Here is a 57671-nt window from a genome sequence, read left to right as displayed (position 1 = left end):
GCGTTGGGCAGCCATTTGCCAGCGCGTAAACGGCGTGCACAGCGGCGGTATTTATGCCGGATATGACAACAAATTTTATGGTCACCGTAAACTCGATAAACCCGGGCACCACAGCTGGAAGAGTTATGCCCTGTTTCTGCTGGATAGCATGCCGCGACCAACTGCCGAGCACTATCGCAACAAAATCGCGGTCTACCTGCATTTGTATCAAAAACAGGGAATGGACGATATTCCCGATTGCCAGGAGGGCGACATCGGCACCCGGGATATCCCTTCGTGGCGACGCGTCTGCAAGGTGTTATTGAATAATGATTACTGGTGTCGCCAGCTTTCTTTTAGCCCAACTAAAGCCACCCGCTATAAAAACTACTGTGAGCGTATAAGTAAAAAACGCCAACAATGGGGACTGTTATGCAACAACGACTAATAACCCAGATAGAAGAGTATCTGGCCGCTCTGCCGGAAGAGGAGAAAATCGACGCACTAAACCGCTTTCGCCAGGCTTTGCATCGCCATAGTCCTTTTCGCAACCAGCCGGTTGACTGCGTGCTATGGGTTAAAGAGGGAGAAGTGGTTCCCAATGATTACAACCCTAACAATCTTGCACCACCGGAAAAGCGGCTGTTACTAACCTCGCTGGAGGCCAACGGCTTTACGCAACCTATTGTAGTGCAGCATCAGCAGCCAAAGCGTTATACCATCGTTGACGGTTTTCACCGCCACGAACTGGCCAGTAATAAAGTGTCGCTGAAAAAGCAGCTCAAGGGGTATTTGCCGGTAACCTGTCTGACGGCGAACAGCCACCCGCGCGATGCCCTGATGGCCGCCACTATCCGCCACTACCGGGCCCGCGGACGCCATCAGATCCACGCGATGTCGGAAATTGTCCGCGAGCTGGCCAATCTCGGCTGGAGCAATAGCAAAATCAGTAAAGAGCTGGGGATGGACGCCGATGAAGTGCTGCGCCTGAAGCAAATTAACGGTCTGGCCGAGATATTCGGCGACCGTCAATTTTCTCAGGCGTGGACGGTAAAATAGCTACAGCCGACGCAGACGGTCTGCCGCCGCCAGCAGGGTCTCCGGCTGCTTGGCGAAGCACAGACGAATCAACTTATGCGGGAAAGGATCGGCGCAGAATACCGACAGCGGGATCGCCGCCACGCCGACTTCAGTGGTCAGCCAGCGACAGAAGCTGACGTCATCAAGATCAGAGATTGCGCTATAGTCGGCCAGCAGGAAGTAGGTCCCTTCACAAGGCAAAATCTCCAGCCGGCTATCGCGTAGCGCATCGATAAACAGATCCCGACGCTGCCGATAAAACGCTGGCAGCTCGCGGTAGTGCTCCGGCTGCGCGCGCAGCATATCCGCCAGCGCCAGCTGAGCCGGCGTGTTAACGGCAAAGGTTAAATACTGATGCACTTTACGCAGCTCGGCGCTGATGGCGGCAGGCGCCACGCAATACCCCACTTTCCAGCCGGTCATGTGGAAGGTTTTACCGAAAGAAGAAACCGCCACAGCCCGCTCCCGCAGCTGCGGATGGGCCAGTACGCTGGCATGTCCCTGCTCAGCAAAACAGATATGCTCGTATACTTCGTCGCTGATAACGTAAATTTCCCGTCCGGCGATAGCCTGCCACAGCGCGGCGAAGTCTTCCCGCTGCCAGACGGTGGCGGACGGGTTATGCGGCGTATTAAGAATGACCAAACGGGTGCGGTCGCTTAACGTGGCGGCAAACTGCTGCCAGTCAACGCGGAAATGCGGCGGCTGCAGAGCAATCCGTTTCAGCACCCCGCCGGAAAGCTCTACCGCCGGCGCGTAGCTGTCGTAGCTCGGGTCAAAGCAGATCGCTTCATCACCCGCCCTCACCAGCGCGGTAATCGCCGCATACAGCGCTTCGGTCGCCCCCGCGGTGACGGTGACATCGCTATTCGCATCCGGGCGATAGCCATACAGCTCAGCGGTTTTATCGGCAATGGCTTCGCGCAGCGCCGTTACGCCGGTCATCGGAGCGTACTGGTTAGCCCCCTGGGCGACGTGCCAGGCCAACCGTTCCTGTAGGTAACGCGGACCGTCAAAATCCGGGAAACCTTGTGATAGATTGATGGCCTGATGCTGCTGCGCCAGCGCGCTCATCTGGGTAAAAATAGTGGTGCCTAATGCAGGGAGTTTACTCTCAGGAATCAGTGGCTTATTGCTCATTCTCTTTGTTCCGATTGTAATGCTGTTGTTGAAGCCACTATAACACGATGTTAATATTTGGCAATCAAGACGCTTAGACGTCTAAATGCTAACGTTATTTCGCTTGCCGCAGGCAGGCGGCAAACCGACGCCACCGGCAGCACGGCGCACTATCCACTCTGGAGATACCATGATCCGCGCTATCGTGACCGATATTGAAGGCACAACCAGCGACATTCGCTTCGTCCATAACGTCTTATTCCCCTACGCCCGCGAGCGGCTGGCCGCGTTTGTCAACGCGCAGCAGTACGTCGAGCCGGTCAGTACCATTCTCGACAATCTGCGTACGGAAATTGCCTCCCCCGAAGCCAGCACCGCCCAGCTTATCGATACGCTATTCCGCTTCATGGACGAGGATCGTAAATCGACGGCGCTGAAAGCGCTGCAGGGCATTATCTGGCGCGAGGGCTATCTGAACGGTGATTTTACCGGCCATCTTTACCCCGATGTTCTCCCGGCGCTGGAGAAATGGAAGGCAATGGGCATTGATTTATATGTATATTCCTCAGGCTCGGTTGCCGCGCAGAAATTGTTATTTGGCTACAGCGACGAAGGTGATATTACTCATCTATTCAGTGGATATTTCGATACCCTGGTCGGCGCCAAACGCGAAGTTCAATCCTATCGCACTATCGCTGAGCAACTGGGGCATAACCCGGCGCGCATTCTGTTCCTCTCAGATATTCATCAGGAGCTGGACGCCGCCGAAGCGGCAGGTTTCCGCACCCTGCAGCTGGTACGCGGCGACCGCGACCCGGCCAGCCATCATCCACAGGTTCAGCGTTTTGACGACATCGACCCGGAGCAACTTCCCTCATGAGCGCATTAACTATTTTTTCCGTTAACGACGCCAGCCATCCACGCTGGCACAGCAGCAACGCCGATGAAATCCAGCAGCAATTGAGCGCAAAAGGGGTGCGCTTCGAGCGCTGGCAGGCCGATCGCTACCTGGGCCCAGCGCCAACCGCTGAAACCGTTATTGCGGCCTATCAACACGCGATCGATAAACTGGTCGCTGAAAAGGGTTACCAGAGCTGGGATGTCATTAGCCTGCGAGCGGATAATCCGCAGAAAGAGGCGCTGCGGGCAAAATTCCTCAATGAGCATACCCATGGCGAAGATGAAGTGCGCTTCTTTGTCGAAGGCGCCGGGCTATTTTGCCTGCATATCAGCGATGAAGTTTTTCAGGTGCTGTGCGAAAAGAACGATCTGATCTCCGTTCCGGCGAATACCCCACACTGGTTCGATATGGGGTCGGAGCCGAATTTCACCGCCATTCGCATTTTTGACAACCCGGAAGGCTGGATAGCGCAGTTCACCGGCGATGCTATCGCCGATGCCTACCCGCGCTTACCCTAATCGCCTTTACGCATAGCGGCGGCGCAGCAGCTCGCATTCGAAAAGGAATTCGAGCCCTTCCAGCTGACGCCGCGCCTCGCTAACATCCCTGCCCCAACAGGTTAAACCGTGGCCGCGGATCAAAAATCCATAACGTAAAGGATGACTACGGGCATACGCTTCAATCCGCGCCGCCAGCGCCTCGATATCCTGATCGTTATCAAAAATCGCCACCGCTACGCTATCGAGATGGCTATGCTGCCCGCTCAGCGTTTTTTGCATTTCATAGCCCTGCAGCTGAAGAGCATTGCCGGTTTCAAGGCGTGAGAGCACCGTAGCGTGCACGGTATGCACGTGCAGCACGACGTTCGCTTCCGGAAACAGACGATAGACCAGCGTATGCAACCCGGTCTCCGCCGACGGTTTCCGCCCCGACGGCGCATTATTGTTTAGGATATCTACCTGAAGAAAATCGTCGCAGGTCAGGCTGCCCTTATCGCGCCCCGATTCACTTAACCAACACCAGCGCGCATCCTCGCGTACTGACATATTGCCGCCGGTTGCCGGCGCCCACCCTTTCGCGCCAATCCAGTGACAGGTGGTCACCAGTTGTGCGAGTCGCTCTTGCCACATAATTGTTCCTTATCGAGGTTAACCGTTACGCCAGCGGCGCAAATATACCGTCCGCCACCCGCTGTGGCGTCACCACGCCGCTATCCAGCACCCAACCGCTGATTAACGACGCTGGCGTCACGTCAAAGGCCGGATTGTAAACCGGCGCGTTTTCTGGCGCCCACTGCACCGCGCCAAAGCTGCCTTTTACGCCGGTCACCTCTTGCGCCGCACGCTGTTCAATCGGGATCGCCGCGCCGTTCGGGCAGTGGCGATCGAGAGTGGTTTGCGGCGCCGCCACGTAGAAAGGAATGCGATGATAGTGAGCCAGCACCGCCAGCGAATAGGTCCCGATTTTGTTCGCCACGTCGCCATTGGCGGCGATCCGATCCGCGCCGACCCATACCGCATCAACCTGCCCCTGCGCCATCAGGCTGGCAGCCATGGAGTCGGTAATCAGCTGATACGGCACGCCCAGTTCACCCAGCTCCCAGGCGGTCAGTCGCCCGCCCTGCAGCAGCGGTCGCGTCTCGTCGACCCAGACGTTAGCCACTTTGCCCTGTTCATGAGCCAGGGCGATAACCCCCAGCGCGGTACCAACCCCCGCCGTCGCCAGACCGCCGGTATTACAGTGGGTTAACAAGCGGCTACCCGGCGTCACCAATGTATTACCGGCTTCGGCAATACTGGCGCACAGCTGTTTATCTTCGGCAATCAGGCGCAGCGCTTCGCTCTCCAACGCCTGCGGATAGTTTTCCTGCGCCAGCGCCTGCTTCATCCGATCGAGATTGTTCATCAGATTGACCGCGGTCGGCCGCGCCGCACGCAATGTTTCCAGCGCCTGAGCAAGCTCGTCGCGGGAAAGACCGCGCTGGGCTAACAGCGCCAACAGCAGGCTGGCGGAAAGACCGATCAACGGCGCGCCGCGCACCCGCAGGGCATGAATATGGTCCACCAGCAGCGCAACGTTATCCGCCGCCAGCCAGCGTTTTTCCTGCGGCAATGCCTGTTGATCGAGAATAAAAAGCTGATTTTCGCTTACCCGCAGGCTGGTGGTCTGTAGTGTCTGCATATCGTTAAATCCCTGTTGCGTTGTTGTATCACATTGTGTCAGGATGAAATCCAGATGTATAGACGTCTGAACGGCTTAATTCAGCACTTTTGAGGATCGAGGCAATGTCGCAATACCATACCTTCACGGCCAGCGATGCGGTGGCTTACGCACAACAATTTGGCGGGCTCGACGATCCGTCTGAGCTGGTGTCGGCGCAGGAGGTAGGCGACGGCAACCTCAATCTGGTGTTCAAAATTTTCGATGCTCAGGGCGTGAGCCGAATTATTGTTAAGCAGGCGCTGCCCTATGTGCGCTGCGTCGGCGAATCCTGGCCGCTGACCCTTGACCGCGCGCGCCTCGAAGCGCAGACCCTGGTCGCGCACTACCAACACAGCCCGCAACATACGGTACAAATTCTCCATTTCGATCCCGCTCTGGCGGTCATGGTAATGGAAGACCTTTCCGACCACCGTATCTGGCGCGGCGAGCTTATCGGCAACGTCTACTATCCGCAGGCGGCGCGCCAGTTGGGCGAATATCTGGCGCAGGCGCTGTTCCACACCAGCGATTTCTATCTCCATCCGCATGAGAAAAAACCGCAGGTGGCGCAGTTTATCAATCCCGAAATGTGCGAGATCACCGAGGATCTGTTTTTTAACGATCCGTATCAGATCCACGAGCGCAATAACTACCCGGCGGAGCTGGAAGAAGAGGTTGCCGCCCTGCGTGAGGACGCTCAGCTTAAGCTGGCGGTGGCGGCGCTGAAGCACCGCTTTTTCTCACAGGCCGAAGCCCTGCTGCACGGCGATATTCATAGCGGCTCCATCTTCGTCGCTGAAAATAGCCTTAAAGCCATCGATGCCGAATTTGGCTATTTCGGCCCTATCGGTTTTGACGTCGGCACCGCCATTGGCAACTTGCTGCTTAACTACTGTGGTCTGCCGGGCCATCTCGGCATTCGCGATGCCGCCGCCGCGCGCGAACAGCGGCTCAACGATATTCAGACCTTATGGCACACCTTCAGCGAGCGTTTCCAGGCGCTGGCGGCGGAGAAAACCCGCGATGCGGCGCTGGCCTGCCCCGGTTACGCCTCAGTATTCCTGAAAAAAGTATGGTGCGATGCCATTGGATTCTGTGGTACCGAACTGATACGCCGCAGCGTCGGGCTTTCACACGTCGCCGATATCGATTCGATTCAGGACACGGCCATGCGCCACGAATGTCTGCGCCACGCGATAACGCTCGGCAAAGCGCTGATCGTCATCGCCGAGCGTATCGATAGCGTGGACGAACTTATCGCCCGCGTACGCCAGTACAGTTAATCGCTTGATTATTTATGTTGGGCTTCCAGCGTGGCAAACCACGGGGCAATAAAATCTTCGGTCTGCCCCCAGCCAGGGATTATTTTCCCCAGCGACGCCACGTTGACCGCCCCCGGCTGCGCCGCCAGCAGCGCCTGCGGAATCGCCGCCGCCTTGAAATCGTAGGTAGCCGGGGTACTTTCCCCGGCAATTTTATTGGCGATCAAGCGGACGTTGGTGGCGCCGATGAGTTTCGGGTCGACCGCCACGCTAACCTTCCACGGACTACCGGCTTCCCGCATCAGCTGTAAATCCTGATTGGAAATATCGATGCTGTAGAGTTTGATTTCACTACGGCCGTTTTCTTTCAGTGCTTTATAGGCTCCCTGGCTAAAGGCATCCCACGTGCCCCAGATGGCGTCAATTTTACCTTTGGGATACTTGGCCAGAATCGCGCCGACTTTGTTGGCGGTGTCGCCCTGCACGTCGGATGACACGGCGCCGATCGACTCCAGCTCTTTAATCCCCGGATTTTGTTTAAGCAGCGTCTGGTAGGCCGCCTGACGGCGCTCCATTGGCGGGAATCCTGCCACCCATAACTTGATAATGTTGGCCTTGCCGTTGAAGTCTTTTACCAGTTGGCCAAAAGAGAGCTCGGTCAACGAGGCGTCATCCTGCTGGCTAACCGTCACGCCGGGGATAGTTCCCTGCACCGCGGTATCGAATACCGCCACTTTTATCCCGGCATCGACCGCTTTTTTCACCAGTGCGGTCGAGTAGGGATCGCGTCCCTGGGAAAGAATAATACCGTCGTATTTCTGGCTAATAGCCTGATTGACGAAATCCTGGAATTTCGCGTCATCGCCGTTGCTCAGGAAGGTGCTAACTTTAAAACCGAGTTTTTTACCTTCCTGAATCGCCCCGGCGACAAACTGGGTGGTGTTATCGTCAGAACCGAGATTGCGAATCACCGCGATGCGGATCGGGCCGTTATGCTCAGCGATCGCCGCCGGAACCGGCGTCGGGGTCTGCGCCAGCGCTGCCATCGACTGCAGCAGGCCCAGCGCCATGAGAGAAAGTGCTATCTTTTTCATTTTGTTTACCCTGTAAAATGTTAGGTACGGCGCTGAAAATAGGTCAGTGCCAGCGCGCCAGCCAGCACCAGCCCTTTAATAATGTCCATCGCGTAATACGGCACCGAGAGCATCACCAGGCCATTGGAAAGCACGCCGAGGATCACCGCTCCCACCAGCGTCCCCAACGCATTCGGTTTGCCGGAGCCCGCCAGCGAAAAGCCGATCCACGCCGCCGCGACCGCATCCATCAGGTAACCGCCGCCGGCGTTCACCTGGGAAGAGCCAATTCTTGATGCCAGTAAAATGCCGCCCAATCCGGCCAGTAGCGAAGCAATCACGTAGGCCGCTACTTTATAGCGCGTGATCCGCAACCCGGAGAGCCGCGCCGCCTCCGGATTACCACCGATGGCGTACATCCGCCGCCCGTGGGTGGTGAACGACAGCGCCAGCTGCGCGATTAACGTCACCACCAGCATGATAATGACGATGGTCGGCACCTGCCCCAGCGCGCCAAATGCTGCCGGGATCGTGCCTTCGGCCATCTCGCCGCTCGGCAGCACCATATTTTCGGTGATCGAGCCGCCGTAGCTGTAGGTCATCGCCACGCCCTGAATCACAAACAGGCTGGCAAGCGTGGCGAGCATGTCAGGAATGCGCAGCACCACGATCAGAAACGCATTGAATAACCCCACCAGCGTACAGAGCGCGAGGGTGATCAGAATGGCTTCAGTGGTGTTCAGGCCGTGCCAGACAAACAACGAAATCACTAACGCATTTGCCAGCGACGCCGTCGACCCCACCGACAGATCAAAGCCGCCGATGGTGAGCGAAATCGACACCCCAATGGCAATCACCGTCACAATAGCGATGGAGCGCAGAATGTTGATGATGTTAAACGGGTCAAGAAAGTTATCCGAGGCTAAACCAAAGACGCCAACCAGCAGCACCACTGTCAGCAACATGCCCCATTTATAGAGAAAATCGAAAAACCGTTGACGGCCCGATACCGTCGCGTTGACTGCCAGGGCCTTGCTCACGCTGCCGCTCCTCCGGTGGAGTAATAAAGAATCGTCTCTTCCCGCGCCTCGGCGCCGGGAATTTCCGCCACAATGCGCCCATCCCACAGCACGCAGATGCGATCGCACAGGCCTACCAGCTCGGAAAATTCGCCGGAGGCGTAAATCACGCCCCGGCCTTCCCGCGCCAGGCCATCAATCAACTGAAACAGATCGGTTTTCGCTTTCACGTCCACCCCTTTCGTCGGTTCGTCGAAAATCAGCACGTTTGCACTGCCGCGCAGCCATTTGCCGATGGCCACTTTTTGCTGATTACCGCCGGAGAGCCGACGCAGCGTCTGCCCCGGCCCGGTGGCGCGCACGCCGATACGGGCAATAACCTCCTGCGCCCACCGCCACGCCTGCCGATGGCCGAACAGGCTCCAGCGCGAAAAGCTGTTATCGGCGCTGACCGCCAGATTCATGGCGATCGCCTCATCGATGAATATCCCCTCTTTGCGCCGCTCTTCCGGCACCAGCGCCAGGCCCTGGAGGACGGAATCAGCCGGGTCGCGCGGCCGCCACGGCCGGCCGTTAAGTTCGCCGTGGCGCAGGCGGCTTTTACTGGCGCCGAATAAGGCTTTGCACAGTTCAGTTTTCCCCGCGCCCGCTAAGCCGGCGATACCGAGAATTTCCCCCTTATGCAGGCGTAGCGAGATATCCTGCAACAGCGCCTCGTCATGCAAACCCTCAACCTGCAACAGCACCTCTGCGCCGTGCGGCGGACGCGCAGGCGGGAAAATATCGCTCAGCTCGTGACCGAGCATTTTTTCGACGATCTGCTCGCCGCTGAGCTCGGCCATCGGGCCGCTTTCGATTAAACGGCCATCGCGCAGCACCGTCAGGGTGTCGCAAATCGCTTTGAGTTCATGAATACGGTGCGAAATAAAGACCACGCCGATCCCCTGCTGCTGCAGACGACGAACCACCGTAAATAAGCGTTCGCTTTCGTGCTGATCCAAGGGCGCGGTGGGTTCATCAAGAATCAAAAAACGGCAATGGTGCGACAGTGCGCGAGCCAGCAGAATTTGCTGCTTTTCGGCAAGGGTACAGCTATCGATTGAACGTCGAACATCCAGCGCAATATCAAGCTGCGCCAGCGCGTCGCGCGCCTGCTGACGCACATGCGACCAGCGAAAAACCGCCCCCGGCTCAGCCAGCCTGTCCAGCATGATATTTTCGGCAATGCTCAACCCCGGAACCAACGCAACATCCACCTCTTGCTGTACCAGATGAATTCCCAGTTGCTTTGCATCGCGCGGCGAACGAATGCTAACCGGCTGGTTATTGATCACCACTTCGCCTTCGTAATCGGCATGCGTCCCGCACAACACCGCCATCAGCGTCGATTTGCCAGCGCCGTTGGCGCCGGTCAACGCATGCACCGTTCCGCCCTTAAGGGTAAACGCCACCTTGCTCAGCGCCTGAAAACCGGAAAAAGCCAGGCTAATGTTATGCATCTCAAGGCGATTCACGCTCATCACCCTCCCCGGGGCAATTAATATTCTGATTTAACGAATTTTTCACAGCCGCCGATGCCTGACAACTGCGTAAAAAGCATAAGATAAAACCAAATAATATTAGCCATCTGGATGTCCAGACATAACATCAGGTTAGCCCAACACCTATAAGGACTGCTTCCCACCGGGGTAGCGCTTTAGCCTGCCGATGACGTTAACCCTGACGTTCTGCGCGCGGCGTTCGAGAAGGTGGAATACTTCAGCCGTTAATCACCCCGACCGTCTATACCTAATGATGATTCTCACCACTCTCGCAACGAGGTCATCATGCAGATCGATTTAACAGGTAAGAAGGCGCTGGTTACCGGCGCCAGCCGTGGGTTGGGTCGCGCTATTGCGCTGTCGCTGGCGCGCGCCGGCGCCGATGTGGTTATTACGTATGAAAAATCGGCCGATAAAGCCCAGGCGGTTGCCGATGAAATAAAGGCCCTGGGTCGGTACGGCGAAGCGGTGCAGGCCGACAGCGCCAGCGCGCAGGCCATTCAGGATGCCGTCACCCATGCGGCCCGGGCCCTCGGCGGACTGGATATTCTGGTCAACAACGCTGGCATCGCCCGCGGCGGTCCACTGGAATCCATGACGCTGGCGGACATTGACGCCCTTATCAACGTCAATATTCGTGGGGTGGTTATCGCCATCCAGGAAGCACTGGTGCATATGTCCGATGGCGGACGGATCATCAACATCGGCAGCTGTCTGGCCAACCGCGTAGCCATGCCGGGTATCGCGGTTTACGCCATGACCAAGTCCGCCCTCAACTCCCTGACCCGTGGGCTGGCGCGTGATTTAGGCCCTCGCGGGATCACCGTTAACCTTGTCCATCCAGGGCCGACTAACAGCGATATGAACCCGGAGGATGGGGAACAGGCGGAAGCCCAGCGCCAGATGATTGCGGTCGGTCACTACGGCCAGCCGCAAGACATCGCCGCGGCGGTCACCTTCCTGGCCAGCCCGGCCGCCGGGCAGATCTCCGGTACGGGGCTCGACGTGGATGGCGGCTTGAACGCCTGATCGCCTATTTTCTGCAAGCCTCTGTCGCCCGGCAGAGGCCTTCCCGCGCCGCCTCGACGGGTTGCGTTTTGCCTCTTACCTGCGTTTACAGATGGCAGAGATCGACGACGAAACCGACGACGATCTGGAAGATATTGAAATCGAACACGATTGCTATGATGACGTAATGCTGTCAGGTGAAGTATGCGACGTGATGCATAAAGAAAATCAGCCTCTACTTACCGAAAGAAGGCTAGCAGCACTTCGCCCCGCCCTTACCGCCGTAGCGCGCGTCCTGGCGTTCGCGAAAGAACTCTTCATAGGTCATCGGCGTCCGATCCGGATGGGTCAGCCGCATATGCTCGACGTAGTTATCGTAATCCGGCACGCCGATCATCATCTTCGCCGCCTGGCCTAAATATTTTCCTGCTTTGGAAAGGGTGTCGAACATAATGAGTTTCTCGCTTATTTCCCTCACCCCAGCCCTCTCCCACAGGGAGAGGGAGGAGAAGAAAGGTAGGCCGGGTCAGCGCTAGCGCCCCCCGGCAAACAGGTTAATGCGCGCGCTTCGCCTGCGCCGTTAAGGTCTGCGCATCCGCGGGCATCGCTTCATACGGCGTCTCTTTCGCCGTCGGTTTATCCTCTTTCAGCGCCGCCAGCGCGGTTTTAATCGAGAACAGCGCCAGAACCACCACCACAATCATAAAGAAGATAGTCAGCCCGGCATCGAGACGGTTATTAAACACCAGCTGCGCCAGCTGCGATTCCGTATACTGCGGCGGAATGGTACCGCTGTCGATCATCGCCTGGAATTTATTGGCGATGGCCAGGAAGCCGACTTTGGTATCCGGACTAAACGATTTCTGCCAGCCAGCGGTCAGCGTACAAATCAGCAGCCAGCTTGTCGGCAGCAGCGTCACCCACGCATAGCGCTGGCGTTTCATCTTGAACAGTACCACCGCGCACAGCATTAGCGCCATCCCCGCCAGCATCTGGTTGGCGATACCGAACAGCGGCCACAGGGTATTAATACCGCCCAGCGGGTCAACCACCCCCTGATGCAGGAAGTAGCCCCACGCCAGGACGCACAGCGCGGTCGCCAGCAGGTTAGCCGGAAGCGAGCTGGTTTTTTTCAACCCGGGGCTAATCACGCCCAGCAGATCCTGCAGCATGAATCGCGCCGCGCGGGTGCCGGCATCAACCGCCGTCAGGATAAACAGCGCCTCAAACAGAATGGCGAAGTGGTACCAGAAAGAGACATCCATCAACCCGCCCAGCGAGCCGTGCAGAATGTAAGCCATCCCCACCGCCAGCGTCGGCGCGCCGCCGGCGCGTGAAATGATCGACTGTTCGCCGACCTCACTGGCTATTTGATTCAGCGTATCCGGGGTAATGCTAAAGCCCCAGCCGCTCACTACCTGCGCCGCCGAGGCCACGACGTCAGTCGTCCCCGCCGGCGCCAGCACCGCCATCGGGCTGTTCATCGCGAAGTAGACGCCCGGATCGATAATACAGGCCGCCACCAGCGCCATAATCGCGACGAAGGATTCCATCAACATGCCGCCGTAACCGATAAAGCAGGCCTGCCCTTCGTTGGCCAACATTTTCGGCGTGGTGCCTGAGGAGATCAGCGCGTGGAAGCCGGAAACCGCGCCGCAGGCGATGGTGATAAACAGGAACGGGAACAGGTTGCCGGTCCATACCGGGCCGGTGCCGTCAACGAACTTCGTCAGCGCCGGCATGGTCAGCGTCGGGCGCATAATCAGGATGCCAATCGCCAGACCAACGATGGTGCCAATTTTCAGGAACGTGGAGAGATAGTCGCGCGGCGCCAGCAGCAGCCAGACCGGCAGTACCGCAGCAACAAAGCCGTAACCCACCAGAATCCACGTCAGCTGTACGCCGGTGTAATCAAACCACGGCGCCCAGGTCGGGCTTTCAGCCACCCAGCCGCCGGAAATGATCGCGAACACCAGCATCACCAGGCCTATCACCGACACCTCGCCGATGCGCCCCGGGCGCAGGTAGCGAATATAGATACCCATAAAAATCGCCAGCGGGATGGTAAAGGCGACGGTGTATGTCCCCCACGGACTGTGGGTCAATGCTTTCACCACGATCATCGCCAGTACCGCGAGGATGATCACCATGATCATAAAACAGGCCACCAGCGCCAGTACGCCAGCGGTCGGCCCCATCTCCTCTTTAACCAGTTCGCCAAGCGAACGGCCATCGCGACGGGTCGAAACAAACAGCACCATAAAGTCCTGCACGGCGCCGGCCAGCACCACGCCGGCGAGGATCCAGATCATCCCCGGCAGGTAGCCCATCTGCGCGGCAAGCACCGGCCCCACCAGCGGCCCTGCGCCGGCAATCGCGGCAAAATGGTGACCGAACAGCACTTTTTTGTCAGTCGGAACATAGTCGAGGCCGTCATTATGACGCACCGCCGGCGTCATTCGCGTTGGGTCAACGCCGAGGACGGTTTTGGCGATATACAGGCCGTAGAAACGATACGCGATCAGATAAACGCAGACCGCCGCGACGACAATCCACAGCGCGTTTATCTGCTCACCCCGGTTTAAGGCGATATAGCCGAGGGCAAAGGCTCCGATCACGGAGAGCAGTGTCCAGATGAGGTATTTCCCTGAATTATTCATTGTTGTGGTCCACCGGTAGGGTAATCAGGATGTTACAGTTTGTTTCTAGAACACAACGCAGAATTTAACAACTTCGAAACAGCGCGGATGATGCACCGCGGCGGAGATTTATCTCACATTGCTAGCGGGATCACTTAAGACAGGAAAATAAATGAAAGGATTACCGTGAACGGTGTCGTTTTTTTGTCGGGTGGCGGCCTCAAAACCCCCGGTGGCGCTACCGCTTACCGGGGCTACAGCACTGTGCGATTTGCTAGCCCGGAGAAGGCGCCGATCCGTAGCCCGGCTCAGCGCAGCGCAAGCCGGGGAAATAGCGGCTTCTTAGCCTAGCACCGCGGTACCCAGACGACAGGTGCAGCAGCGCCGCCCCCTTTCGTCATACACCACAATTTCCCAGCTCTGACTCTGGCGGCCAAGATGCAGCGGTCGGCATTCGCCTCGTACTTTCCCGCTGGAGACCGGACGATGGTGGCTAGCGTTAAGCTCGGTGCCCACCACGCACTGCCCATCCTCGGTCATCAGCCAACCGGCCATCGAGCCCAGCGTCTCCGCCAGCGCCGCGGAAGCGCCGCCGTGCAGCAGGCCAAACGGCTGATGCGTGCGCGCATCCACCGGCATCTCCGCCTCCAGCAGCCCCTCTTCCAGCCGGGTGTAGACGATGCCAAGATGCGCCACCATGGTGTTTTCGCTACTGGCGTTCAATGCCGCAAGCGTGAGCTCTCGTTTCCAGGCCATTTACGCCCCCAGCGTCGAGCCGCCATCGACCACAATATCCTGCAGCGTGATATGGCTGGCGTGAGAAGAGGCGAGGAACAAAATGGTATTGGCGATCTCCTGCGGGCGGGCGATTTTGCCCAGCGGGATGCCAAGCTTAAACTGCTCGCCAAATCCGCGGATCCGCTGCTGTTCCGCATCGTCATTGACCCACAGAGTACGTTGCATGTCGGTATCGGTGGAGCCAGGCGACACCAGGTTGCAGCGTACGCCGCTCCCTGCCAGCTCAAGCCCGACGGTCAACGCCAGGCTTTTCAGCGCCGCTTTCGAAGCGCCATAGGCGCTCATGCCGATACGCGGCGTATGCGCGGCATCGGAAGCGACGGTGACGATCGCCCCGCCACGCTGACGACGGAACTGCGCCATCGTCTGCTGAAACAGATTAAACGCGCCGCCAACGTTCACCGCGAAGGTCTGCTGCCAGTCCTCCGCGCTCAGTTGATCGGTCGCGCCCATGCGCAGGATCCCTGCCGCATTCACCAGTACATCCAGTCGTTCGATGCCGTTGAGCAAACGCGCGCACACGTCGCGTACCTGGTCGGCATCGGCGACGTCCAGCGTTTCGGTGGTAAACGGGTAGCCTTCGCCGGTAAAGGCAAGGTCGAAACCGGTGACGTTGGCCCCGGCCTCGACGAAAGCCAACGCGGTGGCATAGCCAATGCCTTTACCTGCGCCGGTCACCCATACGGTCTGACCGCGAAAATCCAGCGCCGCCATTATTTCACCTCGCGGGAGAGCAACGCCCACCAGGCGTCGATGGTCGGATTCTTCGCCAGCATCACAAAGTCGATATCGCCGTGCACTTTGCGCCAGCGGGCGGCCAGCGCCATCATGCGCACCGAATCCAGGCCGTAGTCGATCAGGTTTTCATCATCCAGCGGTTCGTCGGATTCGTCGAGCAGCGGCAGGATCAGCGCGCGCAGCGCCGCTTTGGAGGCCGGCAGCGGCAGCAGCTCTTCGGTCATTACCACGCGTCCGGAACGGCCGGCGACGTATTTCAGCGCCATCAAATGTTCTTCGCGGCTGAAATCCGCCAGCGCGTCGGCGACAAAGAACGGTTTGATATCGCGCATAAAAGCATCTGTGGCGGTAGTCATGCAGCCGATATGGGCGTAAACGCCGGTGATGATCAGCTGGTCGCGGCCGGTCTCTTTCAGCATCTCTTCAAGCGGCGAGCGATGAAACGCGCTGTAGCGCCATTTCACCAGCACCGTATCCTGTTCATCCGGCGCCAGCGCGGCAATCACCTGCTGCTGTTCCGGCGAGCGGGTCAACCCCGGCCCCCACATATCATTCAACAGGGCGCGATCTTCATCGCTCTGCTCTTTCGGCTGGGCGGTGTAGTACACCGGAATACCGTTTTGTTTGCAGAAATCGCGCAGGGCGGCGATATTAGCCACCACTTTCTCCATCATCGCGCTGTTTTCGCCCCAGAAGTTGAGGAAATACTCCTGCATATCGTGGATCAGCAGCGCGGCGCGCGACGGCTCAAAGGCCCAGTTAACTTTGTTCGCCGGAATATCGCTGGCTTCCGGCAGCGCGTAAGCCTGTAATTTAGGGATTGCCATTTTCTGTTCTCCTTCAGCCCAGCTTGCCTTCGGCCAGCCACTGACGTAATTGTTTTTTATCGACTTTGCCCACCGGCGTCAGCGGCAGCGCGGCAACGCACTCCACGCGATCCGGCAATTTAAATTCGGCCACGCCCTGCTCGCGCAGAAAGCGACGTACCGCGACGGCGCGCAGCGGCGAGGTCACCACCAGATAAGCGCAGCTCTTCTCGCCGAGCAGATTGTCTTCAATGCTGACCAACGCGGCGTGGATCACCGCCTCATGACGCAGCAGCAGGTTTTCGATCTCTTCAGCGGCGATCTTCTCGCCGCCGCGGTTGATCTGATCTTTTTCCCGCCCCTGGACGGTGATATAGCCATCTTCATCGATCGAAATCAGATCGCCTGAGCAGTAAAATCCATCGGCATCAAAGGCTTCCGCGTTATGTTGCGGGCTGTTGTAGTAGCCGCGGAAGGTATAAGGGCCGCGGGTCATCAGACGGCCCACTTCGCCGCGCGGCAGCGGGTTGCCATCGGCATCCGCTACCCACACTTCGTCGTCCGGGCACATCGGGCAACCCTGGGTGTTGATAATTCGCTGCGGGCTATCGTTGAGGCGGGTGTAGTTAACCAGCCCCTCGGCCATGCCGAACACCTGCTGCAGCTGGCAGCCGATTTCCGCCGGGATACGCGCGGCGAGCGTCGCGGACAGGCGCGCTCCGCCAACCTGCAACAGCTGCAGAGATTGCAGTTGCGCGTTGCCGCCCCATTCATGAATAGCCTGCAGCCACAGGCTGACCGCCGGCGGCACCAGAGAAGCGACGTTTATCTGATGCTTTTCAATCAGCGGGAAACAGAGCGTGGCGCTCGGGTCGGCGGCGAGGATCACCCGGCCGCCGGCAAGAAAGACGCCCAGTGAGCCCGGCGAGCTCATCGCATAGTTGTGCGCCGCTGGCAATGCGTTGAGATAGCGCGTATCGGCGTTAATACCGCAGATCTCGTTGCTGCGGCGGATACTGTAGTCGTAATCGTTATGGGTTCGTGGGATAAGCTTCGGCGTCCCGGTACTGCCGCCGGAGAGCTGGAAAAAGGCGACTTCGTCAGCCGGCGTCGGATTGGCGACAAAGTTATCCGCCGTGCGGTTAATTTCCGTTGCCAGATCGCGCTCGCCGCCGTCGTTACGCAGCAGCGCGACGCGCAGCGAAGGATGCTCAGCGATAAAACCATTAAGGAAACTATCGTCAGCAAACAGCGCGTGCTCGCGATCGGCAATCAGCAGCACCGGTTTAATCTGCGCGGCATAGGCGTTGAGTTCGCTGCGCTGGTGGCTAAACAAGGCGTTAACCGGAGCGACGCCGATACGCAGCAGCGCAAAGAAGGTAATGTAAAACTCAGCGACGTTGCCAAGCTGCACCAGCGCGGTTTCTCCGCGCTTAAGTCCCTGATGCTGCAGGGAGGACGCGAGGTTATCCACCAGCTGGTTAAACTGGCGGTAGCTAATCTGCCGCTCGCCGTCGATAATCGCCACGGCGTCATTTTGCGCATGACGGGTAATCAGATTGGTTAACGGCAGATCCTGCCAATAACCTTTTTGACGATAGCGGGCCGCAAACTCTTCCGGCCAACGGGTAAATGCAATCATCCTTGCCTCTTAATTCAAGCCAAATACGTTGAGCATGGTGGTCAATTTGACGCCGGTTTCGCGCCATTCGCCCAGCGGCGAGGAGGCCGGAACGATACCCGCACCGGCAAACAGGCGCAGCGAGCGTTGATGCAGGCGCGCGCAGCGGATGGTCACCACCCATTCGCCGTTGCCTTCGTCGTCGCACCAGCCGACGATGCCGCCAAACAGCTGGCGATCGAAGGGTTCGAGCTCGGCTATCAGCCGCTTTGCCACCTGATGCGGGAAGCCGCTCAGCGCCGGAGTCGGATGCAGCAGACAGGCCAGCGACATGGCGTTTTCTTCCGCCAGCGCCGTACCTTCGATCGGCGTCGCCAGATGCCAGAGCGTCGGGGTGGTAATCAGCTGCGGCGATTCCGGTAGCGACAGCTGACTGCTGCGCGGGCCAAGCACGCTCTTCATCGCCTGCGTGACCAGATCATGCTCATGGCGATCTTTGCCTGACGCCAGCAGCTTGTTGCCCGCTTCCCGATCCAGCACATCGTCAGGCTGACGGCGGGCGGAGCCGGCCAGCGGCAGCGAACTGAAGTGCAGCCCTTCTTTACGCAACAGCAGTTCCGGACTGGCGCCCAGCAGTACCCCGCCGTCTGACAACGGGACATGGAAGTTAAAGCTCGCCGGGTTCTGGGCGATCAGCCGTTCCAGCAGCGCGCCGCTATCGACCCGGTCGCGGGTAGTGATATCAATCAGCCTGGAGAGCACCACTTTGTCGACTTCGGGAGTCGCCGTCAGCGCGGCGGCACGTTCTACCATCGCCAGAAACTCGTCCTGCTCCGGGATCTCCTGACGATCGACAACATCCATCGCCTTGAGCGGCGCCGCGTAACGCGCGGACTGTTGTTTGTCGGTACGGGAGAAAGATTCCCAGCGTTCGGGGATATAGAGTTCGGAAGGCTGATTGGTGTCGAACGGGATCGCCCCGACCATGACCGGCTTGCGGATCCCCGCCGCGCGGGCTTCGGCAAATGCGGCCGCCATTTTCTGCTGAAACTCGCCGTTCAGCGAATCACCACCGACTGCAGGTTGGGAAAAACGGCTAAAACAGCCGGTGGTACTGAAGCTGCGGTACGGCGACATAAAGAAGAAGCTTTGCGGCGACAGGGTCTGCGTTTTTTCCTGTACATCCTCAGCCAGTGACGTTTCCATATCATCCTCCAAAAACGATAAAGATATTAAGAATAATTATCATTTATATTTTTGTTGGCTAACCTAAAAGGTATTGCTCTCCTTGTCAACCGCACAAACAGCAGGTTATGCGACTTAAACTTGCATCCGGGTTACACAAAGTTGAAAATGAGACGTATTTACTACAACTGACTCAGGATGCGAATTCGTGAATTTTGCCACTTTTTGCCGTCGTACTTTACTCGCCAGCGGGCTGTGCCTTTTAGGAATTACCTCAGCGCTGGCGGCGGACTGGCCGCGTCAGATCACCGACAGTCGCGGTACCCATACGCTGGAAAGCCAGCCGCTGCGCATAGTCTCAACCAGCGTCACCCTCACCGGTTCGTTGCTGGCTATTGATGCGCCGGTGGTCGCCAGCGGCGCGACCACGCCGAATAACCGCGTGGCCGATGCACAGGGCTTTCTGCGCCAGTGGGGCGATATCGCTAAAAAGCGCAAACTAGCGCGACTGTATATTGGCGAACCCAGCGCCGAAGCGGTAGCGGCGCAGATGCCGGATCTGATCCTGATTAGCGCCACCGGCGGCGATTCCGCGCTGGCGCTGTACGACCAGCTTTCGACTATCGCGCCGACCCTTATCATCAACTACGACGATAAAAGCTGGCAGACGCTTCTAACCCAATTGGGACATATTACCGGTCATGAAAAGCAGGCGGACGCGCGCATTGCCGAGTTCAATAAACAGCTCGTTTCGTTAAAAGAGAAACTGAAGTTGCCGCCGCAGCCGGTCACCGCGCTGGTTTATACCGCCGCGGCGCATAGCGCCAATATCTGGACGCCGGAATCAGCGCAGGGTCAGATGCTGGAACAGTTAGGCTTTAAGCTGGCGACACTGCCGGGTGGTCTGCACGCCAGCCAGAGCCAGGGTAAGCGTCACGATATCGTGCAGTTGGGCGGCGAAAACCTGGCCGCCGGAATTAACGGCGAAAGCCTGTTCCTGTTCGCCGGCGACGAGAAAGACGCCGGGGCAATTTACGCCAATCCGCTACTGGCGCATTTGCCAGCCGTTGCTGCAAAGCGCGTTTATCCGCTGGGGACGGAAACCTTCCGTCTTGACTACTACAGCGCCATGCTGGTGCTACAACGTTTATCGGCGCTCTTTGCCTGATTCTCTTCCCGGCCCTGGGGCCGGGATCTCATTTCACATCATCAACTACATCATCCTTTTGTTATAAAATAACTTTTTATTGCCTTCCCCACTTGAGACCTCATCGGCGCCTCACGCGAATCATCATCGTTTGAGGTGTTGTTTTGTGATTAGCCATCGCCGTCGCGTTCCTCGAATATCTGCCCCACACCACTTGAGGTGGACATTCAACTCATAAGGAAATTACCGTGACGACAAGCAAATTGATTAAGGGCGATACCCTGACCGAAACCAGTAACGCTGCTGATGGTTTTAACCCGGCAACAGAAGTCAGCAACTACAGCTATACTTCGGACCGCGTCGCCAAACCGGTGTATAACAAATACAAAAGCGCAACCAACAAACCTAAAGTATTCGGTTATTACACCGACTGGTCTCAGTACGATGGCCGCCTGCAGGGCAGCGATGCGAAAGATAACCGCGGCCGCGGCTACGACCTGACTAACGTCTCCCCTACCGCTTACGATAAAATCATCGTTGGCTTCGTCGGCGTAACCGGCTTCCATAAAGTGGATGGTCAGTGGCGTGATGTGGTGGCCGAAGGGGCAGAGCAGTGCGGCAAAGTGAAATATGAACCGACCTTCCTTGATCCGTGGGGCGATTTCCAGTCTTACGTTAACGTTGGCCACAGCGTCAGCGGCTGGGATGTTGATCCGAAAACCGTAACCCAGACAAACACCAAAGGCCTGCTCGGCGGTCTGCGTGACCTGCAGGCGAAAGCCAAACAGCAGGGCCACAACCTGGTGCTGTCAATGAGCATCGGCGGCTGGACCATGAGCAACGGTTTTCATGAAACCGCGGCGTCGGATTCTGCCCGTAAAACCTTCGCCAAAGGCGTGGTGAAACTGTTCAAACAATTCCCGATGTTCAGCGAAGTGGATATCGACTGGGAATACCCGAACGCCGAAGGCGCCGGTAACCCATACGGCCCGGAAGATGGCGATAATTACGCCCTGCTGATTGGTGAACTGCGTAAACAGCTCGATTCCGCCGGCCTGAGCGATGTCAAAATCTCCATTGCCAGCTCCGCGGTAGTAAAAACGTTTGGTTATTCCAACGTCAAAGCGCTGATGAATGCCGGTCTGTACGGCATCAACGTCATGACCTATGACTTCTTCGGCACCCCGTGGGCGGAAAGCATCACCCACCACACCAACCTGAAAGCCATTGAGCAAGGCGACTGGGCGATTAATACCATTGTTGAACACCTGCTGGCGGAAGGTTTCCCGGCTGAGCGCATCAACATCGGTTACGCCGGCTATACCCGTAACGGCCGCAATGCCGAGCTGGAATCGCTGTCGCCGCTGAAAGGCACCTATAACCCGGGTAACGGTACCACTGTCGGTACATTTGAATCCGGCACCAACGAATGGTATGACGTCATTTATAACTACCTGGACCTGGAAAACCAGAAAGGCCGTAACGGCTTCAACGTCTACACCGACCAGGTAGCTGATGCTGACTTCCTCTACAACCCGGAATCCAAACTCTTCATGTCGCTGGATACCCCGCGCACCGTCAAAGCCAAAGGCGAATACGCTGCCAGCCTGGGGCTGGGCGGTCTGTTTACCTGGACTATTGACCATGATAACGGCGTGCTGGTTAACGCCGCCCGTGAAGGTCTGGGGTATGAAATCGCTTCTGAAGTTATCGATATGGACCCGTTCTATTTCGAAGGCATCAACGTTGTGCCTGCTGATGAACAGGATGACGATAAGTCAGAAGATGAGCCAACCGAACCAACGGTAAACCATGCGCCGGAAGCGGCGATTGAAATGATGGTCGTAGGCGGCTCTCGCGTTCGCCTGTCCGGTGAAAAATCATCTGATGAAGATAGCGACGAGCTGAGCTACAGCTGGGGCGTGCCGGCAGCGATTGATGTCGCTGATAAAACCGCCGCGGTCATTGAGTTCGACGTACCGGAAGTCACCGCGGACACTGAATTTACTTTCACGCTGTTCGTTCGCGATACCTGGGGCGAACCGTCAACCCAGCAGCGCTTTATCCTCTCCGTGGTCGTGGCTTCCCAGAATGGCCAGAGCGATGACAAGCCAGCCGATGAGCCGGCTGATGAACCGGCTGACGACGAAAAAGATGCCGATGACGTGCCGGCAAAGGATGATGACGTTGTTCCTTCTGACGATGCCGCCGCGCCTTACCCGCAGTGGAATGCCAATACTGTTTATGGCGGCAACTGGGGTACCTTTGAAACCGTGAGCTGGAAAGGCCATAACTACCAGGTGAAATGGTGGTCTCAGGGCAACCAGCCGGACCTGAACTGCGGCCAGTTCGACGTCTGGAAAGATCTCGGCGCGTACTAAGTGTTATAAGTGAAGCCAGGCCCCGGAGTAATCCGGGGCCTTTTTGCTATTGTTGCATTTAACTTTCGCTGACCATCTCCGGACGCTGAAAACGGCGTAGCTCGCGCAATAAGCCAACCAGTAATATTCCCACAATCACCAGCGCCCAGCCGCTGGCGCTGGCCGAAGCCACCGGGGTCATTACCGCCCCTAACCCCCCCAGCAGCGCCGCGCCAATAGCATCGCCGGTCACGTTCTGCGCGGTCCACAGGCCATTAATGCGCCCCAGCATATTTTCCGGCGTTTGCGTCTGAATCAGCGTGTACTGCAGCAGCGAACTTATCGCGCTCAGCCAACCAAACAGCGCCAGACAGAGCGCGCCCAGCGCCCAGAACGGCATCACGCTGAATAGCGCAATCGCCACAAACGACCCCACCGTTGTCGTCAACATCAACGCCCCCGGCCTGGCGGTATGCGCCAGTTGTCCGCTGGTTAACGCACCCAGCGCCGCGCCAAGCGGAATGGCGGCGTACAACAGGCCAATCTGCGAATTTGACATCTGCCAGCCCTCCGCCAGCGCCGGATAAAGCACCCGCACCGCGCTGGCCATCGTCAACAGGCCGCCGAGCAGCGCAATACCGCCAATAAGCGGGCTATTAAAGAGAAATTTAAGCCCCGCCAGCAGAGATTTCAGCGGATGCTCGCGCGGCTGCGGCGGCGGAGGCAGCAGCGGCAGACGCAGCAGCGTCAGGGTGGTAATGAACGTCCCCGCCGCCGCCAGGCCGTAGTTCCAGGCCACGCCGCCGGTCGCCAGCAGCAACCCGCCGATCATCGGCGATATCACCGAACCGAGACGCACGGTCAACATGGTGATCGCCCCGGCTTGCATCAGGTTTTCGCGGCCCACCAACGCCGGCGTCGCCGCCAGCAGCGCGGTCACCCCTAAGGAGGCGAAGAAGCCATCCCAAATCCCCAGCAGGTAAATGGCCGCCAGCGACGGTTCCGGCAGCATGGCGTTCAGGCACAGGCCGACGAAGCCCACGCCGCAGGTGCCACGCGCCAGCAGGATCAGGTGTTTACGCTCATAACGGTCGGCCAGCACGCCGCCAACCATCAGCCCAACGAACATCGAACAACCGGTCAGCATTACCGACAGTCCGACCTGCCAGGTCGAGTGGGTCATTGTCTGGATTTGAACCGGGATCGCCACGCCTAGCAGGCCAAGCGACAGGATCGAGATAAAGCGAGCGATAAAGACGGCGCGGAACGCCGGATGGGTGCGCAGGAGGCTGACATCAAGCAGCCGGGAAGGTCGATTCATGCAAGGGCCTTGTCGTTATTTTTCATACCATTTTTATGGTTTCTCATGGTAACATACCTGAATAAAATCGATAACGATAATTACTATCATTATCATATCAGGGATTTGAACTATGTCGTTTTCTACGACCACGGTGCGCGCCGTCGCCGTGCCGGGTCTCTTGTTACTTTTGGCTCTTGCGATTGCGCTCAGCCTGCTTATCGGCGCCAAACCGTTGCCGCCTTCGGTGATTATCGATGCCTTTTCCGGCAGTTGTCAGAGCGCCGACTGTACCATCGTACTGGATGCCCGCCTGCCGCGTACGCTGGCCGGATTGCTGGCCGGCTGCGCGCTTGGCCTCGCCGGCGCGCTAATGCAAACCCTCACCCGTAACCCGTTGGCCGACCCGGGCCTGCTCGGCGTCAACTCCGGCGCCAGCTTCGCCATCGTGCTCGGCGCGGCGCTGTTCGGCATAACATCGCCGCAGGAGCAGTTGCTGATGGCCTTCTGCGGAGCCTTCGCCGCGTCGCTACTGGTCGCGTTTACCGGCAGCCAGGGCGGCGGCCAGCTCAGCCCGGTGCGCCTGACCCTCGCGGGCGTGGCGCTGGCGGCGGTACTGGAAGGTTTATCTAACGGCATCGCCCTGCTCAACCCGGACGTGTATGACCAGCTGCGCTTCTGGCAGGCCGGCTCGCTGGATATTCGCACCCTGCAAACGCTGAAAATAGTCCTGCTGCCGGTGCTGATTGCCGCCGTGGTAACCCTGTTTCTTAGCCGGGCGCTGAACAGCCTGAGCCTCGGCGCCGACACCGCCACCGCGCTCGGTAGCCGGGTCGCACGTACCCAATTGATCGGCCTGCTGGCGATCACCGTCCTGTGCGGCAGCGCGACGGCGCTGGTCGGCCCTATCGCCTTTATCGGCCTGATGATGCCGCATATGGCGCGCTGGCTGGTGGGGGCGGATCACCGCTGGTCATTGCCGGTTACGCTGCTCGCCACCCCTGCCCTGTTGCTGTTTGCCGACGTGATTGGCCGCCTGTTGGTGCCTGGTGAACTGCGCGTTTCGGTGGTCAGCGCCTTTATCGGCGCGCCGGTGCTGATCTGGCTGGTTCGCCGTCAGCCGCGAGGAGGTGCGCTGTGATAGCTCCCTCCCGCCGCCTGATTTTCTGCTGCCTGCTGCTGATTTTCGCGAGCTTGCTGGTGTCCCTGTTCGGTCTGGGTAATGGCCTGGTGCCGCTCAGCACTGAACAGGTGATTTCCGCGCTACTCGGCGACGCACCGCGCAGCGTCAGCATGGTGGTCACCGAATGGCGACTGCCGCGCGTGCTGATGGCGCTGCTTATCGGCGCCGGGCTTGGCGTCAGCGGCGCCATTTTTCAGTCATTGATGCGTAATCCGCTGGGTAGCCCGGACGTAATGGGTTTCAACACCGGCGCCTGGAGCGGCGTGCTGGTAGCAATGGTGATGTTCGGCCAGAACCTAACCGCCATCGCGCTGGCGGCGATGCTCGGCGGCGTGCTGACCTCGCTGGTGGTGTGGCTACTGGCGTGGCGCAACGGCATAGAAACCTTCCGCCTGATCATTATCGGCATCGGCGTGCGCGCCATGCTGGTGGCATTCAATACCTGGCTGCTGCTGCGCGCGTCGCTTGAGACCGCCCTTTCCGCCGGATTGTGGAATGCCGGTTCGCTCAACGGCCTGACGTGGGGCAAAACCTGGCCTTCGGCGCCGCTTATCCTGTTGATGTTGGCGTGCAGCGCCCTACTGGCGCGGCGGATGCGGCTGCTGGAGATGGGCGACGATACCGCCTGCGCGCTGGGGGTTCGAGTCGAACGTTCGCGCCTGCTGCTGATGCTGGTGGCGGTGTTGCTGACCGCTTCCGCCACCGCGCTGGCCGGGCCTATTTCTTTCGTCGCGCTGGTCGCGCCGCATATCGCCCGGCGGATAAGCGGCACCGCGCGCTGGGGATTAACCCAGTCGGCGCTGTGCGGCGCGCTGCTGCTGGCGCTGGCCGATTACTGCGCTCAGCGCCTGTTCATGCCTTATCAGTTACCGGTCGGGGTGGTCACCGTCAGCCTTGGCGGTATCTACCTCATCGCGTTATTAATTCAGGAGTCCCGCAAAAAATGACCGCTGTCACCTCCCGTTTGCGCGGCGACCAGTTGACCCTGGCCTACGGTAAAAAGACCATCGCCGAATCGCTGAACGTCACAATTCCTGACGGCCATTTTACGGCGATTATCGGCCCCAACGGCTGTGGTAAATCAACCCTGCTGCGTACCCTTAGCCGTCTGATGACGCCGTCCAGCGGACACGTTTATCTCGATGGCGAGCAGATCCAGCACTACGCCAGCAAAGAGGTGGCGAAGCGGATCGGCCTGCTGGCGCAGAATGCCACCACGCCCGGCGATATCACCGTACAGGAGCTGGTGGCGCGCGGGCGCTATCCGCATCAGCCGATGTTTACCCGTTGGCGTAAAGAGGACGAAGCAGCGGTAAATAACGCGATGCGGGCGACGGGTATTGTCGACCTCGCGCTGCAGAGCGTGGATACCCTCTCCGGCGGCCAGCGCCAGCGGGCGTGGATTGCAATGGTACTGGCGCAGGAGACGGCGATTATGCTGCTTGATGAGCCGACGACCTGGCTTGATATCAGCCATCAGATCGACCTGCTGGAGCTGTTAAGCGAGCTGAATCGCGAGAAGGGATATACGCTGGCGGCGGTACTGCACGATCTCAATCAGGCCTGTCGTTACGCCACCCATCTGATCGCCCTGCGCGACGGTAAGATCGTCGCCGAAGGCGCGCCGAAAGAGATCGTCACGGCGGATCTGATTGAGCGTATCTATGGCCTGCGCTGCACGATCATCGAGGATCCGGTAGCGCATACGCCGCTGGTGGTGCCGCTGGGACGCCGATAATCTTTTCTTTACCATCGCATCCCCGGCTTGCGCTGCGCTGAGCCGGGCTACCAAAAACGGGTAGCCCGAGCTCTACCGTTACCCCAGAATCTCCCGCACTACCGGGCCTATCGCTTCAAAGGCCTGCGGCGAGATAATCTCGACGTGGGCGCAGTTCTGGCTGAACACCTCCAGCTCGCCAACCCACGGCCCCCATGCGACCTGCGGATCCATCCCTTTCTGGCGCGTTTTCTCCGCCACAAATAGCGTTGCCTTACCGTCAAACTTCGCGCTGTGCGCGGTCGTCAACAGGCGCACCGCATCGGCGTAGTTACCTTCAATCGCGCTGAACAGCTCGCCGGAAGCCTGCCCCTGCTGCGCGGCGAGAAACGCTTCGCGCTCGCGGGCGATTTCCGCCAGCACCTCGGGATCCAGGCCGTTCGCCTCTTTCTCCGCCCAGTTTTGCGTCTCCGGCGGCCAGGTATCGAGCAGGCCAAGGAACGCCACCTCTTCGCCGCGCTGGCGTAAACGGGCGGCAATCCCCTGCGCCAGCGTTCCGCCGAGCGAATAGCCAAACAGATAGTAAGGCCCATGCGGCTGCTGCGCTAAAAGCGTGCGCAGATGATGCTCGCAGACCTCGTCGAGGTTGGCGGCGGAGGCCATGGGCCCCGTCGGACGCGGCGACTGAATTCCGGTAATCGACCAGCGCGGGCTAAGATAACGCGCCAGCACGCTGAACTGCCAGGCAAAACCGGAAGCCGGATGGAAGCAGAACAGCGTCGGACCATCGCTCTCGCGCAGCGGCAACAGCGCATCAAAGCCAAGACGCTGCGCCTGCTCGTCGCTCAGGTCGGAAGCCAGCAGCGCGCTCAGCTTGCCGACCGTCGAAGCGACCATCACCTGCCCCGGCGTCACCTGCCGCGCCAGCTCGCGGCTAAGCTGCGCCGCCAGCCGCATCGCCAGCAGCGAATGGCCGCCGAGGGCGAAGAAATCGGCGTCGATATCATTTACCTCGCAGCCCAGCAGTTGGCTGAACGCCGCGGCAACGGTCAACTCGGTAGCCGATTGCGGCGGGCGACCGCTGCGCTCGCTGCTTAAGGAGGGGAGCGGTAGCGCTTTACGGTCCAGCTTACCGTTGGCGCTGAGCGGGAAGGATTCCAGTTGGATCAGCACCACCGGCACCATGTGCGGCGGCAGCTGTTCGCTAAGACGCGCCTTCAGCGCCGCCACGTCCAACGGCTGGCCGGACTCGCTCACCAGATAACCGACGAGCTGACGGGCATCGCCGCCGGTGGCCGCGGCCTGATTGAAGACGCAGGCGTGGCACACCGCCTGCGCGACGTCCGGCAGCGCCGCCATCACCCGGTCGATCTCGCCAAGCTCAATGCGCTGGCCGCGAATTTTCAACTGATCGTCGCTGCGGCCAAGATACTCTACCGCCCCGTTATCCAGCCAGCGCGCCACATCGCCGGTGCGGTACATGCGCTCGCCGGGAGCAAACGGGTCGGCAATAAAGCGGCTGGCGGTCAGATCCGGGCGCCCCATATATCCCTGCGCCAGCTGAATGCCCGTTAAGTACAAATCACCCGCCACGCCCGGCGGCACCGGGCGCATGGTGGCATCAAGAATACGTAATCCAGTGTTCCATACCGGCCAACCGATGGGCACGCTGTTGCCGGTGACCGCCGCCAGCTCTGGCCCACAGGCGGGATACCAGCTGACATCCACCGCCGCTTCCGTCGGCCCGTACAGGTTATGCAGCGGCGCGCCGGTTAAGCGTTCCCATTCGCGACACAGTTCCGTCGGCAGCGCTTCGCCGCTGCAGAAAACGCGTTTTAGCGTCCGGCAGGACGACACATTATCGCTATCCAGCGAGGCGACAAACGCCGCCAGCATCGACGGAACAAAGTGGGTGGTGGTCACGCCGTACTGCGCGAAGAACCGCTGCATCGCCTGCGGATCGCGATGCGCCTCCGGCGCCGCCATCACCAGCTGCGCGCCGGTCATAAACGGCCACCAGAACTCCCATACCGAGACATCAAAGCTGCACGGCGTCTTCTGCGCCACCACATCGGCGGCGGTTAACGGATAGTGATTTTGCATCCACAGCAGGCGGTTCACGATGGCGGTCTGGCCGACCATCACCCCTTTCGGCCGCCCGGTGGAGCCGGAGGTGAAGATGATATAGGCGGTATGTTCCGGTTTTGACAGCGCCAGCGGCGTATCATCTTCAGCGGCCAGCGGCTGCTGATAACACAAGCTGCTCAGCCCAGGAATATCGCTAAAACGGGCCAGTTGATCGTCAGAGGTAATCAGCAGCGAAGGCCGCGCATCTTCCAGCATCATCCGCAGACGGTCATCCGGGTAGCCGGTGTCCAGCGGCAGCCAGGCGGCGCCGGCTTCGACAATGCCGTGCAGCGCCAGCGTCAGGAAGACCGAACGCGGTAAGGCAACCGCCACGCTATCCCCCGGCTTCACGCCGCGTTGCTGCAGCAGGTTGGCCAGCGCCACCACCTGCTGGCGCATTTCGCGGTAGCTAAAGCGCCAGTTGGCATCCGCCAGCGCCGGGGCATCCGGCGTTTTCCGCGCCTGTTCCGCCACCAGCGCGCTGAGGGTGGTGGTCGGCAGCGGCATCGCGGTATTGTTGATCAATGCCAGCTGCGCGCCTTCTTCCGCCGACAGCATCTCCGCTTCGCCGCAGCGCAGCGCCGGATTGGCGGCAAACTGCGCCAGTAACGATGTCAGACGCGATACGTGGCGGTTCAGCGTCGCCTCATCGTAGCGTGCTTTGTTGGCGAGGATCTCCAGCGACAGGCCGCCGCGTTCGTCCGGGAACAGTGCCAGCTCGAGGTCATTCACCGGGCCGGTGGCGAGGGTATGCGTCTGCGCCTGCACGCCGTCGATATCCAACTGGTAATCAAAGACTTTGATGTTCAGCACCGGGCCGAACAGCGGTTCGTCGCCCGCCGCTTTGCCGCTATCGCGGACAATTTGCTCAGCATCGTAGCGCTGATGGCGGCGCATTTTTTTCAGCTGCCCGGAGAGACGCGTCGCCAGCTGCGCCAGCGTCTCCTGCGCGTCGATATTCACCGCCAGCGGCAGTACGTTGAGTACCGGGCCGGTGGCGGTCAGCGCCGCCGATCCCATGCGGCGCATAAAGATAAAGCCAGCCGCGTAATCCATGCGGCCGCACAACCGTCCCAGCCACAACGTCGTCAGCGCCAGCGCCAGATCGGCACGCTGGCACTGCGGCGCGCTGGCGGCGAGCTGGCTGAAGACAGCCGGATCGGCCTCCAGTTTCAGGCGCCAGATATCACTGCTGGTCGCCCGCCCGGCCAGCGGCGCGTCAGATAGCGAAGCCGGAGACGGCAACGCCTGACGCTGCGCCTGCCAGAAGGCTTTATCGCGCTGCCACGCCTCGCTGCCGTAGTAGCGCTGATACTCTTCCACCACCTCGGCGAACGGGGTAAACGGTGAATCCGGCGTCTCTTCCCCGCGTTGCCAGGCGCGATAAATCGCGGCGATCTGGCGGGTAATGGCCGGGAAGCTAAAGCCATCAACCAGCAAATGGTGATAGCGCTGATACCAGTACCAGCAATCGTCGCCAACGCGCATGAGCTGATGGCAGACCAGCGGATTACCGCTATCGACACGCAGATTCTGCCCGAGATCGCTTTGCATCAGGGCCAGCGCGGCCATGTGCGGATCGGCCTGCTGGCGCAGGTCGACGTTTTGCGGCTCGGCAAACTCGCGCGCGTCATCAACCCACTGCCACGCTTCGCCGTTATCTTCGCAAAAGCGCATGCTCAGGGTATCGGCCTGCTTAAGCCCGGCGACGATAGCCTTACTCAGCAGCGCCGGATCGAGATTGCCGCGCAGTTCAACATAGTGGGCAACGCTCCAGGCGCCGGGTAGCGTAGAGAGGCGTTCAGCCATCCAAATCCCCGGCTGCGCCGCAACCAGCGGTAAACGTGTACTCATCGAAAGCTCCTCAGGAGGCGTAGTGCGCTGGAATAAGGGTTGACCAGTTGGCGGCAAGCCAGGCGTTACAGGCCTCTAATGACTGCGGCGGACACTCCACCGTCCAGCCTGTCGGCAGCGCGCAGTGATGCGGCCACAGGCTAAATTGCCCCTGTGCGTTGCGCAGAATGTAAAACTGCCCTTGGGGATTATCGAAGGGGTTGCTGAATTGCATCTCTCACTCCTCGTTAAGCGCGTGTTGTTGCCCGCGGCGCAAAGACTGCCACAGCTGGATAAGCCCGGACGTCAGCCCGCCGCGCCAGCATAGCGCGTCATGCCCGCCGTCAACCTGGCGCCAGAAAATGGACGGCGTGGTCTGCCGCAGCTGCGCGAAAAGCGCCTGGTTGGCGCGAAAAATAATCGGTTCGCGCACGCCGGCTTCCAGCCAGATACGCAGCCCCTGCGGCCGAAGTTCGCCGCGCTGCAGTTGTTCAAGTATCACCCCCGGCTGGCTACTGCCGCGCTGCGGCCACCAGTACGACCCCGACTGGCTCAGGACGCAGCCAAAACGCTGCGGCCAGTGGAGCGCGGCATACATCGCCGCCAGACCGCCAAAGCTCTGCCCCGCCACCACCGTCCGGTCGGCGCGATCGCTGAATGGCGCCACTGCCTGCACCTGCGGCAGCAGTTCTTCCTGTACCGCCAGCCAGAAATCACGGTTGCAGGGCAGCTCGACGCTGCGGTGTTGATTGTCGATAACGTCGATCAGCACATAGACCGCCGGCGGCAGGCGGCCTTCCCGCGTCAGCCCCGCCAGCGGCGCAAAAATCGGCATGCTTTCGGCCCAGAACTGGCCGTCAAGCAGGATCGCCAGCGGGCGATCCGTCCCACTGCCGATGGTGTAAATCCACACTCGTCGCTGGTTACCTAATCGCTGGCTGCGCCATTCAATACAGCGCGGCGCAGGCGAAACCGGCTCGCGATAATGCCAACCCGGCTGTTCCGGCGCCTGCGGCAGTTCCAGCGCCGAGACCGCGTGGCCGCGTCCCCCCTTCCAGCTTTGCGGATTGCGGGGATCGGCAATCGCCCGCGGCAGCAGTTTGCGCCAGCCTTCGCGCAGCAGCGCGCGGTCCGGCGCTTCACCGTTAAAAAGCTGCGGTGAAAAATCGTCGTCGCGTTCGGAGGGAATAAAACAGTAGCTGCCGCGCCAACTGGCGGGGAGCGTGGTTTGCCAGCGCCAGGCATCGGTACCGGGGATGCGCTGCAGGGTTTGCGGCGCCGCGTTGTGGTGATGATCGGTGACGCCGGTAATGTAAATCCACACCCGCCGAATCGGCGACGTGGTTTCGCTGCCGGCCGGATCGCGCCACCAGAAGGTCACCCGATATGCGTCGCCCAGCGCCTCAGTCTGCGGGCCGGCGATCCCCCGCCACCAGTCATCACTTCCCGTTATTTGCATTCCGTCAGTAACCCTATGTTTACCGTGATTTTTATCAACAAAGGTAATATTTATTGATAATATTATTGATAACTATTTGCATTTGCAATAGCGTATTAACGCGCCTATGGGTAGCGCGTCTTCTCATTACATTAAATCAAGGTCAGAGAGGGTCTTTTCTGAGCGTTTGGCTCGGTGGGCTACGGAAAGCGTTCACCTTCTACTGGCTACATTTATGCCGTCTCCCCTCCCGGTGGGAAGGGGCTTCTGGGGAAAGCGGCAAAGAAAAGCGGAACTGACTTACAATGAATAACAGGATTAAGTCCCTGGCCTTAATGGTCAATCTGGGTATCTACGGGGTGGCATTCCCGCTGTGCGCGGCAGAAGAAACCACCGACAGTAAACAAGCCGCCGGTGAAGAAACGATGGTCGTCACCGCCGAGGTGCAAAACCTGCAGGCGCCGGGCGTTTCGACCATTACCGCCGATGAAATTCGCAAACGTCCGCCGGCGCGCGACGTCTCTGAAATCATCCGTACCATGCCGGGCGTCAACCTGACCGGCAACTCCACCAGCGGCCAGCGCGGCAACAATCGCCAGATTGATATTCGCGGCATGGGCCCGGAAAACACCTTAATCCTGATTGACGGTAAGCCCGTGACCAGCCGTAACTCCATTCGTCTCGGCTGGCGCGGCGAGCGCGACACCCGCGGCGATACCAGCTGGGTACCGCCGGAAATGATCGAACGTATTGACGTTATCCGCGGCCCGGCGGCGGCGCGCTACGGCAACGGCGCGGCGGGCGGCGTGGTCAACATCATTACTAAAAAATTCGACAACCAGTGGCATGGTTCGTGGAACGCCTACATGAACATGCCGGAGCATAAAGACGAAGGCGCGACCAAGCGTACCGACTTTAGCCTCAGCGGCCCGCTGGGCGGCGATTTCAGCTTCCGCATGTATGGCAACCTCGATAAAACCCAGGCTGATGCCTGGGATATCAACCAGGGTCATCAGTCTGAACGTACCGGCATTTACGCCGATACCCTGCCCGCCGGGCGTGAAGGGGTAGAAAACAAAAACATCAACGGCGTGGTGCGCTGGGATTTCGCGCCGATGCAGTCGCTGGAATTTGAAGCCGGCTATAGCCGCCAGGGCAACCTCTACGCCGGTGACACGCAAAACACCAACAGCAACGCTCTGGTGAAAGAGAACTACGGTAAAGAGACCAACCGTCTCTATCGCAATACTTACTCCGTGACCTGGAACGGCGGCTGGGATAACGGTGTGACCACCAGCAACTGGGCGCAGTACGAACACACCCGCAACTCGCGTAAAGGCGAAGGTCTGGCGGGCGGCACCGAGGGGATCTTCAGCAGCAACCAGTTTACCGATATCGACCTGTCGGACGTGATGCTGCACAGCGAAGTCAATATTCCGTTCGACCTGTGGGTTAACCAGAACCTGACGCTGGGTACCGAATGGAACCAGCAGCGCATGAAGGACAACGCCTCCAATACTCAGGCTCTGTCTGGCGGCGAAATTCCGGGCTACGACAGCACCGGCCGCAGCCCGTATTCGAAAGCGGAAATCTTCTCCCTGTTCGCCGAGAACAACATGGAAGTGACCGATACCATCATGCTGACGCCGGCGCTGCGTTTCGATCACCACAGTATTGTCGGTAATAACTGGAGCCCGTCGCTGAACCTGTCGCAGGGTCTGGGCGACGACTTTACCCTGAAAATGGGTATCGCCCGCGCCTATAAAGCGCCGAGCCTGTATCAGACCAACCCCAACTATATTCTCTACAGTAAAGGTCAGGGCTGCTACGCCAGTAAAGAAGGCTGCTATCTGCAAGGGAATGACGACTTAAAAGCCGAGACCAGCATCAACAAAGAGATTGGCCTCGAGTTCAAACGCGACGGCTGGCTGGCGGGCGTCACCTGGTTCCGTAACGACTACCGCAACAAGATTGAAGCGGGATATGCCCCGGTCTATCAAAACAATAAAGGTACCGACCTGTACCAGTGGGAAAACGTGCCGAAAGCGGTAGTTGAAGGGCTGGAAGGCACGTTGAACGTGCCGGTCAGCGAGACGGTGAACTGGACCAACAACATCACCTACATGCTGCAGAGTAAGAACAAAGAGACCGGCGATCGCCTGTCGATTATTCCGGAATACACGCTGAACTCGACGCTGAGCTGGCAGGTTTATCAGGACGTTTCTGTGCAATCGACCTTCACCTGGTACGGCAAGCAGGAACCGAAGAAGTACAACTACAAAGGCCAGCCAGTCACCGGCAGCGAGAAGAACGAGGTCAGCCCGTATAGCATTCTCGGCCTGAGCGCGACCTGGGACGTGACCAAAAACGTCAGCCTGACCGGCGGCGTGGATAACGTCTTCGACAAGCGCCACTGGCGCGCGGGGAACGCCCAAACCACCGGCGGCGACAAAGGGAGTATGTACGGCGCTGGCGCTGAGACCTATAACGAATCCGGTCGTACCTGGTATATGAGCGTCAACACCCACTTCTGATGCCCCCCCTCAAAGAGCACGGACGCACCCCTCGCCCCTTCGGGTGGGGGTTAGGAAGAGGGGGAAATCTGCTGATTAGTCAGCTCGTTATCCCCCTCACCCCGGCCATCTCCCTGGGAGGGAGAGGGAGAAAAAGAACCCTCATTCACTTTTAAGCACGTTTGTCAGCAGTCTGACGCCCTCCCCATGGAGGGCGTTGTGCTTCAACCCCGTACTGACTTCTGTACTCGCACGACAATCGACGCCGCGTCAAAACCGTGATGTTGACGCAGCCAGCCGCGATCGGCGGCCGCCGCATACTCGCCATCCGGGATCCCCAGACGCTGCAAGGCAATCCCTGTCCCCGCTTCCGCCAGCACTTCGGCGACCAGGCTCCCCAGCCCGCCGTTGACGTTATGTTCTTCGACGGTAATAACTGAACGGCATGACTGCAGCGCCGCCAGCAGCGCCGCGGTATCGCAGGGTCGAATCGACGGCACGCTAACCACTTTAGCCTCAATACCAAGGTCGGCAAGCTGCTGCGCCGCCTCCACCACTTCGTGCACCGTCGAGCCGGTCGCCACCAGCGCCACCGCTTCGCCTTCGCGCAGGGTCAGCACCGCGCCGGGCACAAAACGGTACGCTTCGTCATGCAACTCCGGCAGCGCCTTGCCATCCAGACGAATATAAACCGGCCCCTGATACGCCAGGGCGTAGTCGATAATCTGCCGACATTCGCGCGGCGTGGAGGGGGCGAAAATCTGGATATTGCCGAAACCGCGCATTACCGCCAGATCGTCAATGGCATGGTGGGTACTGGCCAATGGGCCATAGCTGGCGCCGGCGTTGAGGCCAAAGAGCTTGACGTTGGTGTTGTTGTAGCAGACATCAACTTTAATCTGCTCGTTGGCGCGAGAGACAAGGAACGGCGCGGCGTTACAGGTCACCGCCACTTTACCGCCGAGCGCCAGACCCGCGGCGGTGCCGACCATGCTCTGCTCGGCGATACCGACGTTAACCAGCCGTCCGGGGAACTGCTTAATAAAGGGAGCGATCTTGGCCGTTGAGGTGGAGTCCGCGACCACCGGCACCAGATCGACGCCCTTTTCCACCGCGGCGATAAACGCCTCGACCATCACGTTCGCCAGGTGTTCTGCATTACTCATCTTTCAGTTCCTCCAGCGCCAGTGCGATTTCCTCGCCTTTCGGCACCCGGTGGTGCCACTCCGGGCGCCCCTGGATAAAGGAGATGCCCGCGCCCTTCGTGGTGTTGGCAATAATGACGTTAGGTTTACCGTTCTGCTGTAGCCCTTCGAGAGTCGCGACCACCGAGGCCATATCGTTGCCCTCGCATTCGCTGACCTCCATGCCGAAGGCGCGCCATTTATCGGCCAGCGGATCGGTATTCATAATTTCGCGGGTTGGCCCGGCCAGCTGAAGATTGTTCTTATCATTAATAATGACCAGGTTATCGAGGCCGTAATGGGCCGCCGCCAGCGCCGCCTCCCAGTTACTGCCTTCCGCCAGTTCGCCGTCGCCGGTGATTAAAAAGATGCGGCGTGAGCTGTTGCTTTTCTTCGCGGCCAGCGCCAGCCCCACCGCAACGGGCAAACCGTGGCCCAGCGCGCCGGTGTTGAGCTCAATGCCCGGCGTTTTCTGCCGCACCGGATGGCCGGGAAGATGCGAGTTCGCATGCTGGTAGGTCTCCAGCCAATCGATCGGGAAGAAACCTGCTTCCGCCAGGACGCAGTAGTAGCAGCCCACCGCATGGCCTTTCGACTGGATATAGATATCGCGCTGCGGGTCGTCCAGCCGATCGGGCGCCGCATTGAGCACACGGAAGTAGAGCGCGGTTAACAGCTCGACCTGCGACAGGTCGGCCCCGGTGTGCCCGCCAGCCGGACTATTGGCGTTTAAGCGGACAATGTGGCGGCGCACGGCGCGCGCTTTGCGCTCAAGCGTCTGGACATCAAATCTGTAGGGATTCATTTAATACCTCTGAATTTATTTTCAATATGGAATATTTATTCCGTCAGGGACTAAAAAAACCAGATATCCCCATGCCGGTGGTTAGCCTTCCGCCCCAGCGCCATACTCAGGAACATTCTGCCTCCCGCTCCAGGCGAAGCCCGGATAAACTCGTTGACTCAAAACCGCCTTGAATATATATTCAATGATGATTCTTTATTCGATTATGGCCTGGCTGTTTTGTTTTTGTCCATAGCCGATTTTGATGAGTGGTAAAAATTTGACCATCATCACACTTAAGTGTGATTTTTTTTCGCGTATGATAAAAGTCACTACGATAATGGCTGCAGCTAAACGCCTGAAGAAAGGCGATAAATGATTTTCGAGGATTAATATGGCTAAGCAGGATGAACAACGGCTATTGGTGAAGATTGCCACGCTTTACTATCTGGAAGGACGAAAGCAGTCTGATATCGCCCAACTTCTCTCGCTGTCTCAGTCATTTGTCTCTCGCGCGATTACCCGCTGCCAAAAAGAGGGCGTTGTCAAAATCAGCGTCGTACAGCCATCAAATATCTTCCTCAATCTCGAAAAGGGGCTTGAGGATCGCTACGGGCTTAAACAGGCGGTGGTGGTCGATACCGAAGAAGAGGCCAGCGACCATACCATCAAGCGGGCGATTGGCTCAGCCGCCGCCCACTACCTGGAAACCCGCCTGCGGCCAAAAGATCTGATTGGCGTCTCTTCATGGAGCTCAACCATCCGCGCGATGGTTGATGAGGTCCACGCGCAAAACCTGAAGGCCAGCGGCGTCATCCAACTGCTTGGCGGCGTCGGGCCCAACGGCAACGTGCAGGCGACGATCCTCACCCAGACGCTGGCCCAGCGTCTTAACTGCGATGCCTGGCTGCTGCCGTCGCAAAGCATCGAAGGTTCCATGGAAGAGCGCAACCGCCTGCTGGCCAGCAAAGATGTCGCCGATGTGGTTTCACGCTTTGACGAGGTCGATATCGCCATTGTCGGCATTGGCATTCTCGAACCTTCCCAGTTGCTGAAAACGTCGGGTAACTATTATCACGAAGATATGCTGCAGGTGCTGGCGGCGCGGGGTGCGGTTGGCGATATCTGCCTGCACTACTACGACAAATACGGCCAGCCGGTGTTACGCGAAGATGAAGATCCGGTGATCGGCATGGCGCTGGAGAAAGTCAAAAAATGTCCGAACGTGGTCGCGCTGGCCGGCGGCACCGACAAAGTCGCGGCAATAAAAGGCGCGCTTACCGGCGGCTATATCGATGTTTTAATCACCGATTACCCCACCGCCAGACTGCTGGTTAGCGACTAATCCTCCGCAGTTTTATGCCTCGTCAATCCCTGAGGCTGTTTTTTCAGCAACAGGGATTGCAAAATAACCCATTATAATTCAACAAATTAAACCACTCACTTCCCCACCGTCGTGTCATATTCCCAATCTGCGAAATGTGATTGCCAGCACAATTGATGATTTTTCAGGTAGCCCATCACCGGGTTTGTGGCTTAAGGTATCAAATAAATAATCACTATCGAATATATATTCAGTGATTAAAAAAACGATAACGATATGTCACATCATGGCCTGCATAGACGCATGCAATGGCCGGAGACCATCTCTGTTTCCGCCGTTCCAGGACAATGTGTGACCGAGGAGAGCATCATATGCAGGCGACAGCCAAAGAGTTCATCATTGCGCTGGATGAAGGCACCACCAACGCGAAAGCCGTGGTGCTGGACGGCAAAGGCAAGGTCAGCGTCAAGTTCTCGCAGCCGCTGGCGATCCAAACCCCGCGCGAAGGTTGGGTGGAACAATCCGGCGAGGCGCTGATGGCGGCCTCGATTGCGGTGATCGCCAAAGCGGTGGCGCACGTCGGCGCGGAAAACGTCGCGGCGCTGGCTATCAGTAATCAACGAGAAACCGCCATCGGCTGGTATCGCGCCAGCGGCGAACCGATTAACGCCGCCATCACATGGCAATGTACCCGCAGCGCCGCTTTCTGCGACACGCTGCGTCGCGATCGTCAGGAGCAGCGCATTAAGCACGCCACCGGCCTGCCGATTGCACCGCTGTTTTCCGCCTCCAAAATGCGCTGGCTGCTGGATGCCACTCCCGATGGTTATCAGCTTGCCGCGCGCGGCGAGATTTGCCTCGGCACTATCGACAGCTGGCTGCTGTGGAATTTAACCGGCGGACAATCTTTCTTCTGCGATTACTCCAACGCTGCCCGCACCCAATTGCTGAATCTGCACCGCGGCGAGTGGGATGACGAGATGCTCACGCTGTTTGGTATTCCGCGCGCGGCGCTGCCGGAGATTAAACCGTCGAGCGGGCTGTTCGGCTACACCAAAGGGCTGGCGGCGATCCCCGACGGTATCCCGGTGATGGCGATGATTGGCGACTCCCACGCCGCGCTATTCGGCCACGCCCTTGGCGAAGCTGGCTGTGTGAAAGCCACCTACGGTACCGGCTCCTCGGTGATGGCGCCGGTCCAATCAGCCCAGTGCGATATTGCCGCCCTGGCGACCACCGTCGCCTGGCACGATGGCGACCAGCTGGTGTGGGGACTGGAAGGCAACATCCCCCATACCGGCGATGCGGTAGCATGGATGGCGGACAGCACCGGACTGAGCGAACTCTCCGCAGCCGACCTGGCCCATGAGCTGAATACCCTGCCCGCCTCCGTCGATTCGACTTTAGGGGTCTACTTCGTATCGGCGCTGACCGGGCTCGGCGCCCCCTGGTGGGACGACAGCGCCCGCGGGGTAATCTGCGGCCTTAGCCGCGGGGTCAAGCGCGCGCACCTGATCCGCGCGGCGCTGGAATCCATTACCTATCAAATCGCCGACGTGGTGGCGGCGATGCGCCAGCACGCTGAATTCACCCTGACGGCATTAATGGTCGACGGCGGTCCAACCAACAACGACTGGCTGATGCAATACCAGGCCGACCTGCTCGGCTGCCCGGTGATGCGCAGCGATATCCCGGAACTGTCCGCCATCGGCGCGGCGCTGCTGGCGCGAAAAGCCCTCACTCCCGGTGAAACCGCTGACCTGCAAGCCTTCTTAACCGAACACAGCGCTTTTCAACCCGACATGGCCCGCCACCAGCGCCTACAGCAGCGCTGGCAGGAGTGGCGCCATGCGGTAAACAGAACATTATGGAAACCGGATTCGCCGGCCTGATGCCCATCGGCGTCAGATTGGGCGACGAACCTTATTAACCCACTACAGGAGAACCCCGGCCCATAACGATGTATCGCAACCCCCGAATTTATTCTGGGGAAATTTCAGACCGTAAACCCTGCCCGCTCAGGGATCATTTGTTCGAATATAAAAATACAGGAACAGAGTCATGAAATTACGTTTAACTCTTTTAACCGCTGCGACCCTGACCGCCTTTTCCTTTGCCGCGCATAGCGCCGAAAAAGGCACCATTATGATAATGGTTAACTCGCTGGATAACCCTTATTACGCCTCGGAAGCCAAAGGCGCCAGCGAAAAAGCGCAAGCCCTCGGCTATAAAACGACCGTGCTTTCGCATGGCGAAGATGTCAAAAAGCAAAATGAGCTGATTGATACCGCCATTGGTAAAAAGGTGCAGGGAATTATTCTCGATAATGCCGACTCCACCGCCAGCGTCGCCGCCATTGAAAAAGCCAAAAAAGCGGGTATTCCGGTGGTCTTAATTAACCGTGAAATTCCGGTTGATGATGTCGCGCTGGAACAAATTACCCACAATAACTTCCAGGCCGGTTCAGAAGTCGCCAACGTATTTGTTGAGAAAATGGCGGAAAAAGGCAAATACGCCGAACTGACCTGCAACCTCGCCGATAATAACTGCGTCACCCGTTCTAAATCCTTCCACCAGGTGATTGACCAGTACCCGGATATGGTCAGCGTGGCAAAACAGGATGCCAAAGGCACCCTGATCGACGGCAAACGCATTATGGATAGCATTCTGCAGGCTCACCCGGATGTCAAAGGGGTGATCTGCGGTAACGGCCCGGTGGCTCTTGGCGCCATCGCGGCGCTGAAAGCGGCCAATCGTAACGATGTGATTGTCGTCGGCATCGACGGTAGCAACGACGAACGCGATGCGGTGAAGGCAGGCACGCTACAGGCGACCGTGATGCTCCAGGCGCAGGCCATCGCCGCCCAGGGCGTTACCGATCTCGATAACTACCTGCAAAAAGGCGAAAAGCCGGCGAAGCAGCGCGTGATGTTCCGCGGCATTCTGATTACCCAGGATAACGCAGATAAAGTTCAGGACTTCAATATCAAGTCCTGAGTTCGGGTGGTTGCGCCCCTGCGGGGGCGCAGAGGAGAGCATTATGTATAAGAAAACCTGTCTGGCGCTGGCCGTTCTGGCGCTTGGCGGCTGCCGCATCGTCTCGCAGCAGGAGCTGGCAGACCTGAAATCCCCGCCCAATCCGCATATGGCGAACATCGATAAAACCTGGCAGCAGAGCATCGTGCCGCAGGTGGTCGCCAACGCCCGCCCGGCGGCGGAGTTGATGAGCGCGCTGAAGGCGCAAAAAGATATCGATAGCGCCTGCAAAGCGCTGGGCTACCGCGCCCAGGACGAAAACCCGTGCATCTTTTACGTCAAGGTGGCGGGCGCCGTCAGCAAGCTGGATAGCGCCTCGCGCAGCGGCAAGATGACCCTAGCCGATGGCAGCATCGGTAATGTGCTGGTTCAGATTGGCCCTACTCTGCGCGGCACCCTGCTGCGCGACGGTTACCGCGGCGCCAGCTACCAGGACTTTAACGACCAGGTGCTGTTTGGCGAATACAGCAAAAATATTAATAGTCAGGCGGTCAAAATGATTCAGGCGGCCAACCTGAAAACCGGCGACAACGTAGAAGTGTATGGCGTCTTTTCGGCCTGGGATATTCCGCAAACTATTCCGGAAATCACCCCGGCGAAAATCGTTCATCCGGGGGGACAATAATATGACGCCGCAAGATATCGTCGCTCCCCACCCAGTCGAATCTGAAGTGATTATCGAAACCCGCGGCCTTTCGCGCATTTATCCCGGCGTGACCGCGCTGGATAACGTGAATTACCGGGTCTATCGAAATAAGGTTAACGTTCTGATCGGAGAAAATGGTGCGGGTAAATCCACCATGATGAAAATGCTTGCCGGCGTGGAAACGCCCTCCTCCGGTCAAATTATTCTCGATGGCGAAGCGGTGACTTTAAACTCTACCCACCAGGCAGAGAAATTAGGCATCAGCATTATTTTCCAGGAACTGAATTTATTCCCCAATATGAATGTGATGGACAACATATTCATGGCTAATGAATTCTTTCAGAAAGGACGCATCAACGAAAAATATCAATATGCGTTAGCCAAATCGCTACTGGAGCGGCTGGAGCTCGACGTCGATCCCTACACGCAGCTGGGCGAACTGGGGATTGGTCATCAGCAGCTGGTTGAAATCGCCCGCGCGCTATCGAAAGACACCCGCGTGCTGATTATGGATGAACCCACCTCGGCGCTGAGCCAGTCAGAAGTCAAAGTGCTGTTTAAGGTTATCGAGCAGCTTAAGCGCCGCGGCGTCACCATTATCTACATTTCGCATCGCCTCGAAGAGCTGATGGAGATTGGCGACAACATCACCATTTTCCGCGACGGCCGCTTTATCAGCGAGCGTAACGTCAGCGACGCCAGCGTGCCGTGGATCATCGAGCAGATGGTCGGCGACAAGAAAAAGCACTTTGATTATCAGCCCGCGCCAAAAGGCAACGCGGTGCTTGAGGTCAAGGGGCTGACCGCGCTGCATCCGAGCGGCGGCTACAAACTCAATGATGTCACCTTCACCCTCAGCAGGGGCGAAGTGATCGGTATTTACGGCCTGCTGGGCGCCGGGCGCACCGAGCTGTTTAAAGGGCTGGTCGGCCTGATGCCCTGCCAGAGCGGCGAGGTACATCTTAACGGCGAAAGCATCGGTAAATCTCGCTTTCAACATCGCCTGAAAAAGGGGCTGGCGCTGGTGCCGGAAGACCGCCAGGGCGAAGGCGTGGTGCAGATGATGTCGATTCAATCCAACATGACGCTCTCTGATTTTAGCCTGCAGGGTTTTCGCCGCGCCTGGCGCTGGCTGAATCCGCAGAAAGAAGAGTCCTGCGTAAAAGAGATGATTCAGCAACTGGCGATCAAAGTAAGCGACGCCAATTTGCCCATCACCTCGCTGAGCGGCGGCAACCAACAAAAAGTGGTGCTGGGTAAGGCGCTGATGACCCAGCCGCAGGTGGTGTTCCTTGATGAACCGACGCGCGGCATCGACGTCGGCGCGAAAACCGACGTCTATCACCTGATCGGCAAAATGGCCCAGCAGGGGCTGGCGGTCATGTTCTCCTCTTCGGAGCTGGATGAAGTGATGGCGCTGGCCGACCGCATCCTGGTGATGGCCGATGGCCGCATTACCGCCGATTTACCGCGCCATGCGGTGACCCGCGAAAAGTTAATCGCGGCTTCAACACCTCAAGATTAATCAGGCTGGAATCCATCATGAACCAGAAATATATGATTTATATGTACCTGCTGAAGGCCAGAACCTTCATCGCCCTGCTGCTGGTGATCGCATTCTTCAGCGTGATGGTACCGAACTTCCTGACCGCCTCTAACCTGCTGATCATGACCCAGCACGTGGCGATTACCGGCCTGTTGGCCATCGGTATGACGCTGGTGATCCTCACCGGCGGCATTGACCTGTCCGTCGGCGCGGTGGCAGGTATCTGCGGGATGGTCGCGGGCGCGCTGCTGACCAACGGGCTACCGCTATGGAACGGCGATATCATCTTCTTTAACGTCCCGGAGGTCATCCTTTGCGTCGCGGTCTTCGGCGTGCTGGTAGGGCTGGTTAACGGCGCGGTGATTACCCGCTTCGGCGTCGCGCCGTTTATCTGCACCTTAGGGATGATGTACGTCGCCCGCGGCTCCGCCCTGCTGTTTAACAACGGCAGCACCTACCCGAACCTCAACGGCATGGAAGCGCTGGGCAATACCGGTTTCGCCACGCTGGGCTCCGGTACGCTGCTTGGCGTTTATCTGCCGATCTGGTTGATGATCGGCTTCCTGGTACTGGGCTACTGGCTGACGACCAAAACGCCGCTTGGTCGCTACATCTACGCTATCGGCGGCAACGAATCCGCCGCTCGCCTCGCCGGCGTACCGATCGTCAAAGCCAAAATTTTCGTCTACGCCTTCTCCGGCCTGTGCGCCGCCTTCGTCGGCTTGATCGTCGCCTCTCAGCTACAAACCGCCCACCCGATGACCGGCAACATGTTTGAGATGGACGCCATCGGCGCCACCGTGCTTGGCGGAACCGCGCTGGCAGGAGGCCGCGGTCGGGTGACCGGCTCGATTATCGGCGCCTTCGTGATCGTCTTCCTCGCCGACGGCATGGTGATGATGGGAGTTAGCGACTTCTGGCAGATGGTCATTAAGGGCCTGGTGATCGTCACCGCCGTTGTCGTCGACCAGTTCCAGCAGAAGCTGCAGAACAAAGTCATTCTGATGCGCCGCCACGAAGAGAAGCTGGCCGCGATCCCGCCGAACGGCGCCACCTCCAGCTAATCGCAACCGTATTCACGTATTCCGCCGGGCCCGGCGCCCGGCTTATCGAAAGGGAAAAAATATGCAACGAGATTTCCATAATAAAACGGTAGTTATCACCGGCGCTTGCCGCGGCATCGGCGCAGGTATTGCGGAGCGCTTTGCCCGCGACGGCGCTAATCTGGTGATGGTCTCCAACGCCGAGCGCGTTCACGAGACCGCCGAAACCCTGCGTCAGCGCTATCAGGCGGATATTTTATCGCTGCAGGTCGATGTGACCGACGAAGCGCAGGTACAGTCGCTGTATGAGCAGGCCGCCGCGCGCTTCGGAGCCATTGACGTCTCAATTCAGAACGCCGGGGTGATCACCATCGATTACTACGATCGGATGCCAAAGGCCGATTTTGAAAAAGTGCTCGCGGTTAACACCACCGGCGTGTGGCTGTGCTGCCGCGAGGCCGCTAAATATATGGTGAAACAGAACCACGGCAGCCTGATTAATACCTCTTCCGGCCAGGGGCGTCAGGGCTTTATCTACACGCCGCACTACGCCGCCAGCAAAATGGGCGTGATCGGTATTACCCAAAGCCTGGCGCACGAACTGGCGCCGTGGAACATCACCGTCAACGCCTTCTGCCCCGGCATCATTGAGAGTGAAATGTGGGATTACAACGATCGCGTGTGGGGAGAAATTCTCAGCACCGAGCAGAAGCGCTACGGCAAGGGCGAACTGATGGCGGAATGGGTCGAAGGGATCCCGATGAAACGTGCCGGTAAGCCGGAAGACGTGGCCGGGCTGGTGGCCTTCCTCGCCTCCGACGACGCACGCTACCTCACCGGGCAGACCATCAATATCGATGGCGGTTTGATTATGTCGTAATCCCCCGAGGTTAGCGGGCCCTATCGCCCGAATAAGGCATCCCGCATTGGCGCCACCACTCCGGGACGGCCCCCGGTGGCGCTTTGCTTACCGGGGCTACGTAATACCGCCGAAGGGTAGCCCGGATAAGGCGCTACGCGCCGCCATCCGGGAAACCGGGACCCCGACGTTCGACACTATACTGAAGAGAGTAATCACTATGATCGGCAAAGACTTTGCACAGCAGCTGTTTAACCTGCAGGAGCGCGTCGCTTTCGTGACCGGCGCCGGCAGCGGCATCGGCCAAACCATCGCATGCGCGCTCGCCAGCGCCGGCGCGCGGGTAGTCTGTTTTGATCTTCGCGACGACGGCGGCCTGGCGGAAACGGTCGGCCATATTGAATCCATCGGCGGCCAGGCCTGTTCTTACACTGGCGAAGTCCGCCAGCTTGCCGACCTGCGCGCCGCCGTTGCGCTGGCCAAAAGCCGCTTTGGCCGCCTCGATATCGCCGTTAACGCCGCCGGTATCGCCAACGCCAATCCGGCCCTGGAGATGGAAAGCGAGCAGTGGCAGCGGGTTATCGACATCAACCTCACCGGCGTTTGGAACTCCTGCAAAGCAGAAGCGGAATTAATGCAGGAGTCTGGCGGCGGGTCGATTATTAATATCGCCTCGATGTCGGGGATTATCGTTAACCGCGGCCTCGATCAGGCGCATTACAACTGTTCGAAAGCCGGCGTTATCCATCTGTCGAAAAGCCTGGCCATGGAGTGGGTTGATAAAGGGATCCGCGTCAACGCCATCAGCCCCGGCTATACCGCCACGCCGATGAATACCCGCCCGGAGATGGTGCATCAGACCCGCGAGTTTGAAAGCCAGACCCCGATGCAGCGCATGGCGAAGGTTGAAGAGATGGCCGGCCCGGCGCTATTCCTCGCCAGCGACGCCGCCTCATTCTGCACCGGCGTGGATCTGGTGGTCGATGGCGGGTTTATCTGCTGGTAAAACCGGTCTTGCCCCGGCTAACGATGCCTAAGCCGGGGCTATTTCATTCCACTCTTGCACGTCTACGCAGAGCGCATGACGGATCATGAAGATGGCTCATGCCGTATTGAAATTAACTCTCTTTCACTCACTCAATGACTCTGGCAAAAATAGTCTTCAGCAACTGCAGACAATATGAATGCTACTGAATAATAAATCCAGATAAATCGCAAGGTCATTCTGGGAATGTGAAATACCTGCATTTTTATATCAGAACCCAGGGTGGAAAGAGACGATGACAGACTTTACCTTTACGATTAAACGCAGTCGTTTTGATGAACACTATAACCCGGCGAAAAATACGCGTATTACCACCAATTTTGCCAACCTGGCGCGGGGCGAAAACCGTCAGCAGAACCTGCGCAACACGCTGACGATGATTGATAATCGCTTTAATAACCTGGTGCAGTGGGATAATCCGCACGGCGACCGTTATTCCGTCGAACTCGATATTATCTCAGTCGAGATGAATATTACCGCTAACGGCCAGAATGCGGCATTCCCGGTGATTGAGATTCTGCAAACCAATATTATCGATAAAGCCACCAATACGCGTAGCGAAGGCATTGTAGGAAATAACTTTTCCTCTTATGTGCGCGATTATGATTTTAGCGTATTACTGCCGGAATATAATAAAGACAAGGCAACCTTCAGCGTGCCGGAAGATTATGGCGTTCTGCATGGCAATATCTTCAAGCACTTCACGCACTCTGCCGAATACCATGAATGTTTTAAAAAATCGCCGGTCATCTGCCTGAGCGTATCCAATAAGCATACTTACCGCCGGACCGGTAATCAGCACCCTATTCTCGGCGTCGAATACCAGCAGGATGGCGTGGCCCTCACCGAAGCCTATTTCAATAAGATGGGCCTGCAGGTGCGTTACTTTATGCCGGCCAATAGCGTAGCGCCGCTGGCCTTCTTCTGCGCGGGGGATCTGCTTAGCGATTACAGCAACCTTGAGCTTGCTAGTACCATTAGCACCATGGAAACGTTCCAGAAGATTTATCGCCCGGAAATTTACAACGCCAACTCCGCGGCCGGGCAGTGCTATCAGCCGAACCTGAATAATCAGGATCATTCGTTTACCCGGATTGTCTATGACCGCGAAGAGCGCAGCCGCCTGGCGATTGAACAGGGCAAATTTACCGAACAACAGTTTATTAAGCCGTACCAGCATATTCTTGAGCAATGGTCAGCTCATTACGCTCTCTAAATCATAAAAAATAAAGGTCACCTGTATGAAAACATTGCTCCCGACATCCACCGCAGGCAGTTTACCGAAACCGACCTGGCTGGCGCAGCCCGAAACGCTGTGGTCGCCGTGGAAATTACAGAATGAAGAGTTAGTATTGGGCAAACGCGATGCGCTGCGTTTATCGCTCGACGATCAGCTGCGCGCAGGCATTGATATCGTCAGCGATGGCGAGCAGACGCGTCAGCACTTTGTCACCACCTTTATTGAACATCTCAGCGGCGTCGATTTTGAGAAACGGCAAACGGTGAGAATTCGCAACCGCTATGACGCCAGCGTGCCGACCGTCGTCAGCGCCGTCGAGCGCCAGCAGCCGGTGTTTGTCGAAGATGCGAAATATCTGCGTCAACTCACCAACAAACCGATTAAATGGGCCCTGCCGGGGCCAATGACCATGATCGATACGCTGTATGACGATCACTATAAAAGCCGTGAAAAGCTGGCATGGGAATTTGCCAAAATTCTCAACCAGGAAGCCCGGGAATTAGAAGCCGCCGGGGTAGATATTATTCAGTTTGATGAACCCGCCTTTAACGTCTTCTTTGATGAAGTCAATGAATGGGGGATCGCCGCGCTGGAAAAAGCCGTTGAAGGGCTGAAATGCGAAACCGCCGTACATATCTGCTATGGCTACGGCATTAAGGCCAATACCGACTGGAAAAAAACGCTCGGCTCCGAATGGCGCCAGTATGAAGAGGCGTTCCCGAAACTGCAGACCTCTTCTATCGATATTATTTCGCTGGAGTGCCACAACTCGCGCGTACCGATGGACCTGCTGGAGCTCATCCGCGGTAAGAAAGTGATGGTCGGAGCAATCGATGTGGCGACCAACGCCATTGAGACGCCAGAAGAGGTGGCCAGCACGCTGCGTAAAGCCCTGCAGTTCGTCGACGCCGACAAGCTCTATCCATCAACCAACTGCGGCATGGCGCCGTTATCGCGTCAGGTCGCCAGCGGTAAGCTGCATGCGCTAAGCGCCGGGGCGGAAATCATTCGCCGGGAGCTGGCGGCGAAATAGTATTCACCGATTTCTACTCTCTGATACTAAAATAGTAGCCGGGTCTACCCGGTTGCTGTTATTTATCCCCACAAGGTTATCATCTCTGTCTTAACTCCTGATGATAATAATCTAACTTACTGTACTTCGGATTAGCCCGATAGTAGATCACGGGCACCTCTTTTCCCACATAAACCTTATCGAGATCCACCATATTAATAGTCATAAACTGATTGGCCTTGCTATAAATTTTACCTCCGGCACTAAAGCTGTACGTTAATACAATACTCACCTCGCCACGATCGTTCGGTGTTTTAGGATAATAAGAGACGATACTAGCGCGAGTCGCTACGGGATCCCTTTTAATCAGCCAGTAGAAGAAAAAACCTCGGGCAAAGCAGAAGACAACCGCAGCCATCAAGGCATAGAAGGGCCCACGAATGATGATCCCTGAATATTTTTCCATTATATTTCTCATGTAATGATTGTTAATAGTGCGGTCTGCAAAGACAATAAATTATACTCCAGCCTATTACCATTGATCTCAAAATGCGCCCCGCCGCCGCGAAACTTAAACACCACGGGATTAGTTTCGTATTTTAATCCTTTGACGCTAATTTCTGTTAGGGCCAGCGCGGTACCATTAAGTTTGACCGACATCGCCGCCGCTTTATATTCAAAATAATCCGGGCACTGGAGGTCAATTTTCTTTTCTCCTCGCAATATCATGGTATCAGGGGTCGATATCTCGATATCACCGGTAGTCACTTTTTGGGCCCAACCTCCAGCTACGGTTGTTGTTAATCCGCCGATGATGGTATTTTTACGCCCGCCGCTACGGACTATTAATTCATCGCCGTCGTGGATTTCAACGTGCCGTCCTCCCGCGGAAACCTTCAGCCACATGCTGCCATCTTCCAGGGTCAGGTACCGATCGCCGATGTTTATTGTCGTGCAGGCAGTACCATTAATGGTGGTCGTCACATCACCGTTAATCTGTGAAAAATCGCCGCCGTCGGTGATGGCCAGTTTTTTCCCCTTCGCGATTGTCTTGGTTTCACCCTGGTTAAAAATGGATTCTTCTGCTTTTTCAACCCTGGTGGTACGCCGGGACAGATAAGTAAAAACGGCGTCATCCATCACTTCATGGGTCTGCGTTTTGCCTATTTTTGTGAGATAGTGGCCATCAATAGCCGCAGTTTTATCGTTCTCTACTGAAATATTCATATCTCTTTCAGCGTGTAAATCAACCGATTCGCTGCCCGCCCGATCTTCGAAGAAAAGATAGCTCGCATTATCTTTATGCCCATCTTTGCTACGGGTCATAAACCCCATCCGCGTGGCCTCGTTCGGTAGCGCCCACGGCGGTAAACTAGATTCGTTATAAACGCGCCCGATAATTATTGGGCGGTCGGGATCGCCGTTAATAAAGTCAACGATCACTTCATCATTGACCCTCGGGATCTGTATCCCGCCAAACCCCTGTCCTGCCCAGACGCTCGATACGCGTACCCAACAGGAACTGCTATCGTCGTTATTTCCTTCTCGATCCCAGTGGAATTTCACTTTTACGCGCCCATATTTATCGGTCCAGATACTCTCAGCACGAGGGCCCACCACTCTTGCTGTCTGCGGACCATAGGTACGCGGCCAGGGTGTCGCCAGTGGCGGACGGAAGACGGTAGACGACGGGATCACGACAAAATCAATGCGCTGAATGGCCTGATTATCAGCACCACTGGCGTAACGATTTTCCTCGAATTCATAATGCGCCTGGATGGTAAGATATTCGCCATTGTCGCCAAAGAACGGCGCGTTGCTTAATTGAAATCGCGCGCCAGGCACAATGCCCGGCGCCGTCGAGGCAGCGTTAATTTTATGCTGTTCCACCTGCCAGCGCTGTTGACGAAGACGGGCGTAGTTTGCCCCCTGTTCATGCTCCACAAAGCGGCCAGGCCAGTCATAAACATCAATTTTTCCCGGCCGTGGGGAGAGCGGATTTTGTCGCGCCTGCAGCAACCAGGCATTCGGTTTACGAAAATCATAATCATCAAGGCTATATAGTCCCGGAGTGACGTTATCCTGCATCGCCCAGCGTGAAATGCCCTCGGCCGGCGTACTTCCACGCAATGATGTGCACTGGTAGGGAATGTCTTCATAACCAGTAATCGAATGATAACTTTCAGCGGCATCAACCAGAACCAGCGTATGCTTATCACGATCGTGGCGAAAATAATAAGCAATACCTTCGTGCTCCATTAAGCGGCTGATAAAATCAAAACTACTTTCCTGATATTGAACACAGTAATCCCAGACACGATATTGTTCCAGCAGCGCATCTTCAACATTTACCTGGTATTCAGCCAATAGCATGACCACAATCTGCGGAACTGTTTTTTCCTGAAAGATGCGCGAATTACGATCGCGCTGCATCGGCCATAAATCTGATTCAAGCGTCAGCGAATAAGCCGCATATCGGTTCCCTGACAGCTCTATCGCCCCCACGCCAATCCCGGTGACTTTGCCATTAAAATATCGCGGTTCTAACGCGTTTTTTACAGGAACAGCAACCGTAACCGACTCTCCCAGCAAGGTGCTACGATCGATACGCGCATCCGTCGCCAGCAACACGGCTTCAAAAGAAAATGGCGTTGAAATTGCTGCATCTCCAGACAATTTCCAGAAAGAAAGTCCGTCAATCGGAAGCTCAACAGATATACGGTTAAATATCGTTGTCGCTCCTGGAAGCAATCCTGGAGGACTCATTATTTCATTCCATTATTTGCAAATAATGATATTTAAGCGTAGATATCCCCCCATGACTATATGACAACCAGTAATAACACAAATAAAACATTTTAATTAAGCACAAATAGTACATTAAATGGCTATTTAATAATTAAAGCTGTAAATTGACAATGTATTAGATTGCAAGAAAAGGGCGTCATTTATTACATGACGCCCTGGTAAAAGCGGGTTTACATTCCAGGGAAGGTGACGCTATTCCCCGGCGCTTCCCTGTGTAGATGAATAAAGTTCAGGTGCCGCTCGTACTGGTCGAGAATATCGGTGATCACCTGCTCTTTGCTGTAATCCATCAGGTCGTTACCCTGGCTTCCTTCCAGCAGGAAAGTCTCAAGACGGTAGTAGGTCGATTTGCCGCTGCGCGCCCGGTAGGTAAAACCGGGAATCGAGTACTGCTGCGGCCAAATCTGGTAGACGAAGTTTTGTTCGTCGCCCATATGCACCAGCAGATCGAGGTGACCAAGGTTATCGCCCTCTTCCGGCGGCAGGCTTTTCAGCTCAACGTAAGCGCCGCGCAGCTTCAGCTCCTGCGCCACCTCTTCCATCGCCGGGAAGCATACCGTCTCCATCATCTGGCGGGTATAGCGCGTGCCGGGATAGTTCATCAGGCGTGACAGGCGCTTTTTCCAGCTCAGACGATCCTGCACGCCAAGCGGGCGCGGCGCAGTGTCGCGATTGGCGCTTTCACGGCGATAATCCTCCACCTTCAATGACTTATATAACCCCGCCATCACGAAGAAAATCACAAAGCTGAACGGTAGCCCCATGATCACCGTCGCGTTCTGTAGGGCAGAGATGCCGTTAGTCATCAGCATACCGAGGGTCAACAGGCCAATCACCACCGACCAGAAGATGCGCAGCCAGTTCGGTGCATCGCTATTAATATCCTTCAGCTTCGAAGTGAAGTTGCCGAGCACCAGCGCGCCGGAGTCCGCTGAGGTGACATAAAACAGCAGGCCGGTAATGGTGGCGACCGAGGCGCTAAAGGTAAACGCCGGATACTGCGCCAGCAGGTTATAGAAACCGCGCTCCGGGTGAGCGATGGCTTCGGCGGCAAAATCCGCATTGCCGTGAATAATTTCATACAGCGCGCTATTGCCGAATACCGACAGCCACAGCAGGGTGAAAGTGAACGGAATAATCAGCGTACCTACCACAAACTGGCGAATGGTGCGCCCGCGCGAAATACGCGCCAGGAACAGGCCGACAAACGGCGACCATGCCACCCACCAGGCCCAGAAGAATAACGTCCAGTTATTCATCCATTCCACCGGGCGGTCGAAGGCGAAGCTGTTCAGCGTCATTCCCATAAAGCGATTGACGTAATCCCCGACGTTCAACACCAGCGCATTGAGCAGGAACTCGGTATCGCCCATAAACAGAATGAATAAGATCAGCCCCAGCGCCAGTACCACGTTGAGCTCGGAAAGGATACGAATGCCCTTATCCACTCCGGAGGTCACCGAAATGGTGGCGATAATCACCGACAATACAATCAGCGCCGCCTTTGCCCCCAATGAATCAGGAATATGGAACAGCACGCTCAGGCCATAATTGAGCTGCACCACGCCGATACCGAGGGTGGTGGCGATACCGAAAATCGTACCGATCACCGCGGCGATATCGACGCTGTGGCCGATGGGGCCATTAATCTTTTTCCCGAAGATAGGATAGAGCGCGGAACGGATGGTAAGCGGCAAATTATAACGATAGCTAAAGTATCCCAGCGCCATTCCCATCAGGGCGTACATCGACCAGCCGGTGAGCCCGTAGTGGAATAGCGTCCACACCATCGCCTGGCGGGCGGCTTCCATGGTCTGCCCCGCCCCTTCCGGCGGCTGCATATACTGCGTGACCGGTTCGGCGACCGAGAAGAACATCAGGTCGATGCCGATCCCGGCGGCAAACAGCATCGCCGCCCAGCTCAGCACGCTAAACTCCGGCTTCGAGTGCTCCGGCCCCAGTTTCACCGAGCCAAAGCGGGAACAGGCAATACAGACGACGAACACGATATACAGCGTGGCGGCGAGTAAATAATACCAGCCGAAGGTTTTAGAAACCCAGTTCAGGGTACGGCCAATCCAGGCCGCGGAAAAATCGCTGAAGAAGATAGTCATCAGGGAAAACAACAAAATCAGTCCTGCGGAAGTGTAAAAAACCACCGGATTGATTTTGTCCTTTTCTCTGCTCGGCGAAAGGTCTGTCATCCATTCTCCTTACATTTATTGCAACTATTAAAAAGCAAATCGGTAACAATTAAGACACATTTTATATTGAACGTCCAATCAAAAACCGCTTTAATAGATAAACAAATCTGATGAATGGAGTCCGGGAAATGCCAAAACTGGGGATGCAATCGATACGTCAGCGACAGCTGATTGACGCTACGCTGGCGGCGATTAATGAGGTCGGCATGCATGACGCCACCATCGCGCAGATCGCCCGCCGGGCGGGCGTATCGACGGGCATCATCAGCCACTATTTCAAGGACAAAAACGGCCTGCTGGAGGCAACGATGCGCGACATCACCGGTCAGCTGCGTCATGCGGTATTACAGCGGCTGCGGGCGCTGCCCGGCGCCAGCGCCGAACGCCGTCTGCGGGCGATCGTCGCCGGCAACTTTGATGACAGCCAGATAAGCGGCGCGGCGATGAAGGCCTGGCTCGCCTTCTGGGCCAGCAGCATGCATCAGCCGATGCTCTATCGCCTGCAGCAGGTCAGCAGTAAGCGTTTGTTATCGAATATCGTTTATGAGTTTCAGCGTCAGCTGCCGCGCGAGCAGGCGCAGGAAGCGGGCTACGGCCTGGCGGCGCTGATCGATGGCCTGTGGCTGCGGGCGGCGTTAAGCGGGAAACCGCTCGACAAAGCCCGCGCTGAGGCGCTCGCGGACCATTTCATCAGGCAGTATCTGCCACCGACTTCGCAATAATGGAGGAAACCATGTCCCGAATGGCCGAACAGCAGCTTTATATTCACGGCAAGTTTGTCGCCGCCACCAGCGGTAAAACTTTCGAGACCATCAACCCTGCCACTGGGGAAGTGCTGGCAACCGTCCAGGCCGCCGGGCGTGAAGACGTCGACCGTGCGGTAAAAAGCGCCCAACAGGGGCAAAAAGTCTGGGCGGCGATGAGCGCCATGGCGCGCTCGCGGATCCTGCGTAAAGCGGTTGATATTCTGCGCGAACGTAACGATGAGCTGGCGCGTCTGGAGACGCTTGATACCGGCAAACCGCTGAGCGAAACCGCCGCCGTCGATATCGTGACCGGCGCCGATGTACTGGAGTACTACGCCGGATTGATCCCGGCGCTGGAAGGCAGCCAGATCCCGCTGCGCGACAGTGCTTTTGTCTACACCCGCCGTGAACCGCTTGGCGTGGTCGCCGGTATCGGCGCCTGGAACTACCCGATCCAGATAGCGCTGTGGAAATCGGCCCCGGCGCTGGCCGCCGGTAATGCGATGATCTTTAAACCAAGCGAAGTCACTCCGCTCACCGCGCTGAAGCTGGCGGAAATCTACCGCGAAGCGGGTCTGCCGGAAGGGGTCTTCAACGTCCTGCCGGGGATCGGCGCCGAAACCGGCCAGTACCTGACCGAGCATCCGGACATCGCCAAAATCTCCTTCACCGGCGGTGTCGCCAGCGGCAAAAAAGTCATGGCCAACTCCGCCGCCTCTTCTTTAAAAGAGGTGACCATGGAGCTGGGCGGTAAATCACCGCTGATTATCGCGGAAGATGCCAACCTCGACCTCGCCGCCGATATCGCCATGATGGCCAATTTCTACAGCTCCGGTCAGGTCTGCACCAACGGCACCCGCGTGTTTGTGCCCACGAAATTTAAAGCCGAATTTGAGCACAAGATCCTCGAGCGCGTGGGCCGTATCCGCGCCGGAGACCTGTTTGCCGACGATACCAACTTCGGCCCGCTGGTCAGCTTCCCGCATCGCCAGAATGTCCTGCGCTATATCGAGAGCGGCAAAAGCGAAGGCGCTCGCCTGCTGTGCGGCGGCGATGTGCTCAAAGGCGAAGGCTTCGATAATGGCGCATGGGTCGCTCCGACGGTCTTCACGGACTGCACCGACGACATGACTATCGTGCGCGAAGAGATCTTCGGACCGGTGATGTCGATTCTCAGCTATGACGACGAAGCGGAAGTGATTCGCCGCGCCAACGCCACCGAGTACGGCCTTGCCGCTGGCGTCGTCACGCCGGATCTGAACCGCGCTCACCGCATCATCCACCAGCTGGAAGCGGGCATTTGCTGGATCAACAGCTGGGGCGAATCGCCGGCGGAAATGCCGGTCGGCGGCTATAAGCACTCCGGCATTGGCCGAGAAAACGGCGTGATGACGCTACAGAGCTATACCCAAGTGAAATCCATCCAGGTTGAGATGGGTCAGTTTCAATCCATATTTTAACCAGGAGGTCATTTTTGCAGTTTGACTACATCATTATTGGTGCCGGCTCCGCCGGCAACGTCCTCGCGACGCGTTTAACGGAAGATCCCAACACCACCGTCCTGCTGCTGGAAGCGGGCGGTCCGGATTACCGCTTTGATTTCCGCACCCAGATGCCCGCCGCGCTGGCTTTCCCGCTGCAGGGCAAACGCTACAACTGGGCCTATGAGACCGAACCGGAACCCTATATGAACCACCGCCGCATGGAGTGCGGACGCGGTAAAGGTCTCGGCGGCTCCTCGCTGATTAACGGCATGTGTTATATCCGCGGCAACGCCATGGACCTTGATAACTGGGCCGCCGCGCCGGGGCTGGAACACTGGAGCTACCTCGACTGCCTACCCTATTACCGAAAAGCGGAAACCCGCGATATCGGCCCTAACGACTATCACGGCGGCGACGGCCCGGTGAGCGTCGCTACGCCGAAACAGAATAATAATCCGCTGTTCCATGCGATGGTGGAAGCCGGCGTGCAGGCGGGCTATCCGCGCACTGACGATCTCAACGGTTATCAGCAGGAAGGGTTTGGCCCGATGGATCGCACCGTGACGCCGCAGGGGCGTCGCGCCAGCACCGCCCGCGGCTATCTCGATCAGGCCCGCAGCCGCGCAAACCTGACCATCCGCACCCATGCCATGACCGATCACATTATTTTTGACGGCAAACGCGCCGTCGGCGTCGAGTGGCTGGAAGGCGATAGCAGCGCGCCGTCAAAAGCGACAGCCAATAAGGAAGTGCTGCTGTGCGCCGGCGCCATCGCCTCACCGCAAATTCTGCAGCGTTCCGGCGTCGGCAACCCGGAGCTACTGCGCCAGTTTGATATTCCGCTGGTCCACGCCCTGCCCGGCGTGGGTGAAAATCTGCAGGATCATCTTGAGATGTATCTGCAGTACGAGTGCAAAGAGCCAGTGTCGCTGTATCCGGCGCTACAGTGGTGGAACCAGCCGAAAATCGGCGCGGAATGGCTGTTCGGCGGCACCGGGATTGGCGCCAGCAATCAATTCGAAGCGGGCGGATTTATCCGCAGCCGCGAGGAATTCGCCTGGCCAAATATTCAGTACCACTTCCTGCCGGTGGCGATTAACTACAATGGCTCCAATGCGGTTAAAGAGCATGGTTTCCAGTGCCACGTTGGCTCGATGCGTTCACCAAGCCGCGGCCATGTGCGCCTGAAATCGCGCGACCCGCATGCCCATCCGGCAATCCTGTTTAACTATATGTCGAGCGAACAGGACTGGCAGGAGTTCCGCGACGCCATCCGTATTACCCGCGAAATCATGAACCAGCCGGCGCTGGATAAGTATCGCGGGCGTGAAATCAGTCCTGGCGTTGAGTGCCAGAGCGATGCGGAGTTAGATGAGTTTGTACGTAATCACGCCGAAACCGCGTTCCACCCGTGCGGCACCTGTAAGATGGGGTACGACGACATGGCGGTGGTCGACGGAGAAGGCCGCGTCCACGGTCTGGAAGGGTTACGGGTGGTCGATGCGTCGATTATGCCGCAGATTATTACCGGCAACCTGAACGCCACCACGATCATGATTGGCGAGAAGATGGCCGATGCCATTCGCGGGCGTCAGCCGTTACCGCGCAGCACCGCGGCCTACTATGTCGCCGGCGACGCGCCGGTTCGCCGCTAAACGAGCAGGTCCCCGGATTGCGCTACGCTAATCCGGGCTACCAAATCGCACAGCGCTGTAGCCCCGGTAAGCGACAGCGCCACCGGGGATTTTGAAGCCGCCAGCACCGGTGTCAGCAATATGCCACCCGGCCTTCCCGGATTGCGCTACGCTCATCCGGGCTACCAAATCGCACAGCGCTGTAGCCCCGGTAAGCGACTGCGCCACCGGAGTTTTTGAAGCCACCAGCACCGGTGTCAGCGATATGCCCTCCCCGGATTGCGCTGCGCTCATCCGGGCTACCAAATCGCACAACTCTGTAGCCCCGGTAAGCGACAGCGCCACCGGGGATTTTGAAGCCGCCCGCACCGGTGTCAGCGATATGCCACCCGGCCTTCCCGGATTGCGCTACGCTCATCCGGGCTACCAAATCGCACAACGCTGTAGCCCCGGTAAGCGACAGCGCCACCGGGGATTTTGAAGCCGC

General features: G+C 57.8%; 47 protein-coding genes (1 of these 47 running past the window's edge). 25 read left to right on the top strand and 22 right to left on the bottom strand.

Annotated features, from left to right (window positions below; all coding sequences use genetic code 11):
• Positions 1–427, top strand: partial view of a phosphoadenosine phosphosulfate reductase gene (locus PGS10_RS03235; RefSeq protein ID WP_316422446.1) — the final stretch only. Its footprint begins 797 nt before the window's first position; only the last 427 of its 1224 coding nucleotides appear in the window; the start codon falls outside the window, past its left edge; the stop codon is at positions 425–427.
• Positions 412–1038 carry an IbrB-like domain-containing protein gene (locus PGS10_RS03230; protein WP_316422445.1) on the top strand — a complete coding sequence of 209 codons (627 nt, stop codon included), beginning with the start codon at positions 412–414 and terminating at the stop codon, positions 1036–1038. The genes PGS10_RS03235 and PGS10_RS03230 overlap by 16 nt, the downstream gene beginning before the upstream one ends.
• Here the strand turns inward: PGS10_RS03230 and PGS10_RS03225 are convergent, their stop codons facing one another.
• On the bottom strand, positions 1039–2184 hold the full coding sequence (locus PGS10_RS03225; protein ID WP_165430692.1) for a pyridoxal phosphate-dependent aminotransferase: 1146 nt from the start codon (positions 2182–2184) through the stop codon (positions 1039–1041).
• 184 nt (positions 2185–2368) lie between these two features.
• Between PGS10_RS03225 and mtnC the strand changes: the two genes are divergently transcribed.
• Entirely contained in the window at positions 2369–3058 is a 690-nt protein-coding gene (gene mtnC / locus PGS10_RS03220) for an acireductone synthase (protein ID WP_047049324.1), read from the top strand.
• Entirely contained in the window at positions 3055–3597 is a 543-nt protein-coding gene (locus PGS10_RS03215) for a 1,2-dihydroxy-3-keto-5-methylthiopentene dioxygenase (RefSeq protein ID WP_289577275.1), read from the top strand. The genes mtnC and PGS10_RS03215 overlap by 4 nt, the downstream gene beginning before the upstream one ends.
• A 6-nt stretch (positions 3598–3603) precedes the next feature.
• Here PGS10_RS03215 and PGS10_RS03210 read toward each other — a convergent pair whose 3' ends face one another.
• Together PGS10_RS03210 and mtnA are read right to left on the bottom strand one after the other, a co-directional pair.
• Positions 3604–4209, bottom strand: a complete 606-nt coding sequence (locus tag PGS10_RS03210) for a methylthioribulose 1-phosphate dehydratase (RefSeq protein WP_047049329.1) — start codon at positions 4207–4209, stop codon at positions 3604–3606.
• A 25-nt stretch (positions 4210–4234) separates the two neighbouring features.
• On the bottom strand, positions 4235–5260 hold the full coding sequence (gene mtnA / locus PGS10_RS03205; RefSeq protein ID WP_316422444.1) for an S-methyl-5-thioribose-1-phosphate isomerase: 1026 nt from the start codon (positions 5258–5260) through the stop codon (positions 4235–4237).
• Between the two features lie 104 nt (positions 5261–5364).
• Here mtnA and mtnK point away from each other — a divergent pair, with 104 nt between their 5' ends.
• On the top strand, positions 5365–6564 hold the full coding sequence (gene mtnK / locus PGS10_RS03200; RefSeq protein WP_316422443.1) for an S-methyl-5-thioribose kinase: 1200 nt from the start codon (positions 5365–5367) through the stop codon (positions 6562–6564).
• An 8-nt stretch (positions 6565–6572) separates the two neighbouring features.
• On the opposite strand, the gene PGS10_RS03195 is transcribed toward mtnK, so the two are convergent.
• The 3 genes from PGS10_RS03195 to PGS10_RS03185 are packed head-to-tail and all read right to left on the bottom strand — an operon-like array spanning position 6573 to position 10155.
• Complete coding sequence (locus tag PGS10_RS03195) at positions 6573–7637, bottom strand: sugar ABC transporter substrate-binding protein (protein WP_045392908.1); 1065 nt, start codon at positions 7635–7637, stop codon at positions 6573–6575.
• A gap of 20 nt (positions 7638–7657) precedes the next feature.
• Entirely contained in the window at positions 7658–8656 is a 999-nt protein-coding gene (locus PGS10_RS03190) for an ABC transporter permease (protein WP_032714059.1), read from the bottom strand.
• Positions 8653–10155, bottom strand: coding sequence for a sugar ABC transporter ATP-binding protein (locus tag PGS10_RS03185; protein ID WP_047049341.1), 1503 nt, complete (start codon positions 10153–10155; stop codon positions 8653–8655). The genes PGS10_RS03190 and PGS10_RS03185 overlap by 4 nt, the downstream gene beginning before the upstream one ends.
• A 306-nt stretch (positions 10156–10461) precedes the next feature.
• Here PGS10_RS03185 and PGS10_RS03180 point away from each other — a divergent pair, with 306 nt between their 5' ends.
• Positions 10462–11205: an SDR family NAD(P)-dependent oxidoreductase gene (locus PGS10_RS03180; protein WP_045392902.1), complete on the top strand. Its 744-nt coding sequence runs from the start codon at positions 10462–10464 to the stop codon at positions 11203–11205.
• Between the two features lie 232 nt (positions 11206–11437).
• On the opposite strand, the gene PGS10_RS03175 is transcribed toward PGS10_RS03180, so the two are convergent.
• From PGS10_RS03175 to entC, 7 genes are all read right to left on the bottom strand, one after another.
• Positions 11438–11635 (bottom strand): YbdD/YjiX family protein, encoded by a 198-nt coding sequence (locus tag PGS10_RS03175; RefSeq protein WP_045392899.1) that lies wholly within the window; start codon positions 11633–11635, stop codon positions 11438–11440.
• Between the two features lie 103 nt (positions 11636–11738).
• A complete protein-coding gene (cstA, locus tag PGS10_RS03170; RefSeq protein WP_213797395.1) occupies positions 11739–13844 on the bottom strand; it encodes a pyruvate/proton symporter CstA in 2106 nt (701 codons plus the stop codon).
• A 321-nt stretch (positions 13845–14165) separates the two neighbouring features.
• Positions 14166–14579 (bottom strand): proofreading thioesterase EntH, encoded by a 414-nt coding sequence (entH, locus tag PGS10_RS03165; protein WP_047049345.1) that lies wholly within the window; start codon positions 14577–14579, stop codon positions 14166–14168.
• Entirely contained in the window at positions 14580–15335 is a 756-nt protein-coding gene (entA, locus tag PGS10_RS03160) for a 2,3-dihydro-2,3-dihydroxybenzoate dehydrogenase EntA (RefSeq protein ID WP_126028423.1), read from the bottom strand.
• A complete protein-coding gene (gene entB / locus PGS10_RS03155; protein WP_015367768.1) occupies positions 15335–16186 on the bottom strand; it encodes an enterobactin biosynthesis bifunctional isochorismatase/aryl carrier protein EntB in 852 nt (283 codons plus the stop codon). Before entB ends, entA begins: the two co-directional genes overlap by 1 nt.
• Positions 16187–16199: 13 nt before the next feature.
• Positions 16200–17807, bottom strand: coding sequence for a (2,3-dihydroxybenzoyl)adenylate synthase EntE (gene entE, locus PGS10_RS03150; protein ID WP_047077900.1), 1608 nt, complete (start codon positions 17805–17807; stop codon positions 16200–16202).
• A gap of 9 nt (positions 17808–17816) precedes the next feature.
• Entirely contained in the window at positions 17817–18992 is a 1176-nt protein-coding gene (gene entC, locus PGS10_RS03145) for an isochorismate synthase EntC (protein WP_047049358.1), read from the bottom strand.
• Between the two features lie 187 nt (positions 18993–19179).
• Between entC and fepB the strand changes: the two genes are divergently transcribed.
• Entirely contained in the window at positions 19180–20139 is a 960-nt protein-coding gene (fepB, locus tag PGS10_RS03140; RefSeq protein ID WP_047049361.1) for a Fe2+-enterobactin ABC transporter substrate-binding protein, read from the top strand.
• Positions 20140–20366: 227 nt separating this feature from the next.
• The gene (locus PGS10_RS03135) at positions 20367–22499 is read left to right on the top strand and encodes a glycosyl hydrolase family 18 protein (protein ID WP_047049363.1); all 2133 of its coding nucleotides are present in this window, start codon (positions 20367–20369) and stop codon (positions 22497–22499) included.
• 58 nt (positions 22500–22557) lie between these two features.
• Here PGS10_RS03135 and entS read toward each other — a convergent pair whose 3' ends face one another.
• Entirely contained in the window at positions 22558–23799 is a 1242-nt protein-coding gene (gene entS / locus PGS10_RS03130; protein ID WP_045392871.1) for an enterobactin transporter EntS, read from the bottom strand.
• A gap of 112 nt (positions 23800–23911) precedes the next feature.
• On the opposite strand from entS, the gene fepD reads away from it, so the two are divergent.
• From fepD to fepC, 3 genes are read left to right on the top strand one after another with little or no spacing between them, the layout of a single operon-like run.
• On the top strand, positions 23912–24919 hold the full coding sequence (fepD, locus tag PGS10_RS03125; protein WP_047049369.1) for a Fe(3+)-siderophore ABC transporter permease: 1008 nt from the start codon (positions 23912–23914) through the stop codon (positions 24917–24919).
• Entirely contained in the window at positions 24916–25908 is a 993-nt protein-coding gene (gene fepG, locus PGS10_RS03120; protein WP_315709661.1) for an iron-enterobactin ABC transporter permease, read from the top strand. Before fepD ends, fepG begins: the two co-directional genes overlap by 4 nt.
• Positions 25905–26699: an iron-enterobactin ABC transporter ATP-binding protein gene (gene fepC / locus PGS10_RS03115; protein WP_047049372.1), complete on the top strand. Its 795-nt coding sequence runs from the start codon at positions 25905–25907 to the stop codon at positions 26697–26699. Before fepG ends, fepC begins: the two co-directional genes overlap by 4 nt.
• Positions 26700–26777: 78 nt before the next feature.
• Here fepC and entF read toward each other — a convergent pair whose 3' ends face one another.
• Genes entF through fes form a run of 3 tightly spaced genes read right to left on the bottom strand, consistent with a single transcriptional unit; the run spans position 26778 to position 32145 of the window.
• Positions 26778–30659, bottom strand: coding sequence for an enterobactin non-ribosomal peptide synthetase EntF (entF, locus tag PGS10_RS03110; RefSeq protein WP_316422440.1), 3882 nt, complete (start codon positions 30657–30659; stop codon positions 26778–26780).
• 10 nt (positions 30660–30669) lie between these two features.
• A complete protein-coding gene (locus PGS10_RS03105; RefSeq protein ID WP_045392859.1) occupies positions 30670–30873 on the bottom strand; it encodes an MbtH family protein in 204 nt (67 codons plus the stop codon).
• A 3-nt stretch (positions 30874–30876) separates the two neighbouring features.
• The gene (gene fes / locus PGS10_RS03100; protein WP_316422559.1) at positions 30877–32145 is read right to left on the bottom strand and encodes an enterochelin esterase; all 1269 of its coding nucleotides are present in this window, start codon (positions 32143–32145) and stop codon (positions 30877–30879) included.
• A gap of 236 nt (positions 32146–32381) precedes the next feature.
• Here fes and fepA point away from each other — a divergent pair, with 236 nt between their 5' ends.
• On the top strand, positions 32382–34610 hold the full coding sequence (gene fepA / locus PGS10_RS03095) for a siderophore enterobactin receptor FepA (protein ID WP_316422439.1): 2229 nt from the start codon (positions 32382–32384) through the stop codon (positions 34608–34610).
• Positions 34611–34813: 203 nt separating this feature from the next.
• On the opposite strand, the gene PGS10_RS03090 is transcribed toward fepA, so the two are convergent.
• Together PGS10_RS03090 and PGS10_RS03085 are read right to left on the bottom strand one after the other, a co-directional pair.
• Positions 34814–35755, bottom strand: a complete 942-nt coding sequence (locus PGS10_RS03090) for a transketolase family protein (RefSeq protein ID WP_316422438.1) — start codon at positions 35753–35755, stop codon at positions 34814–34816.
• Entirely contained in the window at positions 35748–36578 is an 831-nt protein-coding gene (locus PGS10_RS03085; RefSeq protein ID WP_047049382.1) for a transketolase, read from the bottom strand. Before PGS10_RS03085 ends, PGS10_RS03090 begins: the two co-directional genes overlap by 8 nt.
• 373 nt (positions 36579–36951) lie before the next feature.
• On the opposite strand from PGS10_RS03085, the gene PGS10_RS03080 reads away from it, so the two are divergent.
• From PGS10_RS03080 to PGS10_RS03035, 10 genes are all read left to right on the top strand, one after another.
• On the top strand, positions 36952–37902 hold the full coding sequence (locus PGS10_RS03080) for a sugar-binding transcriptional regulator (RefSeq protein WP_015367784.1): 951 nt from the start codon (positions 36952–36954) through the stop codon (positions 37900–37902).
• A 350-nt stretch (positions 37903–38252) separates the two neighbouring features.
• Positions 38253–39773: an FGGY family carbohydrate kinase gene (locus tag PGS10_RS03075; RefSeq protein WP_316422436.1), complete on the top strand. Its 1521-nt coding sequence runs from the start codon at positions 38253–38255 to the stop codon at positions 39771–39773.
• A gap of 169 nt (positions 39774–39942) precedes the next feature.
• Complete coding sequence (locus PGS10_RS03070) at positions 39943–40878, top strand: D-ribose ABC transporter substrate-binding protein (protein ID WP_015367786.1); 936 nt, start codon at positions 39943–39945, stop codon at positions 40876–40878.
• A 43-nt stretch (positions 40879–40921) separates the two neighbouring features.
• The gene (locus PGS10_RS03065) at positions 40922–41542 is read left to right on the top strand and encodes a DUF2291 family protein (protein ID WP_063414694.1); all 621 of its coding nucleotides are present in this window, start codon (positions 40922–40924) and stop codon (positions 41540–41542) included.
• Position 41543: 1 nt separating this feature from the next.
• Positions 41544–43088, top strand: coding sequence for a sugar ABC transporter ATP-binding protein (locus PGS10_RS03060; RefSeq protein ID WP_289577312.1), 1545 nt, complete (start codon positions 41544–41546; stop codon positions 43086–43088).
• 17 nt (positions 43089–43105) lie between these two features.
• Complete coding sequence (locus PGS10_RS03055) at positions 43106–44173, top strand: ABC transporter permease (protein WP_015367789.1); 1068 nt, start codon at positions 43106–43108, stop codon at positions 44171–44173.
• Positions 44174–44234: 61 nt separating this feature from the next.
• A complete protein-coding gene (locus tag PGS10_RS03050) occupies positions 44235–45032 on the top strand; it encodes an SDR family oxidoreductase (protein ID WP_020079384.1) in 798 nt (265 codons plus the stop codon).
• A 199-nt stretch (positions 45033–45231) separates the two neighbouring features.
• Positions 45232–46017 carry an SDR family oxidoreductase gene (locus PGS10_RS03045; RefSeq protein ID WP_047077910.1) on the top strand — a complete coding sequence of 262 codons (786 nt, stop codon included), beginning with the start codon at positions 45232–45234 and terminating at the stop codon, positions 46015–46017.
• Between the two features lie 274 nt (positions 46018–46291).
• The gene (locus PGS10_RS03040) at positions 46292–47272 is read left to right on the top strand and encodes a DUF1852 domain-containing protein (protein WP_047049391.1); all 981 of its coding nucleotides are present in this window, start codon (positions 46292–46294) and stop codon (positions 47270–47272) included.
• Between the two features lie 25 nt (positions 47273–47297).
• Positions 47298–48329 (top strand): methionine synthase, encoded by a 1032-nt coding sequence (locus tag PGS10_RS03035; protein ID WP_047049395.1) that lies wholly within the window; start codon positions 47298–47300, stop codon positions 48327–48329.
• A gap of 79 nt (positions 48330–48408) precedes the next feature.
• Here the strand turns inward: PGS10_RS03035 and PGS10_RS03030 are convergent, their stop codons facing one another.
• From PGS10_RS03030 to betT, 3 genes are all read right to left on the bottom strand, one after another.
• Complete coding sequence (locus PGS10_RS03030) at positions 48409–48774, bottom strand: hypothetical protein (protein ID WP_047077911.1); 366 nt, start codon at positions 48772–48774, stop codon at positions 48409–48411.
• An 8-nt stretch (positions 48775–48782) separates the two neighbouring features.
• Positions 48783–51074 (bottom strand): type VI secretion system Vgr family protein, encoded by a 2292-nt coding sequence (locus PGS10_RS03025; RefSeq protein WP_316422434.1) that lies wholly within the window; start codon positions 51072–51074, stop codon positions 48783–48785.
• Positions 51075–51286: 212 nt separating this feature from the next.
• A complete protein-coding gene (gene betT / locus PGS10_RS03020; protein WP_015704693.1) occupies positions 51287–53320 on the bottom strand; it encodes a choline BCCT transporter BetT in 2034 nt (677 codons plus the stop codon).
• Positions 53321–53448: 128 nt separating this feature from the next.
• On the opposite strand from betT, the gene betI reads away from it, so the two are divergent.
• From betI to betA, 3 genes are read left to right on the top strand one after another with little or no spacing between them, the layout of a single operon-like run.
• A complete protein-coding gene (gene betI / locus PGS10_RS03015) occupies positions 53449–54042 on the top strand; it encodes a transcriptional regulator BetI (protein WP_045392822.1) in 594 nt (197 codons plus the stop codon).
• An 11-nt stretch (positions 54043–54053) separates the two neighbouring features.
• Positions 54054–55526, top strand: coding sequence for a betaine-aldehyde dehydrogenase (gene betB, locus PGS10_RS03010; RefSeq protein ID WP_047077914.1), 1473 nt, complete (start codon positions 54054–54056; stop codon positions 55524–55526).
• Positions 55527–55540: 14 nt separating this feature from the next.
• Positions 55541–57205 carry a choline dehydrogenase gene (gene betA, locus PGS10_RS03005; protein ID WP_045392819.1) on the top strand — a complete coding sequence of 555 codons (1665 nt, stop codon included), beginning with the start codon at positions 55541–55543 and terminating at the stop codon, positions 57203–57205.
• Positions 57206–57671: the final 466 nt, after the last annotated feature.

It is taken from the genome of Klebsiella sp. 141153 (assembly GCF_032601995.1).
GTDB classification, from domain to species: Bacteria; Pseudomonadota; Gammaproteobacteria; order Enterobacterales; family Enterobacteriaceae; genus Klebsiella; species Klebsiella aerogenes.
The sequence above is the reverse complement of the archived record's forward strand: the minus strand, read 5'-3'. Positions and strand labels throughout refer to the sequence as shown.

Coding starts and splice junctions, on each gene's coding strand:
- mtnK (WP_316422443.1), top strand. CDS start 5,365: ATGTCGCAATACCATACCTTCACGGCCAGCGATGCGGTGGCTTACGCA.
- PGS10_RS03040 (WP_047049391.1), top strand. CDS start 46,292: ATGACAGACTTTACCTTTACGATTAAACGCAGTCGTTTTGATGAACAC.
- entF (WP_316422440.1), bottom strand. CDS start 30,659: ATGAGTACACGTTTACCGCTGGTTGCGGCGCAGCCGGGGATTTGGATG.
- PGS10_RS03175 (WP_045392899.1), bottom strand. CDS start 11,635: ATGTTCGACACCCTTTCCAAAGCAGGAAAATATTTAGGCCAGGCGGCG.
- PGS10_RS03055 (WP_015367789.1), top strand. CDS start 43,106: ATGAACCAGAAATATATGATTTATATGTACCTGCTGAAGGCCAGAACC.
- PGS10_RS03180 (WP_045392902.1), top strand. CDS start 10,462: ATGCAGATCGATTTAACAGGTAAGAAGGCGCTGGTTACCGGCGCCAGC.
- PGS10_RS03090 (WP_316422438.1), bottom strand. CDS start 35,755: ATGAGTAATGCAGAACACCTGGCGAACGTGATGGTCGAGGCGTTTATC.
- PGS10_RS03050 (WP_020079384.1), top strand. CDS start 44,235: ATGCAACGAGATTTCCATAATAAAACGGTAGTTATCACCGGCGCTTGC.
- PGS10_RS03105 (WP_045392859.1), bottom strand. CDS start 30,873: ATGCAATTCAGCAACCCCTTCGATAATCCCCAAGGGCAGTTTTACATT.
- PGS10_RS03230 (WP_316422445.1), top strand. CDS start 412: ATGCAACAACGACTAATAACCCAGATAGAAGAGTATCTGGCCGCTCTG.
- entH (WP_047049345.1), bottom strand. CDS start 14,579: ATGGCCTGGAAACGAGAGCTCACGCTTGCGGCATTGAACGCCAGTAGC.
- PGS10_RS03075 (WP_316422436.1), top strand. CDS start 38,253: ATGCAGGCGACAGCCAAAGAGTTCATCATTGCGCTGGATGAAGGCACC.
- entA (WP_126028423.1), bottom strand. CDS start 15,335: ATGGCGGCGCTGGATTTTCGCGGTCAGACCGTATGGGTGACCGGCGCA.
- PGS10_RS03025 (WP_316422434.1), bottom strand. CDS start 51,074: ATGAGTCCTCCAGGATTGCTTCCAGGAGCGACAACGATATTTAACCGT.
- fepD (WP_047049369.1), top strand. CDS start 23,912: ATGTCGTTTTCTACGACCACGGTGCGCGCCGTCGCCGTGCCGGGTCTC.
- betB (WP_047077914.1), top strand. CDS start 54,054: ATGTCCCGAATGGCCGAACAGCAGCTTTATATTCACGGCAAGTTTGTC.
- PGS10_RS03035 (WP_047049395.1), top strand. CDS start 47,298: ATGAAAACATTGCTCCCGACATCCACCGCAGGCAGTTTACCGAAACCG.
- PGS10_RS03080 (WP_015367784.1), top strand. CDS start 36,952: ATGGCTAAGCAGGATGAACAACGGCTATTGGTGAAGATTGCCACGCTT.
- PGS10_RS03045 (WP_047077910.1), top strand. CDS start 45,232: ATGATCGGCAAAGACTTTGCACAGCAGCTGTTTAACCTGCAGGAGCGC.
- PGS10_RS03060 (WP_289577312.1), top strand. CDS start 41,544: ATGACGCCGCAAGATATCGTCGCTCCCCACCCAGTCGAATCTGAAGTG.
- PGS10_RS03195 (WP_045392908.1), bottom strand. CDS start 7,637: ATGAAAAAGATAGCACTTTCTCTCATGGCGCTGGGCCTGCTGCAGTCG.
- PGS10_RS03065 (WP_063414694.1), top strand. CDS start 40,922: ATGTATAAGAAAACCTGTCTGGCGCTGGCCGTTCTGGCGCTTGGCGGC.
- PGS10_RS03185 (WP_047049341.1), bottom strand. CDS start 10,155: ATGAGCGTGAATCGCCTTGAGATGCATAACATTAGCCTGGCTTTTTCC.
- betT (WP_015704693.1), bottom strand. CDS start 53,320: ATGACAGACCTTTCGCCGAGCAGAGAAAAGGACAAAATCAATCCGGTG.
- entC (WP_047049358.1), bottom strand. CDS start 18,992: ATGGAAACGTCACTGGCTGAGGATGTACAGGAAAAAACGCAGACCCTG.
- entB (WP_015367768.1), bottom strand. CDS start 16,186: ATGGCAATCCCTAAATTACAGGCTTACGCGCTGCCGGAAGCCAGCGAT.
- PGS10_RS03215 (WP_289577275.1), top strand. CDS start 3,055: ATGAGCGCATTAACTATTTTTTCCGTTAACGACGCCAGCCATCCACGC.
- PGS10_RS03070 (WP_015367786.1), top strand. CDS start 39,943: ATGAAATTACGTTTAACTCTTTTAACCGCTGCGACCCTGACCGCCTTT.
- PGS10_RS03210 (WP_047049329.1), bottom strand. CDS start 4,209: ATGTGGCAAGAGCGACTCGCACAACTGGTGACCACCTGTCACTGGATT.
- mtnA (WP_316422444.1), bottom strand. CDS start 5,260: ATGCAGACACTACAGACCACCAGCCTGCGGGTAAGCGAAAATCAGCTT.
- fepA (WP_316422439.1), top strand. CDS start 32,382: ATGAATAACAGGATTAAGTCCCTGGCCTTAATGGTCAATCTGGGTATC.
- betI (WP_045392822.1), top strand. CDS start 53,449: ATGCCAAAACTGGGGATGCAATCGATACGTCAGCGACAGCTGATTGAC.
- entE (WP_047077900.1), bottom strand. CDS start 17,807: ATGATTGCATTTACCCGTTGGCCGGAAGAGTTTGCGGCCCGCTATCGT.
- entS (WP_045392871.1), bottom strand. CDS start 23,799: ATGAATCGACCTTCCCGGCTGCTTGATGTCAGCCTCCTGCGCACCCAT.
- PGS10_RS03085 (WP_047049382.1), bottom strand. CDS start 36,578: ATGAATCCCTACAGATTTGATGTCCAGACGCTTGAGCGCAAAGCGCGC.
- mtnC (WP_047049324.1), top strand. CDS start 2,369: ATGATCCGCGCTATCGTGACCGATATTGAAGGCACAACCAGCGACATT.
- fepC (WP_047049372.1), top strand. CDS start 25,905: ATGACCGCTGTCACCTCCCGTTTGCGCGGCGACCAGTTGACCCTGGCC.
- cstA (WP_213797395.1), bottom strand. CDS start 13,844: ATGAATAATTCAGGGAAATACCTCATCTGGACACTGCTCTCCGTGATC.
- PGS10_RS03030 (WP_047077911.1), bottom strand. CDS start 48,774: ATGGAAAAATATTCAGGGATCATCATTCGTGGGCCCTTCTATGCCTTG.